63 protein-coding genes and 1 other RNA gene (2 of these 64 cut by a window edge) are annotated in these 53,452 nt (G+C 50.9%); 35 read left to right on the plus strand and 29 right to left on the minus strand.

Going from position 1 to position 53,452, the window contains the following annotated elements:
* Window positions 1–207, plus strand: partial view of a conjugal transfer protein TraG N-terminal domain-containing protein gene (locus HG1285_RS11440; protein WP_008287009.1) — the 3' end only. It extends 3,672 nt beyond the left edge of the window; only the last 207 of its 3,879 coding nucleotides appear in the window; its start codon lies beyond the left edge, outside the window; its stop codon occupies window positions 205–207.
* A gap of 42 nt (window positions 208–249) precedes the next feature.
* Entirely contained in the window at window positions 250–837 is a 588-nt protein-coding gene (locus tag HG1285_RS11435; protein WP_008287010.1) for a hypothetical protein, read from the plus strand.
* Between the two features lie 4 nt (window positions 838–841).
* On the opposite strand, the gene HG1285_RS11430 is transcribed toward HG1285_RS11435, so the two are convergent.
* Window positions 842–1,189, minus strand: a complete 348-nt coding sequence (locus tag HG1285_RS11430) for a hypothetical protein (protein ID WP_008287011.1) — start codon at window positions 1,187–1,189, stop codon at window positions 842–844.
* Between the two features lie 45 nt (window positions 1,190–1,234).
* Window positions 1,235–1,639 carry a heavy metal-binding domain-containing protein gene (locus HG1285_RS11425; protein ID WP_008287012.1) on the minus strand — a complete coding sequence of 135 codons (405 nt, stop codon included), beginning with the start codon at window positions 1,637–1,639 and terminating at the stop codon, window positions 1,235–1,237.
* Window positions 1,640–1,705: 66 nt separating this feature from the next.
* Between HG1285_RS11425 and HG1285_RS20470 the strand changes: the two genes are divergently transcribed.
* Entirely contained in the window at window positions 1,706–1,837 is a 132-nt protein-coding gene (locus HG1285_RS20470; protein WP_008287013.1) for a hypothetical protein, read from the plus strand.
* Here HG1285_RS20470 and HG1285_RS11420 read toward each other — a convergent pair.
* Both HG1285_RS11420 and HG1285_RS11415 read right to left on the minus strand, forming a co-directional pair.
* Window positions 1,834–2,241: a hypothetical protein gene (locus HG1285_RS11420; protein ID WP_008287014.1), complete on the minus strand. Its 408-nt coding sequence runs from the start codon at window positions 2,239–2,241 to the stop codon at window positions 1,834–1,836. The two genes, HG1285_RS20470 and HG1285_RS11420, sit on opposite strands and share 4 nt — an antisense overlap.
* A gap of 119 nt (window positions 2,242–2,360) precedes the next feature.
* A complete protein-coding gene (locus HG1285_RS11415) occupies window positions 2,361–2,624 on the minus strand; it encodes a hypothetical protein (protein WP_008287015.1) in 264 nt (87 codons plus the stop codon).
* 223 nt (window positions 2,625–2,847) lie between these two features.
* Between HG1285_RS11415 and HG1285_RS11410 the strand changes: the two genes are divergently transcribed.
* From HG1285_RS11410 to HG1285_RS11370, 9 genes are all read left to right on the plus strand, one after another.
* Window positions 2,848–3,228, plus strand: a complete 381-nt coding sequence (locus HG1285_RS11410) for a DUF1874 domain-containing protein (RefSeq protein ID WP_008287016.1) — start codon at window positions 2,848–2,850, stop codon at window positions 3,226–3,228.
* A 93-nt stretch (window positions 3,229–3,321) separates the two neighbouring features.
* Complete coding sequence (locus HG1285_RS11405; protein WP_008287017.1) at window positions 3,322–3,774, plus strand: hypothetical protein; 453 nt, start codon at window positions 3,322–3,324, stop codon at window positions 3,772–3,774.
* Window positions 3,775–3,953: 179 nt separating this feature from the next.
* The gene (locus HG1285_RS11400) at window positions 3,954–4,166 is read left to right on the plus strand and encodes a hypothetical protein (protein WP_008287018.1); all 213 of its coding nucleotides are present in this window, start codon (window positions 3,954–3,956) and stop codon (window positions 4,164–4,166) included.
* The gene (locus tag HG1285_RS11395; protein ID WP_157560523.1) at window positions 4,163–4,492 is read left to right on the plus strand and encodes a hypothetical protein; all 330 of its coding nucleotides are present in this window, start codon (window positions 4,163–4,165) and stop codon (window positions 4,490–4,492) included. The genes HG1285_RS11400 and HG1285_RS11395 overlap by 4 nt, the downstream gene beginning before the upstream one ends.
* A gap of 19 nt (window positions 4,493–4,511) precedes the next feature.
* On the plus strand, window positions 4,512–4,949 hold the full coding sequence (locus HG1285_RS11390; RefSeq protein WP_008287020.1) for a hypothetical protein: 438 nt from the start codon (window positions 4,512–4,514) through the stop codon (window positions 4,947–4,949).
* Between the two features lie 230 nt (window positions 4,950–5,179).
* Window positions 5,180–5,944, plus strand: a complete 765-nt coding sequence (locus HG1285_RS11385; protein ID WP_008287021.1) for a hypothetical protein — start codon at window positions 5,180–5,182, stop codon at window positions 5,942–5,944.
* The gene (locus HG1285_RS11380) at window positions 5,945–6,385 is read left to right on the plus strand and encodes a hypothetical protein (RefSeq protein ID WP_008287022.1); all 441 of its coding nucleotides are present in this window, start codon (window positions 5,945–5,947) and stop codon (window positions 6,383–6,385) included.
* A 194-nt stretch (window positions 6,386–6,579) separates the two neighbouring features.
* Window positions 6,580–7,026 carry a hypothetical protein gene (locus tag HG1285_RS11375; protein WP_008287023.1) on the plus strand — a complete coding sequence of 149 codons (447 nt, stop codon included), beginning with the start codon at window positions 6,580–6,582 and terminating at the stop codon, window positions 7,024–7,026.
* A 9-nt stretch (window positions 7,027–7,035) separates the two neighbouring features.
* A complete protein-coding gene (locus HG1285_RS11370) occupies window positions 7,036–7,608 on the plus strand; it encodes a helix-turn-helix domain-containing protein (RefSeq protein ID WP_032496519.1) in 573 nt (190 codons plus the stop codon).
* 3 nt (window positions 7,609–7,611) lie between these two features.
* Here HG1285_RS11370 and HG1285_RS11365 read toward each other — a convergent pair whose 3' ends face one another.
* Complete coding sequence (locus HG1285_RS11365; RefSeq protein WP_008287025.1) at window positions 7,612–9,432, minus strand: UvrD-helicase domain-containing protein; 1,821 nt, start codon at window positions 9,430–9,432, stop codon at window positions 7,612–7,614.
* 320 nt (window positions 9,433–9,752) lie between these two features.
* Here HG1285_RS11365 and HG1285_RS11360 point away from each other — a divergent pair, with 320 nt between their 5' ends.
* A complete protein-coding gene (locus HG1285_RS11360) occupies window positions 9,753–10,169 on the plus strand; it encodes a CoA-binding protein (protein ID WP_008287026.1) in 417 nt (138 codons plus the stop codon).
* On the opposite strand, the gene HG1285_RS11355 is transcribed toward HG1285_RS11360, so the two are convergent.
* Window positions 10,166–11,200: a chemotaxis response regulator protein-glutamate methylesterase gene (locus HG1285_RS11355; RefSeq protein ID WP_008287027.1), complete on the minus strand. Its 1,035-nt coding sequence runs from the start codon at window positions 11,198–11,200 to the stop codon at window positions 10,166–10,168. The genes HG1285_RS11360 and HG1285_RS11355 overlap by 4 nt on opposite strands.
* Window positions 11,178–12,002 carry a protein-glutamate O-methyltransferase CheR gene (locus HG1285_RS11350; RefSeq protein WP_008287028.1) on the minus strand — a complete coding sequence of 275 codons (825 nt, stop codon included), beginning with the start codon at window positions 12,000–12,002 and terminating at the stop codon, window positions 11,178–11,180. The genes HG1285_RS11355 and HG1285_RS11350 overlap by 23 nt, the downstream gene beginning before the upstream one ends.
* A gap of 61 nt (window positions 12,003–12,063) precedes the next feature.
* On the opposite strand from HG1285_RS11350, the gene secA reads away from it, so the two are divergent.
* Together secA and purU are read left to right on the plus strand one after the other, a co-directional pair.
* A complete protein-coding gene (gene secA, locus HG1285_RS11345) occupies window positions 12,064–15,021 on the plus strand; it encodes a preprotein translocase subunit SecA (RefSeq protein ID WP_008287029.1) in 2,958 nt (985 codons plus the stop codon).
* 8 nt (window positions 15,022–15,029) lie between these two features.
* Window positions 15,030–15,881 (plus strand): formyltetrahydrofolate deformylase, encoded by an 852-nt coding sequence (gene purU / locus HG1285_RS11340; RefSeq protein WP_008287030.1) that lies wholly within the window; start codon window positions 15,030–15,032, stop codon window positions 15,879–15,881.
* Between the two features lie 4 nt (window positions 15,882–15,885).
* On the opposite strand, the gene HG1285_RS11335 is transcribed toward purU, so the two are convergent.
* Genes HG1285_RS11335 through HG1285_RS17290 form a run of 5 tightly spaced genes read right to left on the minus strand, consistent with a single transcriptional unit; the run spans window position 15,886 to window position 22,804 of the window.
* Window positions 15,886–16,350, minus strand: coding sequence for a hypothetical protein (locus HG1285_RS11335; protein ID WP_008287031.1), 465 nt, complete (start codon window positions 16,348–16,350; stop codon window positions 15,886–15,888).
* Between the two features lie 5 nt (window positions 16,351–16,355).
* Window positions 16,356–17,624 carry a dihydroorotase gene (locus tag HG1285_RS11330; protein ID WP_008287032.1) on the minus strand — a complete coding sequence of 423 codons (1,269 nt, stop codon included), beginning with the start codon at window positions 17,622–17,624 and terminating at the stop codon, window positions 16,356–16,358.
* Window positions 17,621–17,944, minus strand: a complete 324-nt coding sequence (locus HG1285_RS11325; protein WP_008287033.1) for a hypothetical protein — start codon at window positions 17,942–17,944, stop codon at window positions 17,621–17,623. Before HG1285_RS11325 ends, HG1285_RS11330 begins: the two co-directional genes overlap by 4 nt.
* 1 nt (window position 17,945) lies before the next feature.
* Entirely contained in the window at window positions 17,946–19,763 is a 1,818-nt protein-coding gene (gene leuS, locus HG1285_RS11320; protein ID WP_008287034.1) for a leucine--tRNA ligase, read from the minus strand.
* Window positions 19,764–19,771: 8 nt separating this feature from the next.
* On the minus strand, window positions 19,772–22,804 hold the full coding sequence (locus HG1285_RS17290; protein WP_008287035.1) for an EAL domain-containing protein: 3,033 nt from the start codon (window positions 22,802–22,804) through the stop codon (window positions 19,772–19,774).
* 51 nt (window positions 22,805–22,855) lie between these two features.
* On the opposite strand from HG1285_RS17290, the gene trpB reads away from it, so the two are divergent.
* The 5 genes from trpB to hisC are packed head-to-tail and all read left to right on the plus strand — an operon-like array spanning window position 22,856 to window position 26,234.
* Complete coding sequence (gene trpB, locus HG1285_RS11315; protein ID WP_198005431.1) at window positions 22,856–24,052, plus strand: tryptophan synthase subunit beta; 1,197 nt, start codon at window positions 22,856–22,858, stop codon at window positions 24,050–24,052.
* Window positions 24,042–24,407, plus strand: a complete 366-nt coding sequence (locus tag HG1285_RS11310) for a toprim domain-containing protein (RefSeq protein ID WP_008287037.1) — start codon at window positions 24,042–24,044, stop codon at window positions 24,405–24,407. Before trpB ends, HG1285_RS11310 begins: the two co-directional genes overlap by 11 nt.
* Window positions 24,385–24,870, plus strand: a complete 486-nt coding sequence (locus HG1285_RS11305; RefSeq protein WP_008287038.1) for a hypothetical protein — start codon at window positions 24,385–24,387, stop codon at window positions 24,868–24,870. Before HG1285_RS11310 ends, HG1285_RS11305 begins: the two co-directional genes overlap by 23 nt.
* A 49-nt stretch (window positions 24,871–24,919) precedes the next feature.
* Window positions 24,920–25,174: a hypothetical protein gene (locus HG1285_RS11300; RefSeq protein WP_008287039.1), complete on the plus strand. Its 255-nt coding sequence runs from the start codon at window positions 24,920–24,922 to the stop codon at window positions 25,172–25,174.
* Window positions 25,175–25,178: 4 nt separating this feature from the next.
* A complete protein-coding gene (gene hisC, locus HG1285_RS11295; protein WP_008287040.1) occupies window positions 25,179–26,234 on the plus strand; it encodes a histidinol-phosphate transaminase in 1,056 nt (351 codons plus the stop codon).
* On the opposite strand, the gene HG1285_RS11290 is transcribed toward hisC, so the two are convergent.
* From HG1285_RS11290 to cutA, 3 genes are all read right to left on the minus strand, one after another.
* The gene (locus HG1285_RS11290; RefSeq protein ID WP_008287041.1) at window positions 26,235–26,426 is read right to left on the minus strand and encodes a hypothetical protein; all 192 of its coding nucleotides are present in this window, start codon (window positions 26,424–26,426) and stop codon (window positions 26,235–26,237) included.
* 99 nt (window positions 26,427–26,525) lie between these two features.
* A complete protein-coding gene (locus HG1285_RS11285) occupies window positions 26,526–29,453 on the minus strand; it encodes an AAA family ATPase (protein ID WP_008287042.1) in 2,928 nt (975 codons plus the stop codon).
* Complete coding sequence (gene cutA / locus HG1285_RS11280; protein WP_008287043.1) at window positions 29,450–29,764, minus strand: divalent-cation tolerance protein CutA; 315 nt, start codon at window positions 29,762–29,764, stop codon at window positions 29,450–29,452. Before cutA ends, HG1285_RS11285 begins: the two co-directional genes overlap by 4 nt.
* A gap of 27 nt (window positions 29,765–29,791) precedes the next feature.
* On the opposite strand from cutA, the gene HG1285_RS11275 reads away from it, so the two are divergent.
* The gene (locus HG1285_RS11275) at window positions 29,792–30,898 is read left to right on the plus strand and encodes a mechanosensitive ion channel family protein (RefSeq protein WP_008287044.1); all 1,107 of its coding nucleotides are present in this window, start codon (window positions 29,792–29,794) and stop codon (window positions 30,896–30,898) included.
* A 44-nt stretch (window positions 30,899–30,942) separates the two neighbouring features.
* Window positions 30,943–33,036, plus strand: coding sequence for a thioredoxin domain-containing protein (locus tag HG1285_RS11270; protein WP_008287045.1), 2,094 nt, complete (start codon window positions 30,943–30,945; stop codon window positions 33,034–33,036).
* Here the strand turns inward: HG1285_RS11270 and HG1285_RS11265 are convergent.
* Genes HG1285_RS11265 through HG1285_RS11250 form a run of 4 tightly spaced genes read right to left on the minus strand, consistent with a single transcriptional unit; the run spans window position 33,004 to window position 35,660 of the window.
* Window positions 33,004–33,933: a beta-ketoacyl-ACP synthase III gene (locus HG1285_RS11265; protein ID WP_008287046.1), complete on the minus strand. Its 930-nt coding sequence runs from the start codon at window positions 33,931–33,933 to the stop codon at window positions 33,004–33,006. The two genes, HG1285_RS11270 and HG1285_RS11265, sit on opposite strands and share 33 nt — an antisense overlap.
* A complete protein-coding gene (plsX, locus tag HG1285_RS11260) occupies window positions 33,933–34,952 on the minus strand; it encodes a phosphate acyltransferase PlsX (protein WP_008287047.1) in 1,020 nt (339 codons plus the stop codon). Before plsX ends, HG1285_RS11265 begins: the two co-directional genes overlap by 1 nt.
* On the minus strand, window positions 34,952–35,143 hold the full coding sequence (gene rpmF, locus HG1285_RS11255) for a 50S ribosomal protein L32 (protein WP_008287048.1): 192 nt from the start codon (window positions 35,141–35,143) through the stop codon (window positions 34,952–34,954). The genes plsX and rpmF overlap by 1 nt, the downstream gene beginning before the upstream one ends.
* A gap of 10 nt (window positions 35,144–35,153) precedes the next feature.
* The gene (locus HG1285_RS11250) at window positions 35,154–35,660 is read right to left on the minus strand and encodes a YceD family protein (RefSeq protein ID WP_008287049.1); all 507 of its coding nucleotides are present in this window, start codon (window positions 35,658–35,660) and stop codon (window positions 35,154–35,156) included.
* A gap of 119 nt (window positions 35,661–35,779) precedes the next feature.
* Between HG1285_RS11250 and HG1285_RS11245 the strand changes: the two genes are divergently transcribed.
* From HG1285_RS11245 to HG1285_RS11230, 5 genes are all read left to right on the plus strand, one after another.
* Window positions 35,780–35,980, plus strand: a complete 201-nt coding sequence (locus HG1285_RS11245) for a DUF2892 domain-containing protein (RefSeq protein WP_008287050.1) — start codon at window positions 35,780–35,782, stop codon at window positions 35,978–35,980.
* 12 nt (window positions 35,981–35,992) lie between these two features.
* An RNA gene (gene ffs, locus HG1285_RS19045) (signal recognition particle sRNA small type) lies at window positions 35,993–36,078 on the plus strand.
* 5 nt (window positions 36,079–36,083) lie between these two features.
* Window positions 36,084–37,454, plus strand: coding sequence for a DNA polymerase III subunit gamma/tau (dnaX, locus tag HG1285_RS11240; RefSeq protein ID WP_008287051.1), 1,371 nt, complete (start codon window positions 36,084–36,086; stop codon window positions 37,452–37,454).
* Between the two features lie 36 nt (window positions 37,455–37,490).
* Window positions 37,491–37,754, plus strand: coding sequence for a DUF4911 domain-containing protein (locus tag HG1285_RS11235; protein ID WP_008287052.1), 264 nt, complete (start codon window positions 37,491–37,493; stop codon window positions 37,752–37,754).
* A gap of 11 nt (window positions 37,755–37,765) precedes the next feature.
* Window positions 37,766–39,175, plus strand: coding sequence for a TldD/PmbA family protein (locus HG1285_RS11230; RefSeq protein WP_008287053.1), 1,410 nt, complete (start codon window positions 37,766–37,768; stop codon window positions 39,173–39,175).
* Here the strand turns inward: HG1285_RS11230 and argB are convergent.
* A complete protein-coding gene (gene argB / locus HG1285_RS11225; RefSeq protein WP_032496547.1) occupies window positions 39,160–40,062 on the minus strand; it encodes an acetylglutamate kinase in 903 nt (300 codons plus the stop codon). The genes HG1285_RS11230 and argB overlap by 16 nt on opposite strands.
* An 80-nt stretch (window positions 40,063–40,142) precedes the next feature.
* Here argB and hisB point away from each other — a divergent pair, with 80 nt between their 5' ends.
* Window positions 40,143–40,724: an imidazoleglycerol-phosphate dehydratase HisB gene (gene hisB, locus HG1285_RS11220; protein ID WP_008287055.1), complete on the plus strand. Its 582-nt coding sequence runs from the start codon at window positions 40,143–40,145 to the stop codon at window positions 40,722–40,724.
* Here the strand turns inward: hisB and HG1285_RS11215 are convergent.
* Both HG1285_RS11215 and HG1285_RS19670 read right to left on the minus strand, forming a co-directional pair.
* Window positions 40,704–41,672 carry an RluA family pseudouridine synthase gene (locus tag HG1285_RS11215; RefSeq protein WP_008287056.1) on the minus strand — a complete coding sequence of 323 codons (969 nt, stop codon included), beginning with the start codon at window positions 41,670–41,672 and terminating at the stop codon, window positions 40,704–40,706. The two genes, hisB and HG1285_RS11215, sit on opposite strands and share 21 nt — an antisense overlap.
* Entirely contained in the window at window positions 41,647–41,823 is a 177-nt protein-coding gene (locus HG1285_RS19670) for a hypothetical protein (RefSeq protein WP_008287057.1), read from the minus strand. The genes HG1285_RS11215 and HG1285_RS19670 overlap by 26 nt, the downstream gene beginning before the upstream one ends.
* A gap of 24 nt (window positions 41,824–41,847) precedes the next feature.
* On the opposite strand from HG1285_RS19670, the gene HG1285_RS11210 reads away from it, so the two are divergent.
* The 4 genes from HG1285_RS11210 to HG1285_RS19440 are packed head-to-tail and all read left to right on the plus strand — an operon-like array spanning window position 41,848 to window position 43,001.
* On the plus strand, window positions 41,848–42,156 hold the full coding sequence (locus HG1285_RS11210; protein WP_008287058.1) for a DUF190 domain-containing protein: 309 nt from the start codon (window positions 41,848–41,850) through the stop codon (window positions 42,154–42,156).
* A complete protein-coding gene (gene crcB, locus HG1285_RS11205; protein WP_008287059.1) occupies window positions 42,144–42,518 on the plus strand; it encodes a fluoride efflux transporter CrcB in 375 nt (124 codons plus the stop codon). Before HG1285_RS11210 ends, crcB begins: the two co-directional genes overlap by 13 nt.
* Complete coding sequence (locus HG1285_RS11200) at window positions 42,515–42,838, plus strand: DUF190 domain-containing protein (RefSeq protein WP_008287060.1); 324 nt, start codon at window positions 42,515–42,517, stop codon at window positions 42,836–42,838. Before crcB ends, HG1285_RS11200 begins: the two co-directional genes overlap by 4 nt.
* A gap of 4 nt (window positions 42,839–42,842) precedes the next feature.
* Entirely contained in the window at window positions 42,843–43,001 is a 159-nt protein-coding gene (locus HG1285_RS19440) for a hypothetical protein (protein WP_008287061.1), read from the plus strand.
* On the opposite strand, the gene HG1285_RS11195 is transcribed toward HG1285_RS19440, so the two are convergent.
* The gene (locus tag HG1285_RS11195; RefSeq protein WP_008287062.1) at window positions 42,998–43,588 is read right to left on the minus strand and encodes a tRNA (adenosine(37)-N6)-threonylcarbamoyltransferase complex dimerization subunit type 1 TsaB; all 591 of its coding nucleotides are present in this window, start codon (window positions 43,586–43,588) and stop codon (window positions 42,998–43,000) included. The genes HG1285_RS19440 and HG1285_RS11195 overlap by 4 nt on opposite strands.
* The gene (gatA, locus tag HG1285_RS11190; protein WP_008287063.1) at window positions 43,585–45,027 is read right to left on the minus strand and encodes an Asp-tRNA(Asn)/Glu-tRNA(Gln) amidotransferase subunit GatA; all 1,443 of its coding nucleotides are present in this window, start codon (window positions 45,025–45,027) and stop codon (window positions 43,585–43,587) included. Before gatA ends, HG1285_RS11195 begins: the two co-directional genes overlap by 4 nt.
* Here gatA and HG1285_RS11185 point away from each other — a divergent pair.
* Together HG1285_RS11185 and glmS are read left to right on the plus strand one after the other, a co-directional pair.
* On the plus strand, window positions 45,026–45,658 hold the full coding sequence (locus tag HG1285_RS11185; RefSeq protein WP_083793048.1) for a SagB/ThcOx family dehydrogenase: 633 nt from the start codon (window positions 45,026–45,028) through the stop codon (window positions 45,656–45,658). The two genes, gatA and HG1285_RS11185, sit on opposite strands and share 2 nt — an antisense overlap.
* A 4-nt stretch (window positions 45,659–45,662) precedes the next feature.
* The gene (gene glmS, locus HG1285_RS11180) at window positions 45,663–47,441 is read left to right on the plus strand and encodes a glutamine--fructose-6-phosphate transaminase (isomerizing) (RefSeq protein WP_008287065.1); all 1,779 of its coding nucleotides are present in this window, start codon (window positions 45,663–45,665) and stop codon (window positions 47,439–47,441) included.
* A gap of 2 nt (window positions 47,442–47,443) precedes the next feature.
* Here the strand turns inward: glmS and argF are convergent, their stop codons facing one another.
* Genes argF through HG1285_RS11155 form a run of 5 tightly spaced genes read right to left on the minus strand, consistent with a single transcriptional unit; the run spans window position 47,444 to window position 52,882 of the window.
* Entirely contained in the window at window positions 47,444–48,364 is a 921-nt protein-coding gene (gene argF / locus HG1285_RS11175) for an ornithine carbamoyltransferase (protein ID WP_008287066.1), read from the minus strand.
* Between the two features lie 12 nt (window positions 48,365–48,376).
* Window positions 48,377–50,017 (minus strand): tetratricopeptide repeat protein, encoded by a 1,641-nt coding sequence (locus HG1285_RS11170; RefSeq protein ID WP_008287067.1) that lies wholly within the window; start codon window positions 50,015–50,017, stop codon window positions 48,377–48,379.
* Complete coding sequence (locus HG1285_RS11165) at window positions 50,014–50,901, minus strand: universal stress protein (RefSeq protein ID WP_157560527.1); 888 nt, start codon at window positions 50,899–50,901, stop codon at window positions 50,014–50,016. Before HG1285_RS11165 ends, HG1285_RS11170 begins: the two co-directional genes overlap by 4 nt.
* Window positions 50,902–50,911: 10 nt before the next feature.
* Window positions 50,912–51,688 (minus strand): inositol monophosphatase family protein, encoded by a 777-nt coding sequence (locus HG1285_RS11160; protein ID WP_008287069.1) that lies wholly within the window; start codon window positions 51,686–51,688, stop codon window positions 50,912–50,914.
* A 3-nt stretch (window positions 51,689–51,691) separates the two neighbouring features.
* Window positions 51,692–52,882: a phosphoglycerate kinase gene (locus HG1285_RS11155; RefSeq protein ID WP_008287070.1), complete on the minus strand. Its 1,191-nt coding sequence runs from the start codon at window positions 52,880–52,882 to the stop codon at window positions 51,692–51,694.
* 47 nt (window positions 52,883–52,929) lie between these two features.
* Between HG1285_RS11155 and yaaA the strand changes: the two genes are divergently transcribed.
* Window positions 52,930–53,452 carry the 5' portion of a peroxide stress protein YaaA gene (yaaA, locus tag HG1285_RS11150; protein ID WP_008287072.1) on the plus strand. It continues 161 nt past the right edge of the window, so the window shows 523 of its 684 coding nt (coding positions 1–523); its start codon is at window positions 52,930–52,932; its stop codon lies beyond the right edge, outside the window.

A 53,452-nucleotide genomic window follows, 5' to 3' on the forward strand; every position in this document is an offset into this window, starting at 1 on the left:
GCCAAGATAGGGGAGATAAGTAAAAATAAGGATGGAAGAGCATTTAACATAGCGAGAGATATGTACGAGGGTAATTATGACGTATATGGGGGGGATGCTACTGGGCCGAAAAGAATTACTACTGACACAGAAGTTAGAGAAAAGTCCCATCTTGAATGGGATAAGTATCGTGTGAAAGATAATGACACCATCATAGGTGCACCCTAATCTTTACTTGGGGCTAAAATATACAGTCAGGAGAGGATAGGAATGAAAAGGGTTCTGTTGCTTGTAATTTGGGTTTTCACTACGCACATTTTTGGTGAAGAACATAGCCTTGCTTATAAGTGTAATAAAGAGGAAGATATAGATGCTTGCAGGAGGGTTCTTGGCTCCTATATAAGTGCTCTTGAGATTGAACTTGATTGGTTTACTAAAGAAGATTTGAAACTAAAGAAAGAACCTATCATTACAAATTTAGCTGATAAAGTTTACATCTTTTACGGAGAACTATGCCCTCCAAAGAAAAAGGAAGATATGATACTTTGCATTCGGGCTTTACAATCTCTATATGGAGCAGGAAGGTTTGTATTTGACCCAGCCGCTATTGCAATAGCTAACCTTCCTATGTCGGGCAGCGTGCTTAAATCTGCGTGCAAGAACTTACTTGAGGGATACTTTTTTATAAGCAGAGCCTACATCTATTCACCCCTATGCAACGGAATAACAGAAAAGCATGGTAAATCTATATACAAAGCTTGTAGCAAAATCCGAGACATAAGAGAAGCCTCAAAACACTTAATAGAAAATAACACCAAAGAAATTGCTCGCTGTCAAAAGGTTTTATTCAATAGGTAAACTCTTAAATAGTTGCAATTGCACCAGTTACCTCAATCCCCTCTTCATTCATTGTTTTTACTTCTTTCAAGATTTCTCTTACTATATCCACAATTTCGCTGCTTTCCTTTTCTCTAACTACAACTTTCTCTCTATCTATCACTACTTCAAATCCCTCTGGCACTTCTAATTTATACCCGTTTATTGTTACAGTATACGTTCTGCCGTCTTTTACCTTCTGCTCCTTTATTTTTTCAACCCTCTCTTTATCTTCTGTTGTTCTATTCTTGTCTCTTTGTCCGCTCTCCTTCCCAAACAGCCTATCGTCCTCCTTTCCCTCAAGTATCCTATCTATCCTTTCTCTTGCGTCCATGCCTCACTCCTCAATAGTTTTTGTAAAAGCTATTTTACAGGCTAATCAACAATCGGAAATCTGGCTTTCCCTTCTACCACTCTCCTCAATAAACACAGCTTCCCCGTAAGCTATCAGGTGTAGCACCACCCACTCTGCACCAGCATAAGCGTAAGAACCTGCTTCAATCTTGACATTCACTAATGCGTTGGCTCCCTTTTTTCTTGCTTCTCTTATAAGTTTTCTGATTACCTTATCTACCAACTCCTTAGCCCCATCCCTGTTGGGAGAGGACATGGTTTCAGATACGTAAATAAGCCCAAATGTTTTTGCCACGCTTTTGCCGGAAGGCGGTTGAGGTAGAGTGTATATCCCTACCCATTCAGGAAGGTTCTCTTCCTCTATTATCTCCCCCTTATCCCTTTCTATCATCTCTTCTATTTTTTCAACAGCTTCTTTTACAAACTTCACAACTCACCCCTCAAATGGTTTTATTACCAAAAATAATCCCTGATAATAGGGAATGTCAAGGGTAATATGTATGACTACACAGCCTTATCCCAGAGAGGCTGGAGCGTGAATACTCAGGGACAGATTTACAACGCTACCACAGGCAAGATACTGAATAACATAGACAGGAGTGAGTTCATAGTGGGTAGGGTGGCTTAGAAGGGTTTGGCGACTTGCTCTCCCAGAAGGTCTATAACTTGCTCCCTGAATTGTCTGTTTTCTTCTCTCTCTGCATCCATCCTGACTATCACAGCCTTCACATTAGAGTTAAGAGCCTTCAGCTCCTTGAGTATCTCTATAAGTACCTCGTCCCTGTCTTTGGGCAGTTCCTCTTTCTTCTCCTCTTCTCCCTTTACCTCTTTCACCTCTTGAGTCTCCTGAGCTTGAGCCTGCGGTTGCTCTTGGGGTTGTTCTTCTTCATATATCATATCTGCCATATCGCCAAGTATTGCTTTCATAAATGCCTTGCCAGCTTCTTCCTGTTCTTTGCTTAGCTTTTTCTTTTCACCATCAGAAGGATTATTAACTCTCTCCTCTTCCTTCTTCCTCCCAAAAAACTTCATAGCTCACCCCTCAAGTAGTCTTATTGTCAAAGTTAATACCTGATTATTGAAAGTGTCAAGGGTAAAATTACCTTTTGGGGTAAACCTGCTCAAATTTCTCTCTTATATGAATAACTTTTTCACTTCACGAGTCCGAACACTCTGAAGATGAATTCAAGGGCGTTCTGGTTGAGGAAGATGATTAGGAAGATGACTATTAGCATGAGGGTGGTAAACTTCTTATCAATACGATTTAATTCTTCCCTTAAGGAGACCTCTACCCTATGTATTTCTTCTCTAACCTGTTTAAACTCCTCATAGGTCTCCTTACGAAAATTATTAACTTCCTGCCTTACTTCTCTTACTTCCTGCCAGAGCTCCTTCTCTTCCTTAACACCTGACATACCTGATTTCTAATATATCACTTCCATAGGCAGATGCCATCAGAGCCAAACTTGACACCATCGTGTATAAGACCTAAACTATACTTGTCCGCAAGGACATTCCAAAGAGACTGAGAGGAGGAAGACACCACCCTAAAGCTCTCAGTCTGTCTATTCGGTTTTAAATCCCAGCTTCTAAACCTCCGGGGGTTGGGATTTAAAAAATCCAAGAGGAGGTTAAGCCATGAAGTATCGCTCTCTTTATGTGACCAACGCCTTTAGTTTGTCCATGATTAAGGACTTCCCCTGCACCATCAAGGTGCAAGAAGTTCCCTCCCCCAAAGAGGCAGAAAGCTTAATTATTTCAGAGGAGGCGGGAGGAGCTTATATATCCTTCCGCATAGGTCACGCATCCACGCTACAGGTGTTGAGGGAGATGCTTAAGAACCTCCGTCTTCCCGAAGAACCAAACAGGGATCCAGTAACAGTTGAACCCAACTGTAATGATGCTGTTCTTGTGTTTCAACTTTTTAAGCGTCCCCAAGAGGGACAGATCTACAGCCAAGAGGAGCTGAAGGAGATCATTTCCAAAAACCTCTACAAGTTCTTGCTTGTAGAGGTCTAACCCACTCCAGCCCCAGAGGGCGACCTTCGGGTCGGGGCTAACTACCTTCCGCTCGCCCTCGGCGGGAGGAATTCTAATGAAAGGAGGTGTATCATGGTGCAAGAGCAGGAAGTTGTAAAAGCCAGCTTGGAGGATATTCTTAGGCTTGACGCTGGAAGTATCTATGCCTACGACAGCTCTGCAGGAGAGCGATATGAAAGATGGGAAGTAACAATCTATACTAAGAACGGAGACAGAATAGATCTCCCTATATACCACGAAAGGTATGAGTTTGGCAGTAATCACGAACCAGATCGGGAGGAAGGTGAGCCCAAAACAATCGGTGAAGCTCTTCCAGAGTTGCATATTGAGCCGAACGAGATCAAGGAGGTAGTAGTTTACGAGAGGTATTATTGCTCGTGGGAGGATTACGCCGACTGGGAAAAAACAATCATCTACATCCCAGAAGACACAATAGACATAGAAACTCTAAGGAGGGAGATGATAAGAAAGATAAAAGAAATGGCTGATGAGGAAGTTTTTAAGCTATATTATTCGCTCTTTTGACTTCCCGCCCCTCCGGGGGCACTCCTATCTTCAAGTCTCTACACAGGGACTTCAAGGTGGGAGTTAATCCCTAACTCTAATAGCACTTCCCAACACTAACCCTACGGATACAAGTATCTGTCCTCTTTGGGTAGGTATTTGTATCCCGAAAGGGAAATCCAATCATAGGAGGTGATGTCATGGGCAGTAGTCTGTCTAAAAGGCTCCTGAAAAGGAGTCTGAAGATGTTGATGGTAGGAACAAAGCACGGAATTCTCCACTCTCCCGAAGATGTAAGGAGAGAGCTGGAAGATGAGACTCTCAAGTTCCTGATTGAGTCTCGGAAGACGTGGAAGGTTTCAGATAGGGAAGTTAAAAGGCTTGTGGACAAGGTAATTAAGGAGGTGGAATGATGGAGAGGGCACTCGTTATTGACGGGAGTAGGGTAAGAAGACCTCGCAAGAAGGAAAGACCTGCGAGTCGGAAGAGCGTTATAGAACACGCCATCGCCCTATCCGAGAGGATTTCGCCTCAGATGAGGACAGACACGAACAAAATAGCTTCTCAGGTTCACGGTTACTTCTTCTCCCTCTCTTACTCCGTCCTGAAAATCAGGGTAGGTGGAGGAATTACTTACCTGCGGTGTTTTGATAGCAATAGCTTTCACCGCATCTACGTCAGCATCTTTGAGGTAGATGGGGTAGTAGAGAGCTATGAGATTGAAGTGAGGCTGAAGTAAGAATATAGGAGGTGAAGTAATGAGGGCTAAGGTTTACGTCCATGTTGATGTGAGAGAAAAGAGGATATATATTGAGGGACAAAGGGGGCTTTACGTGAAAAAGAGGAAGAAGAGGGTTCAGGACAGGTTTAGAGAGCTGGCAGAAGACCTGAAGAACCTCAAGAAGAATTGGAACTCCGACCTGCCTTTTGAGGAAAAGAAGAAGATGGTAGAAGCCATAGCGATAGCACACGGACTCAAGTATCAGGGAGAGGTGATCAGGTGCGAGGTAGAGCCTCCAAGAACGATGCCCGGAACCATAATAGAAAGAGAGCACCCTAATGAACCCTCAAGGGCAGAAATGAAGTTCTCCCGTTACCTGAGTAAAGACGGGAGGATATACGTCCTGATAGGGGAGGACGAGTACGACATAGAAATAAGAGCAGGTATGCGATTCCCCGGTATCACTTCCGATTGATTTTCTATTTGCGGAGGTAGGGCTATGAGGACTTTGTTATCGGATGAAGGTGTAAAGTCTTCTATAAAGAGAACTCTCGTAGGCAGGCTCCTGCCTGCCACTCCTATTCTCTCATTTTCAAGCTCTTAGAAGAGGGCTTGATAGTGGGAGTAAGTAAGCTATCTTCTACGCCTGCAAATTGACATAGTTATGCCGAAGATATAGACTATTGGTAATAATGGAGTTAAGGTATGGGTGTTATAAAGTTTCCCAAGAGCAAAGCGGAAGGGTACGCATTAAGGCTCAGGTCGGCAGAGAGTTATGAGGAAGTTCTTAACGTAATAAAAGAGCTGGAGGAAGACGTTAGGAAGTCCAAGAGGGCTGACCTTGTTTTAGTCCTGTTGCAGGCTTACATACTTGCCGGTATGGCGGATGAGGCAATAGAGGTTGTAAACAAGGCAGAACCCTATATGGAAAATGACCCCAACCTTTACATACACCTGATTGACCTCAAAGCAAATGCCCTTATTCATAAGAGACTTTTAAGAGAGGCTGTTAGGGAGTTAGAAAAAGCCATCGGGAAGTTTCCTGCCGATAAATTTCCTTCCGTTAATAAATTGAAAGCGTTGAAGGTTGTAAGTCTCGTCAATCTTGGAGATTTCCCCTCTGCCCTTGAAGCTCTTAACGAAATGGGAAAAGATGTATTTCTTGACAACGTGACTCCTGAAGTCGGTCTTATGATAATTGAGAGGATACACTCCTTTGAACAGGCTAAGAGCCACCTTGAAGAGAACAAGGATTATAGGCAAGCTTACGAGGAGTTGAAAGAGATAGCTTCCTTTTCGGAAGGTGTTTACCCTTATGCCTTTATAGAAGGCGACCACCTTAGATATGGGTTTGTAGTTAATATGCAAGAGTCTGATGCCGGGCGTATTGTGGAAAAGGAGATAGAGCTCTTTAATAGGCTCATGGGAAGGACAGGACGTCCGTATGTGGTAATGGTCAATCCGGTGTAAATGTTCAGTCCCGTCTCTTTCAAAGATATAGCTGTTAAACTTCCGAGACTACAGCAACATGCTATAGTGGATAGTGCGGCTTTAATCAGGACATCCGTGAGTCGCTTCTACTATAGTGCTTTCCTTGAAGGCAGAGAGGTTCTCCTAAGAGAGTTAAACGTAAGGCGTAGAGAGAAAATGTACCTTATGAGGGCAATCTCCCATGTACTTGTTAGGGAGACCTTTTTAAGAACTAATAGGTATGCAAATTTAGGAAACCTATTGCTTACCCTATCAGAATTAAGAAAAAACGCAGATTATACGCTAAACATAGTCTTCGGCTGGACAGAGTATAACTTAGCAAAGAAACACGCATCCCTTATACTCAGCGAGCTTAAATCTGTTCATGGCTCGGAAGAACTTGATAATGCTTACCTCTCTATACTCAGTGAAATGACTTAAAAGTGAACCCCTCCCTACATCCCCTATATATGTTTTCCTAAATTCTCGTATCACCTTTATATGTCCTTGAAAGTTAAATAAATGTGGTAAAAATGGGGTAGGAAAGTGGTATATTAAGAAGTATGAAGAAGCAATTTACCATACCTGAGAGTGTGTGGCTTAGGGATAATTTGAGGAGTCCACTTAGGAGTATATTGGTAGTTTTTTACCACAGGAGGAGCAAGGAGTGGAAGGTAATATTTTCTTCTTATGAGGAGGTTGCGACCTTTACAGGGATGGGAGAGGAGAAGGCGAGGAGGTCGGTTAAGGAGCTGGTGAGGAGAAAGCTCTTATTTGTTGAGCGTCCGGGTGTTTACAGGCTGAGGAGAGGAAAAAAGAACATCTACCTGCCCTCTTCCCTTGCAACCGCTACCCTTACCTATAAAGAAAGGGCTTACCTTTCCCTCGTGTGGTCTCTAATAGAAGCTCAGGGAGACGGAACCTACGCTTACCTCCCACTCACGGACTTTTCAAGGCTCTTAGGAGAGAGTAAAGATACGGTTAGAAAGACGATAAATGACCTCACCTCTAAAGAGCTTCTCTCTAAGGAGCGTTACGGAAGATACCTGCGTTTCAAGCCACTTTTCCCCGTTATTGTCTGAGGTACAAGCATGGTTACTGAAGATTTCTTAACTTTGGAAGAGGGGTTGTTTAAAGATAGGGAGGTGGGGAGTTTGGGACGCTACATATATGCTTTTCTCAGGGCTATTTTAGGAGACAGGGAGGGGGTTATCAGCTACCACGAGATAGCGAGGAGGTCTAAGGTCAGTAAGGGAAGAGTGGTGAATGCGGTCAAAGTCCTTGAAGAAAACGGCTACCTCTCTAAGAGCTACATCTACTACAGGGTTGAGAACGCTTTAGGCAGAAAACTAAAACTCAAAGCCCTGTGCTTTACACCCGTCCACCTACCGAGATGGATTATCTTTGATAATCAGTTATCGCCAGAGGAGAAGGGGTTGTTATTGACCCTCTATTATCTGTCCACGCCAGAGGGCAAAGTCTTTTATTTCAAGGCTCAGATAATAAGAGAGTTCTTCGGTAAAGACCCCTCCTCTCCCGTCCTCAATAGAGCCTTCAAATCCCTGATAGATAAGGGTTATATCCTAAAGGAAAGGTTCTGTTACAGGTTGGTAATAAGTGATAATCAGGGGATACCGAAAGAGAGGTCAGGTGTAAATCACTGATTATCAGTTTGTATCTATTATCCCCTTCAGTTCTTCTGCGAATCCCTTTAGTTCCTGGGCAGTTATGTAAAGCTCCTTCTGGGCACGGGTGAGGGCTACGTAGAGAGTCCTTCTATCCAACCTCTTTTGCTCCATAAGTTTACTTTTTTCGTAGGGGAGTATGTGTGTCCCCGTCACTATCACCACAGGTCTTTCAAGCCCCTTAGCAGACTTATAGGGTATGACCATCAGCTTGTCCGTAGGGACTTCCTTAAACTGCTTGAGAGAATTGGAGGAGAAGTAGCGGACATTTTCACTCCCTATCAAGTCCTGGGCAACCTTAGCATACCCTCTCACAAGTTTTTGGACAGCACAGAGGATAAAAATATCTCCGGCGTTGTAACCCCTACCTATAAGGTGTTTCAGTATCCTATCAACAAGCTCAAACTCATCTTCTCCCACAAACATCCTCACTACACCTTCGTCCGTCCTTATGGAGTAAGCGTCTTCAATTTCTAACTCCTTCAACCTATCAGCCAGCACCCTATCCCTTTTAAGGAAATCAACCGCCACCTTGAATATCTTTGATGGGTTTCTGTAGCTCCTCTTGAGGACATCCGTCCTGCCCCTTGCGTCGTATCCCACGCCTGACCACACCCAGGGAGCAGTCCCATCTTCCTCGTACTCGTATATCCTCTGTGTTTCGTCCACACCGAACACGGTAATCGTGTCCTCCTTTTCAAGAGCTTTGATGAGTTTAAAGTAGTGTTTCCTGAAGTCCTGAGACTCATCTACGAGGATCACATCGTACCTGTCCTCATCATTCAAGGTATTAGACTCAACGTATTCCGTTACTCCGCTCTCAAGTCTCTCATACCCTATATCCCTGTTATCACCGACATACTTCCTATATACCCTCCCCATTAGGGCGTGTATGGTAGTTATCTCAAAGTCTTCTACCTTTAAGGGCAGTCCTCTGAGCTTTATAAGGCTTCCTATGGAGTTCTTTATCTCACTCACGAGGGAGTTAGCGTAGGTTATGAATATGACCCTCTTTGAAGGGTCAGAGAGCTTCTCCTGGACTCCCTTAGCTATCAAAACCACAGTCTTCCCAGACCCGGCAGTGCCCCTGAGTATCCTGTACCCCCTCTTCAGGCTGTAGAGCAAACTTTCCTGATAAATATCCAGCACAGGTATATCTTCGTCCGTAAAGGAAAAGTCACTCTTGGATACAGTCTTGTGGGGAAAGAGAGCCTTTCTTACGGCGTTAAAGTCTTCTTCTGTAACGGGTTTCTTGAGCATACTCCTCTGGTACCCTTCAAAAGCCGAGAGTAGTTTTAAAAGGACGTTCTTCTCGTGTTTAAAAAGACAGAGTTCTTTAGGGAGCTTTCCTTTGAATAACTCAGGTAGCTCTTCATACTCCGAAGGTGTCAGGTTTGGGAAGTAGAGGACATACCTTACAGGAACCCTCTTTCCCGTGAGGTCTAATATGGTATTCACGAACTCCCTTGCTTCCCTGTTCGGGTCAGGGAAGCTCTTACCTTTCCACAGGAACCTGTCGTTGTCCCCTATCCTGCACTCTTTAAAGAACTCCAGACTCCACGCTTTGACCTCTATGACGAGTACACCCACGTGAGGATGTATCCAGAGAATATCGGGCTCTCTCACCTGACGACCATAAACAAGCAGGGGTTTGTAGTAAAGTATGGAAGCTACACCCCTGAGGTTGTGCTTGAGGTTCTCAAAAGCCCTCGCTTCCGTTTCCCTATTCGGGTCTCCGCTGTCTTTATCAGCTTCCACGTCCCCAAGAGCTATAACGTTTTTTATCTCTCCCGACGAAAACATCAGGGAAATTATAAATTAGGCTATGGGTACAATTGGACTTTTAAACGTTGGATTTTGGGCTTTTTATACATTTTAACGTTCCAGTCAATATACAAATCTTTGCCGAAAAACTGCCGAAATAGAGGGTAAAATAAGGTTGTGGAGGGTTGTGAAAAGTTGGATACACTGAGAACACCCATGCGTCAGGATAATTGTAAGGTATTGATATGGACGCATGAATGTATATGGTGTTTTTTATCAGATGCAATTCTCACACGATGGAGGTCGGCGGTTCAAGTCCGCCACCGCCCACCATTACCGAAAACCGGAGGAGGAATAGAATGGCGGAAGTTCAGCACAGAGACGACGCCCTTGAGGCTCTGAAGAACGCAAAAGTTGTAGCTGTCATAGGCATATCCTCAAACCCTGAGAGACCTTCCTACTACACCACCGAGAAGGTACTCAAGAAAGGAAAGCATAAGGTTTACCTCATAAACCCCAAGTACGCCGGACAGGAGATACTGGGAATAGAGGTTCTTCCTTCTCTGAAGGATGTGCCCGAACCCATAGACATAGTTAACGTTTACAGGAACCCTGCCCACGTAGAGCCTATAGTTCAGGAAGCTCTTGAGGTAGGTGCCAAGGTGGTGTGGCTCCAGCCAGGCGCCGAAAATTACGAGGTCATAGAGAAATACAAGGACAGGATACAGTTTGTTTACAACGCCTGCATAGGCGTGGAGGCTGGCTACCTGAGCTAAGGTTTTACACCGCTCGTTAGCTTTATGAGTAGCTCAGCCATCTTTTCTTTGGGAACAACGTAGTCAACGCAGCCTGTCTTTATGGCGCTCTCGGGCATAGCCCAGAGTATTGCCGTCTTTGGGTCTTCTGCTACTGTGGTTCCGCCTGCTCTCTTGACTTCAACTATCCCCTCCGCCCCGTCGTTGCCCATGCCGGTCATTATCACACCTATGGTGTCTCTGCCAAAGACCTTGGCTGTTGAGGAGAGTAATAGGTCTGCGGAGGGCTTGTAAAGGTAGTTGTTGTCTTTAACGTAGTTGACGTACGCCCTCTGGGGCGTCCCTCTCAAGGTCATGTGAATCCTTCCGCGGGATATGTATATGTTGCCGGGCTTTATTACCTCACCTTCCTCCGCCTCCTTCACATGCAGCTTGCACATGGCATCAAGGTGTCTTGCGAAGGTAGCGGTGAAGGTGTCCGGCATGTGTATGGCTATGAGTATGGGTGATGGGAAGTCTGCAGGGAGCTTTGGCAGTACCACGTTCAGGGTTTGAGGACCTCCGGTGGATATCCCGAGGGCTACGACAGGGGGCATGCTGAACTCGCCCCTTATCTCCCTCTCGGGAACGGTGACGCTCGGTCTGTACTCAACTTTCCTGCCGGTTTCGTAGGCAGCTCTTATCTTGTTTATGATCTCCTCTTTGAAGTTGAAAAGCTCCTGGTAATCGGTAGGTTTGGTTATGAAATCTATGGCTCCCTTCTCAAGGGCTTCTATCGTCTCCTGGGCACCCTCGCGTGTGAGGGCGCTTATCATAACCACCTTGCACTGAGGGCATACCTTCCTTATCTCCCCGAGTGCCGTCAACCCGTCCATTATGGGCATGTTTATGTCAAGGGTGACAATGTCGGGTTTTAGCTCCTGAACGAGGCGTACGGCTTCCTTGCCGTTGGAGGCTTCACCGACCACCTCCAAGTCCTCGGCTGAGCCTATGAGCTTCTTGAGCGCGAGCCTGATAAAGGGTGAATCATCAACCACAAGGACTTTTATCATCGCCAGTCTCCCTCTTTTTATAGAAAAAGAATCTTCCTTCCTTAACAGGCTCAAAGAGATCGTAGTACTCCCTGTTTAGTATCTCCGTTGAGGATATGACCAGGTATCCGTCCCTTTTAAGGGCGCTCCTCAGGTTTGTAAGGGCTCTCCTCTTGGAGTCTCCTGAGAAGTATATGAGGACGTTCCTGCAAAAGACCACATCAAACCTGCACAGAAAGGGTCTGAAGGTGGCTGGGTCTATAAGGTTTATCTGGTGAAACTCCACACGGCTCTTTATGTCAGGCTTTATCTCCAGCAGGCTACCCTTAACCTCAACAAACCTACGGTAGTCCTCCGGTATGTCCTTGAGCTCTGACGCCTTGTAAACTCCCGAGCGAGCCTTCTTGAGAACCTCCTCGTTTATGTCCATACCCACGACCTTGCCGCCTATACCCCTCTTTGCCATCATCATGGCGAGGGTGTAGGGCTCCTGACCGGTGGAACATCCAACGCTCGCTATCTCCAGACTGTATCTACCCTTCAGGAGGTTGTCAAAGAGCACATCAAGCTGTTCCTTCTCCCTGAAGAAGCGTGTTTCGGGCACGGTCATGAGGTCTATAAGGAGCTTTCTGTTCTCAGGTGTCTTTAGGAAGAAGGAGATTATGCCCTCGGGTGTGTCGGCGTTCACATTCATGCTCTTTAGCAGCCTCTCAAGCTTGTACTCAAGTATCTTCATCCTCTCGTCGGGGTAGTAGTTGCCTGTCAGCTCGTATATGGCTTTTCTTAAGAGTTCTACCAGTTCCTGTCTCTGTTCTGCCTTCACGGTGCTACCTTGCGGTTTTATTTTAAACTATTTAAATTAAGAAACTCGGGAGTTTAAAAACATGATAGGTTGGATTCTAAAGAGGATACTTGGAACTAAAAACGAAAGGGAGATAAAGAGACTCAGACCTTTCGTAAAGAGAGTGAACGAACTTGAGAGGGAGCTTGACCAGCTCAGCAACAGGGAGCTCGTCAAAAGAGCTCAGGAACTATACGACAACATAAGGCTGAACGAGGACCTCAAGGAAGAGGTGATAAGGGGGAGGATAACCGATGAGGTTGTAGAGGCGTTTGCCCTCGTTAGGGAAGCAGGAAAGAGAACTCTCGGACTCAGACACTTTGATGTTCAGCTCATAGGTGGTTTCGTCCTGCATCAGGGCAAGATAGCTGAGATGAAGACGGGAGAGGGTAAGACCCTCGTAGCCACCCTGTCGGCTGCCGTTAACGGTATGACCGATGAGGGCGTGCACATAGTTACAGTGAACGACTACCTCGCCCGGAGGGACGCCCAGTGGATGGGACCCATATACAAGTTCCTCGGGCTTGAGGTGGGCGTGATCAACTCCGACGGGCTCTCCTACAGGGTGGAGTGGGCTAACGAGGAGGTCTTTGAGGAAGCGATAGAGAGAGACCTGAGGGTGTGGCCCAAGGGCTTCTTTGAGGAGTCAATTTCATCGGACATGGTGAACATAGACGCCAAGAAGGCGTTCTTCACGGTGCTGAAGGAGGTTCAGAGAAGGGAGGCTTACAGCGCCAACATAACCTACGGGACGAACAACGAGTTCGGCTTTGACTACCTGAGAGACAACATGGCTTTCTCCAAAGAGGACATAGTCCAGGTCAAGGGACACAACTACGCCATAGTGGACGAGGTGGACTCCATACTCATAGACGAGGCGAGGACACCCCTGATAATATCGGGACCTGCCCAGGTTGACATTGAGATATACAAGGTTGCAGACGCTGTAGTTCGCAAGCTGGAACCCGACAGGGACTTCAAGGTGGACGAGAAGAACAGGAACGTGACCCTCACAGAGGAGGGCATAGACAGGATTGAGAAACTGCTCAAGATAGACAATCTGTACGACCTCAAACACATAGACCTCCTGCATGCGATAGTTCAGTCTATAAGGGCTCACCACCTCTTCAAGAAGGACGTTCACTACATAGTCAGGGACGGAGAGGTTCTCATAGTGGACGAGTTCACCGGAAGGGTTCTGCCCGGTAGGAGGTGGTCTGACGGACTCCACCAGGCGATAGAGGTAAAGGAAGGCGTTAGCGTTAAGGAGGAGAACCAGACACTCGCGTCCATAACCTTCCAGAACTACTTCAAGCTCTACAGGAAGCTCGCCGGTATGACCGGAACCGCGGAGACGGAAGCTCTTGAGTTCAGGGAGATATACGGGCTTGACGTTGTGGTTATACCTACCCACAGACCTATGATCAGAAAAGACCTCCCCGACCTAGTTTACAAGACCAAGAAGGAAAAGTGGGAGAAGGTGGTGGAGGAGATACTCGTAAACCACCTATTCGGCAGACCTGTGCTCGTGGGCACGGTGTCCATAGAAGACAACGAACAGCTCTCAGCGCTCCTGAAGAACAAAAAGCTGATAAAGAAGCTCCTTGAGAAGGAAGAGGTCAAGGAGAGGATAGAGAGCCTCAAGGAGAAGTTCAACGTCAGCGATGAGGAGCTTGAGGAGAGGGTTAGGGAGATACTCAAGAAGGGAATACCCCACAACATACTGAACGCCAAGCACCATGAGCAGGAAGCCCAGATAATAGCCCAGGCTGGAAGGGTCGGGGCTGTGACCATAGCCACCAACATGGCTGGAAGGGGGACGGACATACTGCTCGGCGGCAACCCCGAGTACATGGCTAAGGAGATAATCCAGTCCCGGGGCAAGAACCCTGAGGAGGCGAGTGAGGAGGAGTGGAAGAGAGCCTTTGAAGAGGCTTACAGGACTACGGAGGAGGAGAAGGACAGGGTCAGGGAGCTCGGCGGACTCCTCGTTGTGGGAACGGAGAGGCACGAGTCAAGGAGGATAGACAACCAGCTCAGGGGTCGTTCCGGAAGACAGGGAGACCCGGGAGAGTCAAGGTTCGTGCTCTCCCTTGAGGACGACCTGCTCAGGCTCTTCGGTGGAGAGAGGGTAGGAAAGCTCATGGACATGCTGAAGATACCAGAGGGAGAGCCCATAGAAAGCAGGATGGTTTCCAAGGCTATACAGAACGCCCAGAAGAGGGTGGAAGCCCAGAACTTCCAGATAAGGAAACGCCTCTTTGAGTACGACAACGTCATGAACACCCAGAGGGAGGTCATATACTCCCTGAGGAGAGACGTTCTGGAGGGTGAGAACCTCAAGGAGGAGATATACGAGTTTATGAGGGACGTCCTGGAGAGGGAGGTTGACCGACTCCTGCCGGAGGAAGACCCCGAGCTGTGGGAGCTTGAACCTCTGAAGAACTTCCTCAAGGAGTGGACAGGTAAGGAGATAGAGATTCCCAAGGTCAGGGACAAGGAAGAACTGGTAGAAGCCCTCCTTGAAAGGTTAAAGGAGCTTTACGAGGAGAAGGAGAAAGAGATAGGAAGCCCCGAGGCTATGAGGGAGCTGGAAAGGGTTGTGCTCCTGAACGTGCTTGATACCCTGTGGAGGGAACATCTCCACGTCTTGGACAGGCTCAGAGAGGGCATATACCTGCGTGGATATGCGGCGAGAGACCCGCTGATTGAATACAAGAGGGAAGCCTTTGAGCTGTTTGAGGAACTCCTCCACAACATAAAGACCCATACCGTATCTACCCTCCTGCAGGTTCAGCTCAAGTCTCAGGAGGAGATAGAGGAGGAAAGAGCCGCTGAGGAGAAGAAGCGTGAGGAGCTCATGAACAGGGCTGTCTACGCAGGGGCTGAAGGGGACGGCAGCAAGGGACCCAGACCCAAGACCCTGAAGGAAAGGCTCAAGAACGAGAGACTCAGAAAGCAGAAGCTCAAGGCTAAGAGGCTTGAGAAAAACAAGGAGTGAGCCACCCTGTGGACAGCGCCATACTCCTGATATCCTGCCCCGACAGGAAGGGTATAGTTAAGGAAATAGCCAGCTTCATAGCCGATAACGGCGGGAACATACTCCACTTTGACCAGCACATAGACAGCCAGAAGGGAATATTCTTCGCAAGGGTGGAGTGGGACATAACAGACTTCAGGTTCAGAGGTGGAGACATAGAGGAAGCCTTCAAACCGATCGCGGAGCGATTCTCTATGAACTACTCTCTCCACTTCGGCGGGGAGCTCCAGAGGGTTGCGGTGTTCGTCTCAAGACAGGAGCACTGCTTTTACGACCTCATGCAGAGGTTCAGGAGCGGAGAGCTGAAGGGGGATGTGAAGCTCGTCGTAAGCAACCATCCTGACCTTAAGCCCATAGCAGACTTCTTCGGTGTTCCCTACTACTATATACCGAAGACAAAAGAGAACAAGAGGGAGGCGGAAGAGAAGGAGCTGGCTCTATTAGAAGAGTACGGGATAGATACCATAATCCTCGCCAGGTATATGCAGATACTCTCCCGGGAGTTCGTGGACAGGTTCAGGAACAGGATAATAAACATACACCACTCTTTCCTTCCCGCCTTTCCCGGTGCAAAGCCCTACCACAGAGCCTACGAGAGGGGCGTGAAGATAATAGGTGCGACGAGTCACTACGTTACGGAGATCCTGGACGAGGGTCCCATAATAGAGCAGGACATAATAAGGGTCAGCCACAGAGACTCCCTTGAGGACTTCATAAGGAAGGGTAAGGATATAGAGAGAATAGTCCTCGCGAGGGCTGTGAAGTGGCACCTTGAGAGAAAGGTGCTCGTTTACGACAACAAGACGGTTGTCTTTGACTGAACCCTTACTTGGTAACGGTTATGTAAACCGAGAGGTAGCCGTCCCTGACCTTGTACCTCGTTATTACAAGCTTGTCCTTAAAGGCATCGGGTATGTCCCTGTAAATGTTTGACCTCTTCAGGACTCCAAAGACGCTCAGCTTCAGGTGTTCACCCTCAGTGTCCATACCTTCCTTTCTGGACAGCTCTTCAACCCCTTCGGAAGATATGATCGGCAGGTAGACACCCATGTCCTCCGTCTCAAAGCCTCTCACGTTGTACACTCTCTTCTCATCCTGTCCGCCACGGAACTCAAAACCCCTCTTGAAGAGAAGTCCCTTCCTCTTACCTTTTATCCTGAGGAGCCTGTCGGAGAACTCAAAGTCAAGGTCTGGATATACCCTCTTGAAGTCCTCGGGCAGCAGCCTTACCTCTACCTCCGTGTCTATGAGGTTCCCGAAGTTTATGAGGTCTTCCTTGAATATTCCCATGGTTATTAATCTTTATACACAACCTTTCCGCCCTTTATGGTGTACATCACCTTTCCCGTGAGAGTTCTGTTCCAAAGGGGCGTGTTTTTGCTCTTGGAGAAATTCGTTTCCTCGTTTAAGACCCACTCCTTCTTAAGGTCAAAGATGACCACGTCCGCTGGCGAACCTTCCTTGAGCGTTCCTCCCTCAACTCCTATGACCTTTGCTGGGTTTGTGGACATGAGCTCTACGAGCTTTATGAGGGAGAGGTACTCTCTGGATACGAGCTCAAGCATTATGGGAAGGGCGGTCTGTAAGCCTATTATCCCCGGCAGGGCAGCCTCTACACTTCCCTTCTCAAATACCGCGTGGGGGGCGTGGTCTGTGGCTATGCAGTCAATAGTCCCATCGGAGAGAGCCCTCCGCAGGGCTTCCCTGTCCTCCTCCTTCCTCAGGGGCGGGTTTACCCTTGCGTTTCCACCGCTCTTGAGTAGTTCCCCTTCCGTGAAGAGGAGGTGGTTCGGGTTCACCTCACAGGTTATCCTCGCACCCTTGTCCTTGAAGTGGCGAACTATGTCAACGCCGAGGGCTGTGGTCAGGTGCTGTATGTGGACGTGCCCGCCCGTGTAGTAGGAGAGTACGCAGTCCCTTGCGTTCAGCACGTCTTCAGCCTCAGGAGGTCTGGAGGAAAGCCCTATCAGGGCGGATATCTCACCCTCGTTCACCGCGCCCACGGCTACCCTGTCGTCCTCGCAGTGGTTCATTATGGGGACACCGAGCTGGGCTGAGAGCTCAAGGGCTTTCTTCATTATGTCCGAGTCCATGACGGGCGCACCGTCATCGGTGAAAGCAACGCACCCTGCCTCCTTTAGCGCCCAGAAGTCCGCAAGTTCTTCTCCTTTCCTGCCCTTCGTTATCGTCCCGGCGGGCAGGACGTTGCACAGCCCCCAGCAGTTAGCCTTAGCCCTTATGTACTCAGCCGTCTCCGGAGAGTCTATGGGGGGCTCCGTGTTGGGCATACACACTACGGTGGTGAAACCACCTGCCACCGCGGACTTGCTACCGGAGAGGATGTCTTCCTTGTAAGTCTGCCCCGGGTCTCTGAAGTGGACGTGCAGGTCAACAAATCCGGGAGCCACTATTAGACCAGTTGCGTCTATTATCTCAGCCTCGGGCTCAAAGATGTCCTCCTCAACCCTCTTGATCCTGTCCCCCTCTATGAGTATGTCGTATATGCCTAAGAGCTCCTGGGAGGGGTCTATGACCATCCCTCCCTTTATGAGGTGCTTTATCATCCCTTCTGCTCTGCCCCCTCTTTGGCGAGCTTTTCGGACTGCTCAACGAGGTTTATAACCTGCGGTATAGCTTCCTTAAGGGCTGCAAAGTCAGTGAGCTCTCTGAACTGGGATACAACCACCGCTAACGCTTCAAGTATCTCCTCCTTGAGAGGTCCCTGACCGACCTTTATCTGAGCCATGGCACCGAATACGGGGTGCTTTATCTGCTCTATCAGGGGCTTTGCTTCCTCGGGAGAGCCAGCCCTTGCTATCTCCTCAAGGGTATCCCTGAACCTCTTGATGAGCCCAACTCCCATCTCAAACTCCTTGCTGAACATCTCAGCTCACCTCCGCAAGTTCTTGAAGTTTAGACCTTAAGGTTTCAACCTCGTCCTCTTCGTCCAGACCGAGGTACTCTAAGAGACTGCCTACGCTGACCCACTTCTTTAGAACCATGCCTTGGGTTATTAGCTTCCCAAAGGGCTCCTCGTCCCTGACCATACCTATGTCCTTGAGGAACTTCTGAAAGAACCTTGAGTAGAGCAGGTGTAAGACGGCGTGCTCTATCCCGCCTATGTAGGTGTCCACAGGCATCCAGTAGTCAGCCTTCTCCCTATCAAAGGGAAGCTCTTCGTTCTTGGGGTCGCAGTACCTCAGGAAGTACCAAGATGAGTCAAAGAAGGTATCCATCGTGTCCGTCTCCCTCTTTGCAGGACTCCCACACTTGGGGCAGGTGGTATTCACGAACTCCTCGGAGCTCTGCAGGGGGTTTCCCCTACCCGTAAACTCAACGTTGAGAGGCAGCTTCACGGGCAGTTCCTCTTCGGGCACGGGCACAGTCCCACACCTATCGCAGTAAACTATGGGTATCGGCGTTCCCCAGTACCTCTGACGGGAGACGTTCCAGTCCCTCAGCCTGTAAGTTACCCTCGGCTCTCCGAGACCTTTTTCCTTCAGCCAGAGGGTTATCTTAGACTTAGCCTCTTCGGAATCCATGCCGTTGAAGCCGTCAGAGTTTACGAGCTTTCCTTTGCCTTCGTAGGCGCCCTTCTCAAAGTCCCAGTCTTCCCCCTCAGATAGTATCACAGGCACTATGTCTATTCCGTACTTCCTGGCGAACTCCCAGTCCCTCTGGTCGTGGGCGGGAACCGCCATTATGGCTCCAGTCCCGTACTCGTAGAGGACGTAGTTTGCCGTCCACACGGGTATCCTCTTGCCGTTAGCCGGGTTCTGGGCGTACACACCTAAGAAGACCCCCTCCTTGTCCTGAGAGGTAGCCCTATCCTTCGTGGACTGAGACCTGACCCTTTCCACAAACTCCCTCACCTCCTCAAGCCTGCCGCCCCTCTCTGCGAGCCTGAGGGTAAGGGGATGTTCGGGGGCAAGAACCATAAAGGTTGCTCCAAAGACCGTGTCAGGTCTCGTGGTGAACACCTCTACGTAGTCCCCGTCAAGGGGGAACTTCAGGAGGGCGCCCTCAGACTTTCCGATCCAGTTCCTCTGCTGTGCTATGACCCTCTCAGGCCACCTGCCCTCCAGCTTATCAAGGTCTTCAAGCAGACGCTCCGCGTAGGCGGTTATTTTAAGGAACCAGGAAGGTATCTCCCTCTGGACTATGGGTGTTCCACACCTCCAGCACTTGCCCTCTATGACCTGCTCGTTTGCTAGAACCGTCTCGTCGTGGGGGCACCAGTTGACCACCGCGGTCTTCCTGTAAGCTATGCCCCTCTCGTACATCTTCAGGAATATCCACTGATTCCAGCGGTAGTATTCGGGGTCGCAGGTTGCGACCTCCCTGTCCCAGTCGTAAGAGAAGCCCAGGAGCTTCAACTGCCTCTTCATGTAGTCTATGTTCTCGTAAGTCCACTTTGCGGGATGAATGCCCTGCTTTATGGCTGCGTTCTCTGCGGGCAGTCCGAAGGCGTCCCATCCCATAGGGTGGAGCAGGTTCTTCCCCTTCATCTTCAGGAAGCGGGCTATCGCGTCCCCTATGGTGTAATTTCTGACGTGTCCCATGTGGATACGACCCGAAGGGTAGGGAAACATCTCAAGGACGTAGAACTTATCCCCCTTGAACTCCTCCGCCCTGAAAACCCCTCTCTCCTCCCACACTCTTTGCCACTTGCTCTCTATCTCTTTGGGGTTGTAAGAGCTCATGGAAATAATTATATCTCAAGCACCCGCAGAGCCTCCTCCTCTGGCATGGGTCTGGCGAGGTGATAGCCCTGACCTATGTCGCATCCCATACTCTTCAGTATCTCCAGGTGTTTCTCGTTCTCTATACCCTCAGCCACCGTCCTGAGACCGAGGTTCTTTGCAAGCTGAATTATGGCGTTAACTATGGCTCTGTCGTCGGGATCTCTGTCTATGTCCCTGACGAAGGAGACGTCTATCTTCAGGAAGTCCACGGGGAGCAGCTTTAGGTAGGCTAAGGAGGAGTATCCCGTCCCGAAGTCATCTATGGCGACCTTGACGCCGAGCTTTTTTAACCTCCTTAGACTCTTCTTTGCAAACTCAACGTCGTCCATTATGGTGCTCTCCGTGATCTCAAGGGTTATGTATCCGCCCTCTATGCCGCACTCCTCAATAGCTCTCTCCACTTTTCTGGGGAAGTCCTTGTCCTTGAACTGGACGGGTGATACGTTCACCGAGACCGACTTGCCCGTTGTCTCGGCTAAACGGCAGGCTTCCTTCAGGAGCCACTCACCCACCTTTATTATGAGACCCGTGCTCTCAAGTATGGGAATGAACTTGGAGGGAAAGACGAAGCCCAGGTCATCGCTGTTCCATCTCAGGAGGGCTTCAAACCCCACCGCCTTCATGCTCTTGAGGTCAAAGTAGGGCTGGTAGTGGACTACGAACTCCGCCCTCTCAAGAGCCCTGAAGAGGTGCCTTTCCATAAGCACGAGCTCCGTTATGTGGGTGTTCATGTCCTCACGGAAGAACTGGTAGCTGTTCCTTACGTCCTCCTTCGCATGGGCGAGAGCCATCTCAGCCTTCTTCACGAGGTCTTCTGCCTCCGTCCCGTCCTCGGGGAAGACCGCTATGCCCACGCTCAGCGTCAGAACAACCTCCTTGCCTTCAACCTCTATGGGCTTTTCCATGTTGGAGAATATCTTGTCCATCACCTTGGGGATATCTTCCTTGTGGGCTATGTCAACGAGTACAACACCGAACTCGTCGCTTCCCAGCCTCGCTATGGTGTCCCCCTCACGGACGGCGTCTTTTATCCGCTGGGCTATAACCTTGAGGACTTCGTCTCCCACGGGGTAGCCGTACGTATCGTTCACGTACTTGAACCTGTCAACGTCTATGAAGAGAACCGCAAGGTTCCTGTTGAGGAGCTTTGTCCTTGATATGGAGAACTTCAGCCTCTCTATGAAGTTCGTCCTGTTGGGTAGTTCTGTAACGGGGTCGTAATAGGCTATGTAGTTAAGCTTCTCCTTGAGCTCCTTTTCGTGGGTTATGTCCTTTCCCGTGGCTACGAAGCCGACAACGTTTCCGAAGCTGTCCTTTATAGGGGTTATGGTCTGATCTAAGTAAAAGAGCTTTCCATCCTTGCCTCTGTTTATGAATACGCTCCTGAAGGTCTCCCCGGCAAGCACCTTCTCCCATAACCTCTTGTAAAAGTTCTTTCCGTGCCTTCCCGATTTGAATATCTTGGGAGTGTCTCCTATCAATTCCCTTACGCTGTATCCGCTTATCTCTTCCACGGCTCTGTTGGCGTACTGTATGTTCCCCTCCTTGTCCGTTATCAGCACCCAGTCCGAGGTCTGTTCAACGGCGAGGGATAGGGTATGTAGCGTCTTCTCCTTTTCCATGTATGTGAGAGAGAAAGAGACCTCGTCCGCTATCTCCCTGACCAGCTTCTCTGTATCCTCATCAAAGAAGTTCTTCTCCCCGGCGTACAGGGCGAATATACCGACCACATCGTTCCCCTTCCTCAGGGGTATGGATACGGAGGACAGGTATCCCCTCTTGAGCATTCCCTCCCTCAGCCTGTCCTCTTTAACGTTCTCCTCCGTGTCGTTGTTCACCACCAGGTCTCCCGTTAGGAAAGCCCTGCCACAGGGACCCACACCCTCCCTGACCTTCCTGAGTACTGGAGCTTCCACCTCCTCAAAGAAGCCTTCTATGTCACCACAGGAGGATACGACCTTTACCTCCCCGTTCTCCACAAAGCCGACCCACGCAGCCTTGAACCCTCCAAAGTTCACGCACGAGTAACACACCTGGGCGAGCATGGACTCGGGCTCTTTCTCCCTGAGAACTATCTCGCTTATCACCGAGAGTGTCCGGTAGAGCCTGTTAGCCTTCTGGAGCTTTTTCTCTGACTCTTCAAAGCCCCTCTCGTACCTGTGCCTTCTTATGGCGAGACCGAGTATGTTGGATACGGACTTGACGAAGTCAATCTCCTCCTGGGACAGAGATTTCACGTCCTTGAAGTACACACAGAGGGTTCCGTAAGGCTCTTCCTCCCCTCTTATTGGCAGGCATATACCGCTCTTCAGACCGAGTATGTAGGTGTCCGGGGTGAACTTGAATCTCTTCTCCTTCTCAACATCCTTAACTACCACAGGCTTTCTGGACGTGTAGGTGTAGTAAAACTCAGTTCCTTCCTGAAGGGGGAGCTTGTACCGGTCTATCAGCTTTCTGTTTATGCCGCTACCAGCCCTCAGGACAGCCTCTTCTTCTCCCTCGGGGACTTCGTATATTACCACCAGGTCTGCGTTCATGGCTTCCCTGAGGAGGGAGACGCTCTGCTCAAAGAGTTCCTTTAGATTTACCTCAAGGGCTTCCAGGGAGAGGTCTTCAAGGACTTTCCTCTTGGTTATATCCCTTGCAACACCAACGAAGCCTATGAGCCTGTCCTTCTCAAGGACGGGTATGAGCCTGTCCTCAACCCATATGTAACTGCCCTCCTTCGTCTTTACCCTGTACTCCCTCGTAATTGATTCCTTTCTCTTTATCAGCTTAAGGGTCGCCTTCATTACCCTCTCGGTATCCTTGGGGTGGACGAGGGTCATCCATAGGGAGGGGTCCTTTATAAACTCCTCCGGAGAGTAACCTGTCAGGTCTTTAACCTTGCTGTTTATGTACTGAACCTGTGCTGTGGCTGGGTTGTCACTGTCCTCAAAGCTGACCATGTATATTATGTCGTTGATTATCTCCAGGAAGAGGCTCTTACCTTCCAGCACGGCTCACCCTGCCATTAATTTAGCTTTTTATAAAGAATTTTAAATCCTATAATTAAGGCTATGCTTCCAGACAGGAGAGGATACTTTGAAGACTTCGGCGGCAAGTTCGTTCCAGAGACCCTCATGTACGCTTTGGAGGAACTTGAGGAGAAGTATTACGCCCTCAGGGAGGAAGAGGGCTTCAGAGAGGAGCTCAGGGAGCTCCTATCCGATTACGCGGGCAGACCCACTCCCCTCTACTTTGCCGGAAACCTTACGGATTACGTGGGCGGTGCGAAGATATACCTGAAGAGGGAAGACCTCCTTCACACCGGAGCCCACAAGATAAACAACACCCTCGGGCAGGTTCTACTTACCAAGAGGATGGGTAAGGAGAGGGTAATAGCCGAGACGGGAGCCGGTCAGCACGGGGTCGCAACGGCTACCGCCTGCGCCCTCTTAGGTGTTAAGTGCGTGGTGTATATGGGTGAGGAGGATGCGGAGAGGCAGGAACTCAACGTCTTCAGGATGGAGCTCCTCGGAGCCGAGGTCAGGATAGTGAAGAGCGGCAGCAGGACGCTCAAGGACGCCATAAACGAAGCTCTTAGGGACTGGGTTACTAACGTGAGAACCACTCACTACGTTATAGGCTCTGTGGTGGGACCTCACCCTTTTCCCATGATAGTTAGGGACTTTCAGAGCGTTATCGGTATTGAGACAAAGGAACAGATCCTAGAAAAGGAGGGAAGGCTTCCGGACGCCGTGGTCGCGTGCGTCGGCGGCGGCTCAAACGCGATGGGCATATTCTACCCCTTCATAGAAGACAGGAATGTCGCCCTCGTCGGTGTTGAGGCTGCAGGTTACGGGATAGAGACGGGTAAGCACGCTGCATCGCTGACCGGTGGGGACATAGGTGTTCTCCACGGTATGAAGAGCTACTTCCTCCAGGACGAGGAAGGGCAGATACTGCCCACCCACTCTATATCCGCAGGTCTTGACTACCCCGGTGTGGGACCCGAGCACTCCTGGCTGAAGGATTCCGGCAGGGCTGAGTACGTTTCCGCCACCGATGAGGAAGCCCTTGAGGGCTTCAAGTTGCTCTCAAAGACCGAGGGCATAATACCCGCTCTGGAGTCTGCCCACGCAGTTATAAAGGCTGTTGATGTGGCAAGGGAGGTCGGCAAGGGAGGTATCGTGGTGATAAACCTCTCCGGCAGGGGAGATAAAGATATGTGGCACGTGATGAAACACCTCAGGCATGGGCTTTAAGGACTTAAAGGAATGGCTCAGTAGGCTAAGAGAGCTCTCGGAGAGTTATCCCGTCCTCGTTGAGGGAAAGAACGATGTAAGGGCTCTGAAGAGGTACGGCGTACACAACGTCATACCCCTATCGGGGAAGAGGTTTGCGGACATACCAGACCTTCTTGAATACACTTCTGAGGGGGCTATACTCCTCTATGACCTTGACCCCCACGGAGAACGCATAAACAGTAAGGTGAGGGAGCTGCTCAGCTCTCAGGGATTTAAGGTTATTGAAGACTTCAGGGAGTACCTCAGGGAAGCGGGTATAATTCATATTGAAGAGCTTGCAGAGGTAAGGCATGGAAAAACTGAAGGTTCTTGAGAAGGTTCTGGTCTACGACAGGATACTCAGGTTTAACATAGACCTGCTTACGGGTATAAAAACCGAGATAAAGGCGGACATAGAGGAGACGAAGATACTCGGTGAAGCACTCTTAAACGAAAAGGAGAGGAAGTTTCTCGGGAAGTTCCTTCTCAAGGTGGAAGAGGAGTTCCTCCTTAGACTTGAAGAGGTTCTTGACGCCATATACGATGAGTATGAAGTCTTTAACTTTGATATAACCTTCCTTTCGGGCATACCCGACGAGGTGGGAAGGGAAGTAGAACGCCTTGAGCTTATAGAGACCATAAATACGAAGCTTGAGCTCCTCAAGGAACTCCTGAACAGTGCATGCTGTCTCGCTGAACCCAGCAGGAGAATAGAGGTTATACTCACACCCTTCAAGGTTTACTGTGAGTTAATAAACCATGCAATAGAGTTCAATAAAAAGTTTGAAAAAGTATAAAAATAGTCTAAAATAATAATTAAAGTCAGCCCTTGTGGAGGTGGAAATCATGGCAAGAAAGGGAAGAAGAAGAGGAGGTCCCAGGTATAAGAAGGTTTCTCTCTCACTACCAAAGAGGCTTTACCTCGTTCTAAGCGGTATAGCTATGGGAGATGATAAAAAGCTCAACAGATTGATCAAAGGTATCCTTGAGGATAAACTTCAGGAATCAACCGTAGCTGAACTTGAGATGTACCTCAAAAAGATAGAAGAGGAAGAGAAAGAGAAGGAAGAGGAGACTGAAACGGCCGAAGCTACCTCCTGAGTTGATGCTGTCCAGAAGGCTAAAGGCGTTAAAAGCCTATAAGACCGAAACAACACAAGCAAAGATAAAGCTCTCATCAAACGAGCTCCCCTACGAGCTCCCTGGGGAGCTCCGGTCTCTTATATCTCAGGAGTTGTCCAAAGCTCCCCTGCACAGGTACCCTGACCCGGTCTCTCAGGAGCTAAGGGAAGTGGTGGGTGATTTTTTTGGTGTTCCTCCGGACAACATCGTCCTCGGCAACGGCTCTGACGAGCTCATATACTACCTATCCATAGCGGTCGGGGAGTTCAACCAGGGTGTTTATGTACCTGTGCCCACCTTTCCCATGTATGAGATATCGGCTGATGTGTTGGGGAGACCTAAGGTCTGCGTTCAGCTTGATGAGAAGTTTGATATAGACTTAGAAGGGAGCCTTGAGTCTTTGAACTTGCAGAAGGCGGTGCTCGCTTATTACTCCTACCCCAACAACCCTACGGGTAACCTCTTTATGAGGGACAGGATTGAGAAGTTGAGGGACAGAGGTCTGTTCACGGTCGTGGACGAGGCTTACTACAACTACTCCGGGGAAAGCTTTATATCCGATGCTCTCACCAGGGACGACACAGTTGTGCTCAGGACGCTCTCAAAGATAGGTCTCGCAGGTATAAGGGTAGGTCTTATGATAGGTAGGGAAGAGGTGGTGGAGGAGATCAACAAGGTTAGGCTTCCCTTCAATATAACTATGCCCTCCCAGATAATAGCTAAGGTCGTCCTCACAAAAGGGAGAGAGTTCATAAAGTATTCGGTTGATAGGGTGGTGGCAGAGAGGGAGAGGTTGTTCCGAGAGCTCATGGGTATGGAGGGAGTGGAAGTCTTCCCGAGCAGAGCAAACTTCCTCCTCTTCAGAACGCCCTTCAGGGCTGATGAAGTTCACAGCGGGCTCGTGGAAAGGGGGGTTTTGATAAGAAACATGTCTTACCTGCCCGGGCTTGACAGGTGTCTGCGGGTCAGCGTGGGAAAGCCCCAAGAGAACGAAGCCTTCCTTGAGGCGTTACACAGTACTCTCAGAGAGCTGGCTTGATCACTTATAGCTGACTATGTCCGAGTAATCTACGTAGTAGTCCTCCTTCCTCCTCCTTTCCCCGTTGAGCCTCCTTACATCTATAGGTTTGCACTCGTCCGCGTAGTCCGCCTCTTCCCAGCAGAAGGACTGAAGGTCTTTCAATAGGCTTATGTACTCGCTCAGCTTGTATACGTCGGTCTTCCTGTCCATCGGCTCACCTCCTATGTTGTGTTTTTAAAGATATATCAATAACTTAGATTGTCACGTTAAAATGTCGTTTGAAATTTTTTAAAACGATATTTGGAAAATTTAATAGAAGACTTCAACCGTTGAAAAGTCTCCGTGCTTCTTTACGACTATCCTCTGATGGAACCTGTCGGCGAGGTCTGGTATGTGGGAGATTATCCCCACCATGCGGTTTATCCTCTGCTTTATGACCTCAAGTATGTCGCTGACCCTCTCCCTGGTTTCCTCGTCTAAGGAACCGAAGCCCTCGTCTATGAACAGGCTCTCCAGATGGGCGTCCGCCGACAGGACGTCGCTCACCCCGAGGGCGAGGGAAAGACTTGCGAGGAAGGTCTCGCCGCCGCTCAGGCTCTTAACGTCCCTCTCCGTTCCCTGAACTGTGTCTATGACCACGAGCTCTCCCTTTTCGTCCATCCCGAGGTAGTAGGCGTTTGTGAACTCATGGAGGTACTCGCTTGCCCTCTCAACCACTCTCTTGAGCATCAGACTGGCAACGAAGTCCTGAAGCCTGTTGCTCTTCAAGTCTTCGCTTATCCGAGAGTACAGACCTATCTCCTTCTCTATCTCAGAGACCCTTCGGGTCAGATTGTCCTTCTTATCCAGCATCTCTCTCTTTTGCTCCGCCAGGCTCTTTAGCTCTCCTGCCCGTCTGATGAGCTCCTCCAGCTCTCCTTTCTTTCCCACGAGCTCCTCTTCCAGCCTCTCTACCGCCTCCGTTTCTTCTACGGAAGCGAGCTTGCTCTCAAGCTCCCTTATCCTCTCCTCCAACGAATTCTTTTCCGTTAGGTAGTTCTCAAGCTCCTTTTCAAGGGAGGAGAGCTTTTCCTGCTCCATTGAGTACTCTCTGACTCTTTCAATGTCTCCCAGCTCCTCAAAGAGGGGAGCTAGCTTCCTGTTGTTCTCCCTCTTCTCCCTCTCTTTGCTTTCCAGAGAACCCTCTATCTCTTTCAGTCTTGTGTCTAAGGCTACGAGCTTCCTTGTTAGCTCTTCCTGATAACTGTTTACCTCCTCCCTCCGGCGCTCTATCTCCTCCACTTTGTCCCTGAGGTCGGACTCTTTCCTTTTGAGCTCTGAGAGCCTGTTCTCTACCTCCTGTAGTGTGGGAACCTTTCCGAGCATTCCCTCCAGCTTGTTTCTCTTTTCGGAGAGACTCCTTTCCAGAGAGGCGAGCTCACTCCTGAGGCGTTCAACCTCCCTCAGAGCTTCCTCCCTCTCCTTCAGACGTTGATTGTACCTTTCGGAGTACTTCCTGAGCTTATCCTCCAGCTCCTTCTTTTTGAGCTTCTTCTTTTCCAGCTCGCCCAGCCTGCCCTCTATGTCTATCTTTAGGACGTTCTCCCAGCCCTTCAGCTTAGAAGAGAGGCTTTCAGCCTCAAGGGAGATAGACTCAATCTTGGCTTCTAAGGTTGACAGCTCCTTCTCTGAGGTGATCAGCTTTCCCTGGAGTTCCTTCACCCTTGAGCTGAGTTCTTCTATGTCCGCGCCCTCCACCTCCTCGTAGGCACCGCTGTAGATGTTTCCGCACACCGGGCATGTGTCCCCATCGTGGAGGTGTTCCCTTATCCTGTGGGCGTAAACTTTCAGACTCCTCTTCTGGAGTTCCTCTTCGGCCTGTTTAAGCTCAGCCCTGAGCTCTTCAAGCTCCCTGAGCTTTTCCTTTCTCTTTCCCTCCAGCTCCTTGAGCTCTATCTTGAGGTTTTCAAGCTTCTTCTGGTCTTCAAGGAGAGTTCTCTTCCTCTCAACCTCCTTCAGGAGCCTCTCGTACTCCTCCTCATCGTATCCCAGCTCCTTGAGCTCTTCCTCAATCTGCCGTATGTAAGCTTCCCCCTTCTGTAGCTTCTCCTCTCTGTCCTTCAGGACTTCTTCCTTCTCCTCAAGCTGTTTCCTCTTCTCCCTCAGAGACTCAGCGAGCTCCTCTATAGACCTTATCTCCTCTCCAGCGAGGGAGAGCCTCTCCCGTTCTCCTGCGAGGCTTTGGAGCTCTTCCCTGAGCTTGGGAAGGGACGCGTAAGCCCTCTCAACCTCTTCCTTTTCGGACTCTATGTTCTTGAGCTCGCCCTCCACCCTGACCCTGTCCTTTAAGACTTTCTCTTTCTGGAGTCTTAGCTCCCTGAGTTCCCTGCCGAGCTCCTCAACCCTCTCTATGTAGGGTAGGTAGGGGAGAACCTTCTTGGCGAGGTTGATCCTCTCCCTGAGAGCTTTGAAATTTTCCTCCTCCGAGAGGAGCTTACTCAGCTTTTCCTTAGCCTCCTCAAGCTCCCTTCTGGTTTCCTCTCTCTCTCTTGCACGCCGGAGGCGTTCTTCCAGCTCCGATATGACCCTCTTAAGCTCCTCCGATCTTTCCTGAAGGGCTTTCCTCCTGTTCTCAATCTCCTTTACCTCTTCCTCGCTGAGCCCTTCAAGGCTTTCAAGTTCGGTCTTCAGGGCGTTCAGTTCACCCTCAAGGGCGCTGTAATTTCTGGAGGCGAGCTCCCTGACCCTGTCAAATATCTCAAGGTTGAGCAAGTCTATAAGTATCTCTCTCCTCTCTCTGGGAGATGAGGGTTTCAAAAATCTGTCAAACTCTCCCTGGGGCAGGAGTATCACCTTCGTGAAGGTGTTGTAGTCAAGTCCAGTTATGCTCTCAACCCATTCTTCCACCTCTGCCTTTTTCAGGTCAAGGCGACGACCCTCCTCCTCAACCCGGACTATGTCCTCCTTAGGCTTCTCTCTGTAAAAGCGCTCAATCCTGTACCGCTTACCTCCCACGGAGAACTCAAGGGAGACCTTTAGCCTGTTGCTTCCCTTGGAAAGAACCATGGAGGTGGTGGAACGGGACCTTCCGTACCTTGGGACTTTTCCGTAGAGGGCGTAGGTTATGGCGTCAACTATGCTCGTCTTGCCGGCACCGGTCTTTCCTTGAATTATGAAGAAGTTCAACCGGCTGAAGTCTATACTCTGGGGTTTCTTGTAGACCGTGAAGCCCTCAAGTTCAAGTTTAAGGGGTCTCATTCAAGGCTTTCCTCAATCCAGTTAAGGTAGTCGGTGTTGCCTGCCACTATGGGTAGGGCTACTATCTCGGGAACTGTGTAGGGGTGAACCTCCTTGACCCTCTCCCTCAGCTCCTCAAACTTCTTAAAGCTCGTCTTCACGACGAGCAGGGCTTCCCTATCCCTCTCTATGTTGCCCTTCCACCAGTAGGTTGACTTAACCTCAGGAACCACGTTGACACAGGCTCCCAGCTTGTTCTCAACTATGAAGTCCGCTATCTCCTCTCCCTTCTCTACGGGAGTCGTTATAAGGACTACCAGGTATCCCCCCATAGAGGAATATTATATAATTCGGATTGTATGGAGGACTTGAGCGGAGCCCTCGTAAAGCTCCAGGAGTATCTTAACTACGTAATCCTTGGAATCCCCCTCTACAGGTTAGCCCTCGCCCTGCTCGTGTTCTTTTCGTTCCTGTTTCTGAGAAAGCTCTTCATATTCATTATCCTCAGGTACGTTCGCAAGCTCACGAGGAAGACGGAGACCAAGGTTGACGACATAGTCTTCAGGGTATTCTCAAGACCAGCGAGCTTCATAATAGTGATACTTGGAGTTGCCCTCTCCCTTAAGGTTCTCGGGATAGAGAACTCCGCCGTGTTCAGGGTTCTTAAAACGCTCGGCATATTCGTCGTCTTCTGGGCTCTCTACAACCTCGTTGTAGCCTTTGAGGAGTACTTCTACAGGTTTGCGGAGAGGTTCGGGAGGGAGTTCGCCCGTGAGGTGGGTGGCTTTTTCATAAAGGTGGCAAAAGCCTTCGTCCTCGTTGTGGGAGGTGTAGCAGTCCTTCAGGAGTGGGGGATAAACGTGAGCGCCCTGCTCGCCTCTCTCGGTCTCGGAGGTCTCGCCTTCGCCCTCGCCGCCAAGGACACAGCGGCTAACCTCTTCGGTGGTCTGACCGTCCTCGCCGACAAGTCCATGAGGGTGGGAGACTGGGTGAAGATAGGGAGCGTTGAGGGGATAGTTGAGGACATAGGGCTTAGGACTACCAAGATAAGGAGCTTTGAGAAGAGCTACATAACTGTCCCCAACCAGTTCATTTCAAACCAGCCCCTTGAGAACTTCTCCCGACGGGAGGTGAGGAGGATAAAGATGACACTGGGGCTTACCTACGGTACGACGAAGGAGCAGATGGTAAAGATACTCAACGACATAAGGGAGATGCTCAGAAACCACCCCGGAATAGCTAAAGACCAGCTCCTTATGGTTTACTTCACGGACTTTGGGGAGAGCTCCCTTGACCTTTTTATATACTGCTTCACCAACACCGCCAGGTGGTCTGAATACCTCGCTATAAGGGAGGATGTGAACCTCAGGATAATGGAGATAGTGGAGAAGAACGGCTCCTCCTTCGCCTTTCCCAGCCGGTCTGTCTATGTGGAAAAGCTCCCCAAACCTGAAGAGAATGCATGATAAAACTCATCGCACTCAGAAGGTCAGGAGCGAGATTCTTTTGAATGGAAAAGAGAAAACCCAACAGACTTATCAAGGAGAAGAGTCCTTACCTTCAGCAGCACGCCTACAACCCCGTGGACTGGTATCCGTGGGGCGAGGAAGCCTTTGAGAAGGCAGAGAGGGAAGACAAGCCCGTATTCCTCTCCATAGGCTACTCAACCTGCCACTGGTGCCACGTTATGGAGAGGGAGAGCTTTGAGGACGAGGAGATAGCGAGAATTCTGAACGAGAACTACGTTCCCATAAAGGTGGACAGGGAGGAAAGACCAGACGTAGACTCCGTCTACATGTCCGTCTGCCAGATGATGACGGGTTCAGGAGGCTGGCCCCTTACGGTGATAATGACCCCCGACAAAAAGCCCTTCTTTGCCGGGACTTACTTTCCCAAGGAGGGCATGTACGGGAGACCGGGGCTCAGGGACATACTGCTCAGAATAGCTGAGCTCTGGAGAAACGACAGGCAGAAGGTTCTCACGGCGGCGGAGCAGGTTGTTGATGCCCTTGCCAAGGGTGAGGAGGAGAGCTACATCGGTGAGCGGCTTGATGAGTCCATACTCCACAAAGGGTTCGCTGAGCTGTATCACACCTACGATGAGGCTTACGGAGGCTTCGGAAACGCTCCCAAGTTCCCCATACCCCACAACCTCATGTTCCTGCTCAGGTACTACAGGAGGACGGGGAACGGGAAAGCCCTTGAAATGGTGAAACACACCCTTAAAAAGATGAGACTGGGGGGGATATGGGATCACGTTGGCTTTGGCTTTCACAGGTACTCCACGGATAGGGAGTGGTTGCTCCCCCACTTTGAGAAGATGCTCTACGACAACGCATTGCTCATGCTCGTTTACACCGAGGCTTTCCAGGCTACGGGCGATGAGTTCTTCGCCCAGGTGGTTGAGGAGATAGCGGAGTACCTGCAGAGGGACATGCTCTCGCCCGAGGGAGCCTTTTACTCGGCGGAGGACGCTGACAGCGAGGGAGAGGAGGGTAAGTTTTACACCTGGACTCTGGCGGAGCTTGAGGAGCTTCTCACCGAGGAGGAACTCGGTATAGCCCTGAGGCTCTTCGGTATAGCCGAGGAAGGGAACTTCCTTGAGGAAGCCACCCGCAGGAAGGTAGGCAAGAACGTCCTGCACATGAAGAAGGAGCTTGAGAAGTACGCAGAGGAGCTCGGTTACGAGCCGGACGTCCTTAAACAGAAGCTTGAGGAGATAAGGAGTAAGCTCTTCAAAAGGAGAGAGAAGAGGGTCAGACCCCTTAGGGATGAGAAGGTACTTACGGATTGGAACGGTCTTGCTATAGCTGCCTTCTCCAAGGCGGGCGTGGCACTCGGCAGGAAAGACTTTCTGGCGGTTGCTAAGAGAACTGCAGACTTTCTCCTCAACACCATGGTTGACGATGAGGGAAAACTACTCCACAGGTACAAGGAGGGTGAGGCTGGTATACCCGCCTTCCTGGAGGATTACGCCTACCTAATCTGGGGCTTGATGGAACTCTACCAGGGCAGTTTTGAGGGCGAGTACCTTAAGAGGGCTAAGGAGCTTACGGACTTTGCCCTTGAGCACTTCTGGGATGAAGAAAACCTTGGCTTTTACCAGACTCCCGATTTCGGAGAGAGAGTTCTCGTCAGGAAGAAGGAGATATACGATGGAGCCACGCCCTCGGGCAACTCGGTTATGGCGTACAATCTCGTCAGGCTTGGGCGACTCCTGGGCTTGCAGGAGTATGAGAGAAGGGCTGACCAGACCCTTAACGCCTTCTCCCAGGTGATAGCCTCCTTCCCCGGAGCCCACACCTTTTCCCTCCTCGCCCTGGACATCCTTGTGAAGGGTAGTTTTGAACTCGTGGCGGTCGGTGATAGGGAGGAAGCCATTCAGAGCCTCCTTGAGCTGGAAAGGGACTTTCTTCCCGAGGGTTTGTTCGCCGTGAAGGACGAAACACTCCAGAGTTTGAGCGGGTTTTTTGACAGCCTGAGGGAGATGGACGGCAGGACGACCTACTATCTGTGCAGGAACTTCAGCTGTGAGAGCCCAGCGACCGACATAGAGGATATAAGGAACAGGTTAGTACCTCAGGAGAGTGGCACCCCAGGTTAAACCACCGCCCATGGCGGTCATCAGGACTAAGTCTCCCCTCCTGAGCCTTCCCTGTTCTACGGCTTCGTGGAGGGCTATCGGGATTGAGGCTGCCGACGTGTTCCCGTACCTGTCTATGTTTACGTAAACCCTCTCCCTGGGTATGCCCAGCTTCTCTGCGAGGGCGTTTATTATCCGGACGTTAGCCTGATGGGGTATCACGAGGGCAACCTCTTCCGGACTGACCTCTGCGGCGTTTAGAACCTCCCTGCAGGCTTCCTCCATGTTCCTGACAGCGACCTTGAAGAGTTCCCTTCCCTTCATCTTTATGTAGCCGCACTTGTCTGCGTAGAGTATGTCCCAGAGGTTGCCGTCCGAGAACATCCTGGAGGCAAGGATATCGCTCTCACCCTTGGAGCTTTCAAGAACCACGGCGCCCGCGCCGTCTCCAAAGAGGACACAGGTACTCCTGTCAGACCAGTCCACTATCTCGGAGAGCTTCTCAACTCCGACCACGAGCACCCTCTTAGCCTTCCCCGACTTCAGGAGACCGTCGGAGACCTCAAGGGCATAAAGGAAACCGCTGCAGGCTGCCGAGAGGTCAAAGGCGTAACCCCTCTTCACGCCGAGCTCAGCCTGAAGTAGACACCCCGTAGAGGGAAACTTCTTCTCGGGTGTTAGAGTTGCCACTATGACCACGTCTATGTCTTCCGCTTTTAGGTCTGCGTTCTTTAGAGCCTGCAGCGAGGCTTTCAGGGACATCTCAACCACGCTCTCTTCCTTGGCTATCCTACGTTCCTTTATGCCCGTTCTCGTGGTTATCCACTCGTCGGAGGTGTCAACGAGCTTTTCAAGGTCAAAGTTGGTGAGTACGTCTTTGGGAAGATAGATACCGGTACCCTTTATAGTTGTTCCCATCAGACCCTCGCTTCCTCGGGAATTAGCTCTCTCATGTTGTCAACGAGCTTGGAGTTGAAGTTGTGGGACAGAAACTCACCAGCGACCCTCACGGCGTTCTTTATAGCCTTTGCGTTAGCCTTGCCGTGGGTTATTATCACAGGCTTCCTGGCTCCCAGAAGGGGTATCCCCCCGTACTCAGTGAAGTCCGCCTTCTTCCTGAACCTGTTTAGGGCGGGCAGGAGCAGGAAGGCTCCCATCTTGGCGAGGAGGCTCTTCTTTATCTCCTCCTTTATCATCTGGACTATCGCAAACCCTAAGCTCTCGCTTGTCTTCAGTATGACGTTTCCCACGAAACCGTCGCACACTATAACGTCAAAGGTTCCCGCGTATATGTCCCTTCCCTCGGCGTTCCCGAGGAAGTTCAGCCTCGTCTGCTTGAGCAGTGGGTATGTCTCTTTGACGAGCTCGTTTCCCTTCCCTTCCTCCTCACCTATGCTCAGAAGACCGACCCTTGGATTTTCAAGTCCGAGTATCTCCTGGGCGTAGGTGTGTCCTATGACCGCAAACTGGACGAGGTGCCTTGGCTTTGAGTCAACGTTGGCGCCTACGTCTATGAGTATTGTTCTACCCTTCGGGTTTGGCAGGGCGACCCCTATAGCCGGTCTCTCAATCTCCTCCTCAACACCCACTATGAACTTGCCAACCGCGAGGACGGCACCCGTGTTCCCGGCGGATATGAGACCTTCCGCTCTGCCCTCCCGGACGAGCTTGGCTCCGACGTGTAGGGAAGAGTTCTTCTTCTTGAGCACCGACGAAGGAGGTTCATGGAAATCAACGTTGTCAGGTGCGTGGACTATCTCAAGGAGCGGGTTGCCGAGCTGACCGGCTTTCTCCAGAATAGGCTCTATCTTCTCGCCGTCGCCGACGAGAAAGATCTTGTAGCCGAGCTCTGAGGCTGCTAATATACCCCCTCTGACTATCTCTAAGGGTGCGTAGTCTCCACCGTTGCAGTCAAGGGCAAAGCTATATCGTTCCATCAGTCAACGCTGATAACTTCCCTTCCCTTGTAGTGTCCGCAGTAGGGACATACTCTGTGGGGAAGTATCTTCTCCCCGCAGTTGGAACACTCGCTCAGGGAAGGTATGCTCCTCCTGAACTTGTTGAAGAAGTTCTGAGCCCTTCTCTGATTCCTTCTCCACTTTGAAGTTTTAGCCTTAGGAACAGCCATTACGAACCTCCTATTCGGTAAGCAGGTCTTTTAGTATAGCAAATCTGGGGTCTCCGTGAGATTCCTTTTCCTCCTCAAAGATCACGCTGTTGTGATGGACTCCGGGACAGTCAGGTTTACAGAGAGGCTTCATGGGAACGCTGAGGAGTATCTCCTCCCTGACTATGTCCTCAAGCACGAGGATGTCAGGTTCTTCCAGGAAGGAGACCTCAAGGTCTTCAGGGGATAAGGACAGGTGCTCCTCTCTCGGGTACCTTTCCACGTGCTTGGTTCTGTCTTCGTAGAGCTCCTTATCAAAGGGCTCCAGACACCTGCTACACTCAAGTTCAACGCTCCCCCTTATCTTCAGATCCACCTTGTATCCATCCCTGTCCTTCTCTATCCTCACGGACACTTCAACGGGTGACCTTACCTCTCCCACGTCGGCAGGAAAGGACAGCTCTTCGGGAGGTATGAGGTACCTGTCCTCAAATACATCAAACCTTTCAAATATCTCTTTCAGATCAAGGATAATCATGGCTCACTTCCCTTGTGTATGGACTTTTAATTAATATAGCTTTTCATCTATACCCTTGCAAACATAGATAAGGATATTAGAATATTCTTATAATCTGAAGGAGGTGTGCAGGCATGAGTATGGATAGAGCTTTGAGGCTCACTTCCGGTGTGATGCTCCTTGTAGTGTTCTTCTTCGGTCTCTTGGGCTCAAACGTGAGCCTCTTCTGGAAAGCCTTCGTCGTTTTCATGGCTCTGAACCAGATACAGTCCGCCTTTACGAACTGGTGTCCGGTTGTTTCTCTTTACAGAAAACTGGGCGTGAAAGAGTGCCCCTGCTGACGTATATTATAAGAAGCCCCGCAACGGGACAGGGTGAACTCCCCCAGGCCCGAAAGGGAGCAAGGGTAAGCCCGCCGTCTCGGGTGCGGGGTAAAATATTGACATGTACGTTCCCTTTGCGAGGAAATACAGACCTAAGTTCTTCAGAGAGGTAGTTGGTCAGGAAGTTCCCGTAAGGATTTTAAAGAACGCTGTAAAAAACGACAGGGTCTCCCACGCTTACCTCTTCGCCGGACCCAGAGGTGTGGGCAAGACCACCATAGCGAGGATACTCGCCAAGTCTCTGAACTGCCTGAACCCAAAGGAGGGTGAGCCCTGTGGAGAGTGTGAAAACTGCCAAGAGATAGACAGGGGAAACTTTCCAGACCTGATAGAGATGGACGCCGCTTCAAACAGAGGCATAGACGACATACGGGCTCTCAGGGAGGCCGTTTCTTACACCCCCATAAAGGGGAAGTTCAAGGTTTACATAATAGACGAGGCTCACATGCTCACCAAGGAAGCCTTCAACGCACTTCTAAAGACCCTGGAAGAACCACCCCCGAGAACCGTCTTTATACTCTGCACCACCGAGTACGAGAAGATACTCCCCACCATACTCTCAAGGTGTCAGAGGATAATCTTCGGAAGGGTCAGCGACGATAAGGTAATTGATTATCTGAAGGATATATGTGAGCGCGAGGGTCTGGAATGTGAGGAGGAGGCTCTTAAGTCCATAGCCCAGGCATCCGAGGGCTGTATGAGAGACGCAGCCTCACTCCTTGACCAGGCGAGCGTGATAGGGGAGGGGAAGGTTACCCAGGAGGCTGTGGAGAGCTTCCTCGGCATACTGAGCGCTGAAAAGGTCAGGGAGTTTATAAGACTTCTCCTGAATTCGGACACCGACGGTGCTGTAAGGTGGCTCAACGAGCTCTACAGAAAGGGCTACAATCTGTCCAAGTTCTGGGACAACCTTGAGGAGGAGATAAGGAGGGCAATACTCGTCAGGAGTCTGAAGGACCCCTTCGGGGTGGTGGAGAACCCGGAAGACTACGAGGAGTTCAAGGGCTACACTCTTGAAGCTCTCCTTTACCTTGAGAACCTCGTAAACAGGGGTAAGCTGGAGGCAAGGAGCAGACCCGCCATAAAGGCTTACGAGCTTGCCGTTATAAAGAGCACAATTATCAAGGATATACTGTCCCTATCTGAGGCTCTGTCCGGGGGCGTAGCTGTTAGCTCTGAAAGGAAGTCACCGGAAGGCAAGGGAAAGGGGCTTGAAGAGAGCATAAAGGAAATCCTCTCTCCGGTGGCGTACAAGGCGCTCAGGGATGCAAAGAGGCTCAAGAGGGACGGCAAAGAGGTGTTCCAGGTGGAGGAGGACACCTTTAATACCTTCCGTGAAGAGTTTGAGAACCTCAAGAGGAAATTACCAGAGGTTGAGTTTGAGGTGCAGAAAAAAAAAGACCAGAAAGAGAGTACGACGAGTCTGTTCTGAAGGTTATGGAGCTCTTCAACGCCAAGGTTGTCAAGTATGAGCGAAAGAAGAAGTGAGATAAAGGCGAGGATACTCACGGTTAGACTGCCGATCAGCGAGGTCGGCTTTCTTAACTCTCTGGTGGACGGTCTTGACCGGGTAGCCCTAACAAGGACACGCAGGAAGGGAGAGGGGATCGTGGATATAATAGCTTCTCCCGACAGGTTTGATGAGCTCCTGGATATCGTGGAAGGCTTCAAGAAGCACGTCAAAGGACTTGAGGTTGTGGGCGAGTCAAGGTTTGAGGAGCTGAACTTCTGAGGAGGTGAACCATGGTCAAGGATGGAATAAACGAGGCTAAAGAGCTGATAAAGGACAAGGCGGGGTTTATCCTCTCCAACCTGCTCTCTCAGGGCGGTGAGTACGGAGAGATATTCTACGAGCGATCAAGGACTACCAGAATGGAGCTTGAGGACAAGAAGCTGGGCAGGGTGTCCCACGGTTACGACGAGGGCGTGGGGCTGAGGCTAATAAAGAACGGCAAGACCTTTTACGGATACACCACCGAACCTACCCTTGAGAACCTCCTTGAACTCGCCAAGACCCTTGCAAGAGGAGAGGGATACGGACCCGTCGCCATAGGGCTTAAGTATACGGAGGGCTGGACGCCCGTCGTTATAGATCCGGACACTGCGGACATGAAGTTCAGGGCGGAGATACTCAGGAGGGCTGAGGAGAAGGCGAGGAGCTACGGAGATAAGGTGAAGCAGGTTCTATCCGTTCTGATGGACAAAACCCGAGAGGTTCTGATCGTAAACAGCCTCGGGGAGATGACCGAGGACACTCAGAAGAGGGTGGTTTTCTTCGTTGAGGTGGTCGCGAGCGACGGGGAAGTCCTCCAGAGAGGTTACGAGTCCCTGGGGGGAAGGAAGGGATTTGAGATATTTGAAGAAACACCGCCGGAGGCGGTCGCTCAAAAGGCTGCGGAGAGGGCACTTCTGATGCTGAGTGCAAAGCCGGCGCCAGCGGGTCAGTTCACGGTGGTTTTATCCTCTCAGGCGGGGGGAACGATGATCCACGAGGCGGTGGGTCACGGGCTTGAGGCTGATCTCGTCCAGAAGGGACTGTCGGTCTATGCAGGAAAGGTGGGTGAGAAGGTGGCGAGCGATCTGGTCACGGTGATAGACGACGCCACACTACCACAGCACAACGGGTCTTTTACCATAGATGACGAGGGTGTCCCGGCACAGAGGAAGGTTCTCATAAAGGACGGCTACCTCGTGGGATACATGTACGACAGGCTTAGGGCTATGAAGGAGGGCAGGGAGTCCACCGGCAACGGCAGGCGCCAGAGCTACGCCCACATACCTATGGTCAGGATGACCAACACATATATAGATCAGGGCAAGGACGACCCGGAGGCGATAGTCAAGGACACCAAGAATGGTGTTTACGTGGTGAAGATGGGTGGAGGAGAGGTGAACACAGTCACGGGAGACTTCGTCTTTGAGGTGATGGAGGGCTACATGATAGAGAACGGGGAGATAACCTATCCCATAAGGGGAGCTACACTCATAGGCAACGGTCCCAAGGCACTACAGGACATAGATGCGGTGGGCAACGATCTTGGTTGGGCGATAGGCACCTGCGGCAAGGACGGGCAGGGAGTTCCCGTCACCGACGCTCAGCCCACGGTTAGGATAAGACAGCTCACCCTCGGCGGGTGTCAGGTCTGCGAGTGAACTATCTCCGTACCGATACCCTTCTCGGTGAAGACCTCAAGGAGTATGGAGTGCTGGACTCTCCCGTCTATGATGTGAACCTTTCTCACGCCACCCTCCATGGATCTGAGGGCTGACTTTACCTTGGGTATCATTCCCTCCCTTATCACGCCGACCTCTATGAGTTCCTTCGCCTTTTCCTTGGTTAGGGAGGATATGAGTTCTCCCTTTTCGTTCTTCACACCTTCGGTGTCGGTTAGGAATATGATCTTCTCTGCACCTATTGACCTCGCTATCTCCGAAGCTGCCACGTCAGCGTTCACGTTGTAAGCCTCTCCCTCGTCTCCCACGCCCACAGGCGCTATCACGGGTATGAAGTTCCTCTCAATAAGGGAGTTTATTAGCTCGTGGTTCACGCCCACAACCTCTCCCACGTAGCCTATGTCCTCTTCCGGAACGGGAAGACCGAGGTCTTTGAAGTATCTTTCCTTATCTAACTTTCTTGCCCTTAAGAGCCTCCCGTCCCTCCCAGATATTCCCACCGCGTATATGTTCTTACCGCTGTGTCTGTTTATCAGGGCAACGATGTCCTTGTTCACGTCTCCCGAGAGCACCATCTCAACCACATGCATGGTCTCCTCGTCGGTCTTTCGCATACCTCCCACGAACTTTGGCTTTATCCCGAACCTCTCAAGGGTAAGGCTTATCTGGGGACCTCCGCCGTGGACTATGACCACGTTTATTCCCACGTACTTTAGCAGAACCACGTCCTTGGCGAAGGACTCTCTGAGATCCTCCCGGGTCATGGCGGAACCGCCGTACTTGATCACGAAGACTTTAGAGTGAAACTCCCTTATGTAGGGCAGTGCCTCGTGGAGAACCTTAGCCTTCTCTATGAGCTGTTCCATTGAGAACATTTTAACTTCCCGGAGGCAGCCTTTCTGGATGATCGGTCAGGGGTTTCTTATGTGATACACTTTAAGGACGTATGGGTAGAGAGGCAGAGGTTCACAGAAAGACAAGGGAGACGGACATAAAGCTTTACGTAAACCTTGACGGGAGTGGAAATTACGAGGTTGATACACCCGTAGGGTTTTTAACCCACATGCTTGAGAGCTTTGCAAGGCACGGCAGGTTTGACCTGAGGGTAAAAGCGGAAGGGGACATCCACGTCTCTCACCACCACACCGTTGAGGACTGCGGTATAGTCCTCGGACAGGCGTTCAGTAAGGCGCTGGGAGACAAGAAGGGCATAAGGAGATACGGGCACGCCGTAGTCCCCATGGACGAAGCGCTCGTTCTCTCTGCGATAGACTTTTCCGGAAGGGGTTTGCTCTTTTACGAGGACTCCGGTTTGAGGGGCAAGATAACTGACTTTGACTTTGAGCTGATATGGGAGTTCTTCAAGGGTTTCGCCCTTGAGAGCAGGTCAACCTTACACATAAGGGTTCTTGAGGGGAAGATACTCCATCACGTTGCGGAGGCAGCCTTCAAGTCCTTCGCCCTCACGCTCAGAGAGGCGGTCTCCATCGTGGGTGGAGACGTGCCCTCAACCAAGGGAACCCTCTAACTCTTTTACCTCCTTCAGGACGCTCCCGAAGGGTTCTGGGTCATCTATCTCAAATTCAAGCCACCTTCCCGAGGAAGGGTGATAAAAACCCAGCTTGTAGGCGACCAGCATGTTGCACTCACCCAGGAGTCTGTTTATAGCCTCGGGGACAGAGCTTCTCTTGAACCCGTAGGTGGTGTCGCCCACTATGGGATGCCCGATTGAGGAGAGGTGAACCCTTATCTGGTGTGTCCTGCCGGTGTATATCTTTACCTTCAGCAGTGTGAGCTCAAGCCCTGGAAACCTCTCAAGAACCCAGAACTCGCTCTTGGCTGGCTTTGACCTGGGGGAGCTGGTTGAGAACTTCTTCCTGTGAAAGGGGTGTCTGCCTATGGGAAGTTCCAATATACCGTGTTCCTCCTTTACCGTTCCCTTTACGAGGGCTCGGTAGAGCTTCTCAGTCCTTCTGGAGGCAAACTGCTCCACGAGGTTCCTGTGGGATGTGTCGTTCTTCGCAACCACCATGAGACCCGCCGTCTCCTTGTCCAGCCTGTGGACTATCCCCGGTCTCTCAACGCCACCTATGGAGGATAGGTCTTTGATGTGATACAGGAGAGCGTTGACCAGCGTTCCGCTGGTGTATCCCGGTGAGGGGTGAACCACAAGCCCGCAGGGTTTTACTATAACGACCACGTCCCTGTCCTCGTAAACTACCTCTATGGGTATGTCCTCAGGTTTGACCTCAAGGGGCTCCGGCTCCGGAACTGAGAGGGTAACTCTGTCCCCCTCCTTAACCCTGTAAGAGGGCTTTCTTACCTTTCCCTCAACCAAGGCGAAGCCTTCCTCTATAAGCCTCTTTATGTAGCTCCTTGACAGCTCCGGGTAAGCCTTGGCTAAGAAGGTATCTAAGCGTTCGCCCGCCTGCTCCTCCGATACGGTGAACTCAAGGGTTTCCGCTGTCCTTTTCATCAAGCTTGATCTCTATCCTTATATCCTTGGGCTCCTCTTCAAGGTTAAGGCTCTTTATAAAGCCCAAAATGGTACCCTTGAGCGCCCTCATGGGAAAGTCCTTCAGCCTAACCCTCTTTCCGTTAACCTCAAGAACTATATCCTTCTCCATATTGAAGATTTTAAAATAAAGCCGATGGCTGTTCTCGTTCGCATATTCCTGAGGGAGATGGAAGAATTCGGTGGAAAACCCCTGTACAGGGAGGTGGTTGAGCGCCTGCGTACCGAGGGGGTTTCCGGTGCCACCGTTCTTAAGGCTATCCTAGGTTACGGCACCTCTGGGGAGTTTCATTACGAGGGTATAGAAGCCCTGTCCTACGACCTGCCCGTGGTTGTTGAGTTCGTTGAGGAAGAAGAGAAGTCCCTCTCCGTTATAGAGAGTATGAGGGAACTCCTTGAAGGAAAACTGATAAGTCTGGAAGAGGCGAAGGTATGGGAATACTGATTTCTGTGGCTTTGGGGGGAGCCGTCGGTTCCGTTCTCAGGTACCTGCTTTCAAGGCTCGTTCAGGAGAAAGCGGGCATTGAGTTTCCCCTCGGCACCCTCTTCGTAAACCTCGTTGGGGCTTTTCTTATAGGGCTCGCCTTCTCCTACCTTGTGGAACGCATGACCCTTTCGCCCGAGCTGAGAGCTGTGATAATTACGGGCTTTCTTGGAGGGTTGACCACGTTTTCCACCTTCTCCTACGAGAGCTACAGCCTCTTGATGGACGGTGAGATAACCAAGTTGCTGCTTTACGTCCTTGGAACCAACGCAGTGGGTATATCAATGACCCTTTTGGGCTACAACCTCGGGAGGGTGCTGTGAAGTGTGAGGAGGCTCTACTCGTCAGGATATTCATAGGAGAGAACGACAGGCGTGAGGGAAAGCCCCTCTACAAGTTCATAACGGAGTTCTGCAGGGAGAGGGGTATCGCCGGGGTCACCGTCTTCAGAGGGATAATGGGATACGGGAAGTCCTCGGTTCTTCACAGACAGAGTATCCTCAAGCTATCCTCAGACCTGCCGGTTGTAATAGAGGTCATAGATTGCGAGGAGAGGATAGAGGAGGTTCTGCCAGAGCTCTCCTCCTTCCTGGAGGGTGGGTTGATAACTCTGGAAAGGGTAAGGGTTGTGAGATACAATTGAAGGCATGGACGGGGACGCCTTCCTATTCATGATACTCTCTTGGGGTCTTATACTCGGGCTGAACATATACTGCTTCACCCTGTTGCTAACGAAAGGTGAGCCTCCTACGGGTGCTCCCTCCCCTGGAGAAGGCTTCAAGCCGGGAGAAGAGGAGATAACTTAAACGGGAGGCTTCAAATAGAGGGGTTCTATCTCAAAGAGGTTTTCGCCCTGAGGGTTCTTCTTCAGGTGCCTGTGGGCGTAAACGCCTCCGTAAGCTGAGAAGGGAAAGAAGGGATAGTAGAACTGCTCCTCTCCGAGCCTGTCCTTTGAGAACATCTCCAGGGATACCCCCAGACCTTTTAATTCCTCTTCCCTGTATATCTTTACCTCAGACACCTCCGAGTCCCTAAATGTTCTGTAAAAGAGGTTTGTACTGACCCTCAGGTAGGGGACTTTCTGACCCTTGAATGGGGTGTTCGCGCCCAGCAGGTAGAGGTTCTCGTAGGACACTACGGGTTTCTTAAGGCTGTAAGCGAGCGTTTTAACGAAGGTAACCCCTATTCTCAGGGAGGTCAGGTAACCGACACCGATGGAGACGGCGAAGGCGTCAAACTCCTCTGGCTTAAGGCACAGCTCCGAGAGAACGAGGGGCAGGTTCTCAAGGGTCTTGCGCTTAGAGTCTATGTAGTGGAGGAGTTTTACCCTGCCCTCCTCAACGACCGAGAGGTTGAAGAAGGAGAAGGAGGTGTCTAAGGACAGGATCCTCATATCTCGGGGAAGAGCTCGTAGTGCTTTGATACGGTCTCCCATGCGTAGGAAACCCTCAGCAGGGTAGCCTCGTCCCAGGGCTTGCCTATCAGCTGTCCTCCTACAGGCAACCCTTGAGCCATACCTATGGGCACAGATATTCCCGGAAGGCCGGCGAGGTTCACCGGCACCGTTAAAACGTCCGACAGGTACATCTCTATGGGGTTTTCAAGCCTCTCCCCCAGCTTAAAGGGTAGCGTCGGCGTTGTGGGGCTCGCTATGAGGTCAACCCTTTCAAAGGCTTTCATGAAGTCATCGTATATTAGTCTCCTTACCTTCTGGGCTTTAAGGTAGTAGGCGTCGTAGTAACCTGCTGACAGGGCGAAGGTGCCGAGCATTATCCTCCTCTTTACCTCTGCTCCGAAGCCCTCATCCCTCGTCTTGGAGTACATCTCAAGCAGGTCTCTGTACTTCTCAGCCCTGTGGCCGTACCTAACGCCGTCGTACCTGGCAAGGTTAGAAGAAGCCTCGGAGGGAGCCACTATGTAGTAGGCTGGTATGGCGTACTTGATGTGGGGCAGTGAGACCTCCACGAACTCACACCCCAGACTCTCCAGCTCGTCAACGAAACCCTGGAACCTCTCCCTTACCTCATCCTGAACCTCAAACTCAAAGAACTCCTTGGGGAGACCTATCCTGAGCCCTTTAATTTCCTTGCCGAGCTCCTTTCCAAACTCCGGAACTGGAACCCTGGCGGAGGTTGAATCCTTAGGATCGTGCCCGCTTATTACCTCAAGCAGGAGGGCTACGTCCTCCGTCCTTCGGGCGAACACCCCTATCTGGTCTAAGGAGGAGGCGAAGGCTACGAGCCCATACCTGGAGACCCTACCGTAGGTGGGTTTTATACCTATAACCCCGCAGAAGCTCGCAGGCTGTCTTATGGAACCACCTGTGTCGGAACCCAGAGCTACGGGAGATGAGCCGACAGCTACGCTCGCTGCAGAGCCTCCCGAAGAGCCTCCCGGAACCCTATCTCTATCCCATGGGTTTCTCGTGGGAAAGAAGGCGGAGTGTTCCGTGGAGGAACCCATGGCAAATTCGTCCATGTTTGTTTTTCCCACGAAGATAGCTCCCTCCCTCCTCAAGCGTTCTATAACCGTAGCATCGTAGGGAGATACGAAGTTTTCAAGTATCCTTGAGGCACAGGTCGTCCTGCCGTCCTTTATGAGGATGTTGTCCTTTACAGCCACGGGCAGACCGAACAGCTTTCCCTCCGGTTTACCCTTCTCAAGCTCCTTTGCCCTTTCAATTCCCTCCTCGTAGAGGGGCGTTATGAAGGCTTTAACCTTCTCCTCTGTATCCTCAAACCTCTTGAAAAAGGACTCAACCGCTTCGGTAGGCTTTAGCTCGCCCTTTTTCATAAGCTCTACGAGTTCTTTAGCTCCCTTCTGCCAAAACATGGTAAATATTTTATCCCAGCTCTATCTTTTAACTATGGGGCTTAGACTTCCCCAGCCGACTTACAGAGGGCAGCTAACCCTTGAGGAGGCTCTGCTGAGGAGGAGGTCGGTCAGGAGCTACCTTCCCGAACCCATAACACTGGAAGAGTTATCTCAGCTTCTCTGGGCTGCCCAGGGGGTAACAGACCCTTACGGCTTCCGAACAGCCCCTTCCGCCGGAGCTCTCTACCCCCTTGAGCTTTACCTCCATGCTGTAAAGGTTGAGGGCATTGAGACCGGTATATACAGGTACGATCCCCACAGGCACTCGCTGCTGGACATCAAGCTGGGGAACTTCGTTCCAGAGGTGTACGCTGCCGCTCTGAACCAGGAGGCTGTCCTCTCAGCACCCCTGCTGGTTTTCTTCTTTGCCCTCTTTGAGAGGACGACCGTTAAGTACGGCAGAAGGGGTATAAGGTATGTCTTCAACGAGGTGGGTCATGCGGGACAGAACCTTTACCTTCAGGCGACGGCGCTCGGTCTTGGCACTGTTGTCATAGGAGCCTTCTACGATGAGGAACTGAAGGAAGTTGTTGGTGCGAGGAGGGATGAAGAACCTTTGTACATAATGCCCGTTGGGAGGGTAGAATAGAGGCATGTGTGGAATTATAGGTTACACGGGTAGGGAAGCTGCCCTTCCCCTGATACTTGGGGGGCTTGAGAGGTTGGAGTACAGGGGATACGACTCCGCCGGGGTAGCCCTTATAGAGGACGGTAAGCTCGTGGTTGAGAAGAAGGTCGGGAAGATAAGGGAGCTCGTTAAGAGCCTGTGGGGGAAACCTTATAAGGGTAAGACTGGCATAGGACATACGAGGTGGGCAACCCACGGTGAGCCCTCAACCGAAAACGCCCACCCCCACACTGATTCCAAGGAAGAGTTCGCAGTAGTCCACAACGGCATAGTTGAGAACTACCTTGAGCTGAAGCGAGAGCTTGAAGGGGAAGGCGTCCACTTTCGTTCCGGGACGGATACGGAGGTCATAGCGCACCTTATAGCCAGAAGCTACAGGGGAGACCTCCTGGACGCCGTTCTTGAGGTTGTTGGCAGGCTGAGGGGAGCATTCGCCTTTGCGGTCATAACAGCCCACGAGCCGAACAGGATAGTAGGGGTTAAGCAGGGTAGTCCTCTGGTGGTTGGTATAGGCGAGGGCGAGAACTTCTTAGCTTCGGACATACCCGCGATCCTTCCCTACACGAGGAAGATAGTTACCCTGAGCGACGGGGAGGTCGCCGATATAACCCCAGATGGGGTGAACATATACGACTTCCACGGAAACCCAGTGACTAAGGAAGTAATGGAGGTTCCCTGGGACATAATATCTGCCGAGAAGTCTGGCTTTAAGCACTTCATGCTCAAGGAGATATACGAACAGCCCAAGGCTGTTGGAGACACGGTTAGAGGTCTCGTATCCTCGGGAGAAAGACCTCCCTTTTCACTGAAGGAGTTCCGGAGGGCTTTGATAATAGCCTGTGGGACATCGTACCACGCCGGTCTGATCGGGAAGTTCTGGATGGAGAAGCTAACGGGTGTACCAACCGAGGTGGTTTACGCTTCGGAGTTCCGTTATGCGGACTACCCTGTCGGTGAGGAAGACCTCATCGTAGCTATATCCCAGTCGGGGGAGACGATAGATACGAAGTTTGCGGTTAACTATGCGAAGGATAAGGGGGCGAGAACCCTCTCGGTTGTGAACGTTGTCGGAAGCTCTATAGACAGGGAGTCGGACTTTACCTTCCACACCCACGCGGGTCCCGAGATAGGTGTTGCCGCGACGAAGACCTTTACAGCTCAACTCGCAGCCCTTTACTACCTTGCGTCCCTTGAACACGATGAAGGTGAGAAACTTCTGTCCGAGCTGATGAAGGTGCCCGCGAAGATAGAGGAAGCCCTTGAGAAGTCCGAGGGTGTGGAGAAGCTCGCAGATAAGTACATGAAGAAGAAAGACTTCCTTTACCTGGGTAGGTATCTGAGCTTTCCGATAGCCCTTGAGGGAGCCTTGAAACTGAAGGAGATATCCTACATACACGCGGAGGGATACCCTGCGGGCGAGATGAAGCACGGACCCATAGCCCTGATAGACGAAAACATGCCCGTGGTCGTGATAGCGCCCCAGGACAGGGTGCACGACAAGACCCTCGCCAACATAGAGGAGGTCAGAACCCGTAAGGGTATAGTTATAGGCGTTGGGTTTGAAGGGGACGATAAGGTGGAGAAGCTGTCCACGGAGTTTGTGGGTATACCCTCCGTTGAGGAGGACTTCACACCCTTCGTGAGCGTTGTTCCCCTGCAACTCCTCGCTTACCACATAGCCAGTAAGCTGGGACTTGACGTTGACCAGCCGAGGAACCTTGCCAAGACGGTCACCGTTGAGTAGCTTCAGGACTTTTCAAAGAGGAACTCCATCAGAACCTTCTGGGTGTGGAGCCTGTTTTCAGCCTGGGTGAATATGAAGTCGGAGTATCTCTCAAAGACCTCTTCGGTTATCTCCTCGCCCTTCTTGGCGGGTAAGCAGTGCATTACTAGGACGCTCTCCTTGGCGTGGGAGAGCAGCTCTTCGTTCACCTGATAGGGTCTGAGAGCGTTCAACTTTTCCTCGTCCCTGTCATCGCCCATGCTCAGCCAGACGTCCGTGTAAACCACATCAGCCTCTCTGACCGCCTCAATAGGGTTTGTCGTCAGGTATATGTTTCCCCCGGTGAAGTTGCTGAGATCCTGACCAGCCTGAAGGTAGTAACTGTCTGGTCCGTAACCTTCGGGCGTAGCCACAAAGAGGTTCAGCCCGAACAACCCTGCCGCCACGAGCCACGTGTTGCAAACGTTGTTACCGTCCCCCACGTAGGCGATCTTTATATCCTTCACTTCCTCTCTAAACCTCTCATAAAGGGTGAACACATCGCTCAGGAGCTGGCATGGGTGGGACTTGTCGGTCAGGGCGTTTATAACGGGCACGGTAGCCCACTTGGCGAACTCCTCAAGCCACGTGTGGGAGTGGTTTCTGACTATAACGCCCTCCACATACCTTGATAGGGTTCTTGCCGTATCCCTTACGTCCTCTCCCCTTGATAGCTGAAGCTGACCCTCCTGAAGGAAGAGGGAGTTTCCTCCCATCTGGTTTATAGCTACTTCAAAGGACACCCTTGTTCTCGTGGAGGGCTTGGTAAAGAGCAGGGCTAAGTTCTTTCCCCTGAGTACGTCGCTGAGCTCTTCCCTCCCCTCCTTTACGTTTCCCGTTCTCTTGACTATGTACCAGGCTTCATCGGGATCTATGTTCCAGAGGTCAACGAAATCTCTTTTCATAGAGTTATTATCTTACAAGTTCTTGAGCTTTTCAAGGAGTCTCTCCCTCTGTCCCTTCTCACCCTCCTTGCCCTCGTCCAGTAGCTTGAGCGCTGACTCGTAGTACCTCTTAGCCTCTTCCTTATAACCCATCTTCAGCAGGACGTCTCCGACGTGTTCGTTCACTACCGGGTCATCGTAGGCGCGCCTGAGGGCGTCCAGCAAAAACTGGATAGCTTTCTCGTAATCTCCCTTGAGATAGTAAACCCAGCCCATGCTGTCTATGTAGGCGGGGTTGTCCAGCTCTTTGCTGAGCGCCTTCCTTATAAGCTGCTCCGCCTCATCAACCCTCGCGCTTCCGTACCACATCAGGAGCGAGTAGCCGAGGTGGTTGTATAGGTCGGGGTCTTCAGGGTTGAGCTCCATTGCCTTCCTGAGGCTCTCCTCAGCCTCTATGGTTCTCCCTAAGTAGTCCAGAGCTATGGCTTTGAGAAAGTAAGCCCTGTACTCTCTCGGTGCGAGGGATATAGCCCTGTCAAGAACCTTCACAGCCTCCTCGTACCTCTTCTCATCTATGTATAGGTTTGCCTTGAGCATGAGGAGTTTCACATTTGCAGGGTTCAGCTGAAGACCCTTCTCTATAAGCTCTTCAGCCTCCTTATATCTGCCGAGGATTATGTAGGTGTTGGCGAGCCTCTCAATTATCCTCTGATTCTTGGGGACGAGCTTGTGGAGCTTCTCGTATATCTCAAGAGCCTTTTCGGGGTTCCCTGTGAGCTCCAGGGCGAGGGCGTAAGAGTAGGATACGTTCAGGTCTTCCGGATGAAGCCTGTACAGCTCAGCCAGGATCTCCTTTGCCCTCTCAAACTCCCCCGACTGCAGGAGCGTTACGGCAAACTGGTGTTTGTACTGGTAGTTGGTGGGGTCTATCCTGTAAAGCCTCTCGTAGAGCTCCTTAGCCTCCTGAATCCTCCCGGTCGCCATGTAAAGCTGGGCGAGCTTCTCAAGGGCTGAGCGGTTGTTCGGGTCTTCCTTAAGTATGCTCCTGTAAAGCTTCTCCGCTTCCGAGAACCTCTCGCTCCTCTCGTATATCTTCCCCAGGGTTACGAAGGCTGCCTCAAAGGTCTTCCTTATGTCAAGAGCCCTCTGTAAGTACTCAATAGCCCTGTCCACCTTGCCTTCGCTCAGGTAGAGCTGCCCCAGTAGGTAGTAGGGAAAGGGGTTGTTCGGACTGAGCTCTGCAAACCTCTGGAGGACTTCCTTAGCCTCCTTCATCCGTCCTGACTTTATGTACTCGTCCGCAAGGAATATGAAGATCTCCTTGTTCTTTGGGAACTTCTTACGGGCTTTTTCAAGGACTTCTATAGCCTTCTTCCTGTCGCCCTTTAGCCTGTATATGCTGTACAGGGCTATGTAGGGTTCAGCCCTGTTGGGATAACGCTTCATATACTCCTGTGCAAGCTCAAGAGCCTTCTTCGTGTTCTTAAGGGAGACCTCAAGCCTTATGGTGTCCATGTACAGAGAAGGCGTGGGCTTTTCCTCAACAGCCTGAAGGCAGAATAGCTCTGCCTCCTTCGGTTTGCTGGATAGATACCTGCACATGAGGTAATCAAAGTAGTAGTTTCCGTAAGAGAAGCCTGCAAGCAGGCTTATGAGCAACACAAGTCTTTTCATTCTGCTTCTTCCTTGTATATGAGTATGGGTATGTCCACCTTCCTGAATACTTCGGTGGACGTGCTACCGAGGAGTATCCTCTTAAGCCCCGACAGACCCCTGCTTCCCATCATCAGGAGTTCTATGTCCGGGTTTTCCTTCACGAAGGTAACTATGGCTTCTGAAGGGTTTCTCGCACTGACGAAGCTGGTGGAGACCTCAAAGCCTTCGGAGGAGAACCTCTCCTTGAGCTTCTCAACGTAGTTTCTCTTCTCAGACCTGTACTTCTCGTACAATGCCTCACCTATCTTTTCAACCACAGGTATGTCTATGGGCTCGTCTATGTGGAGTATCTCTACCTTGAGCTTGAATGGTTTAAGGAACTTCAGGGCGAAATCAACCGTCTTCTCTGCTGTCTTTGAGAAGTCGTAGGCTATGAGAACCTTCTTGGAGAATGTTGGTTCAGACCCCTTTATGACAAGGACTGGCTTTTTGGAATGTTTAACCACCTTTTCAGCCGTTGAGCCTATGAGTATCTTCTCAACGAGACCCTTCTTGTGACTGCCTATGACCAGTAGGTCAGGGCTCTCCTTTTCCTCCGCTTCCAGTATTAGGTCTCTCGGGTCGCCTATATCAACGATGACCATTGACGGGACGGGTTTGAGGAAGTCCGTGAAACCTTTCAGTTTCTCCTCTGCCTCCTTCTTCTTGCTCTCCTCTATCTCCTGGAGTATTCTCACGTCTATCACGTCTACCGTGAGGCTTTCCGGGTAGGGTATGTACACGGCGGGCGATACCGCGTGAAAGAGAACCACCTCTCCTCCGTGGGCTTCCGCTATCCTCTTTACGACCCTGAGGACTACGTTGGTTATGTCCGAGAAATCAACCGGAACGAGGATCTTCAAACCAGCCCTCCTACAGGTACCTTCCAACCACTTCCTCAAGGAAGCCCTGGATCCTTCCGTTTGACGCTACTATATCCCTCTTGGAGTTGTTCTCCATAACCCTGTAATTACCCCCTGCTTCTTTTAGTATAACAATTCCTGCGTTTATGTCCCACGGGTGGAGCTCAAACTCCATAAGACCTTCAAACACACCCTCCGCCACGAAGCACAGGTCAACGGCTGCCGCCCCCGGTCTTCTCATGGCGGCGACCTTGTCAAACACCTCCTTGAATATGAACCAGTAAGTATCAAGCTTCCTCTTAGCCCTGGAGGGGAAGCCGTAGGCTACCACGGAGAACCTCACGTCGGAGGTCTGACTCACCCTTATCGGTTTTCCGTCCTTATAAGCACCCAGTCCTTTCCCTGCCCAGTACAGGGAGTTGAAAGCGGGCAGGTAGACAGCCCCCACCACGGGCTCTCCCTCGTGGATCAAACCCACGGAGACGCCGAATATAGGAAAGCCGGCTATGTAGTTCTTGGTTCCGTCAAGGGGGTCTATGTACCAGACGTACTCACCCTCGTCCCTTCCTCCTTCCTCCTCTCCCACCACGAGGTGCCCGGGGAACTTCTTGCTTAGGAAGTCCCTTATCCTCTGCTCTGAGGTCTTGTCCACGTAGCTTACGAAGTCTTTCTCAGCCTTCTCCTCTATGTTCTCCTCCCTTACCTTGCGGAAGTTCTCCTTCAGGACTATACCCCCTATGAGGGCTGCCTCCTTAGCTGCCTGAACGAGCTCCTCTATCCTCTCCATGGTTCACTCTCTATCGTCAAGCACTTCAAGACAGGGTAGGGTGTTCCCCTCAAGGAGCTCAAGGAATGCTCCTCCTCCCGTGGACACGAAGTCTATGGCGTTGTAAACGCCTGCCTTATGTATGGCGTGGTCTGTGTCCCCACCTCCGGCTATGGTGAGAGCAGGCGACTGGGCTACGAGCTTTGCCGTTTCAAAGGTTCCGTTCTTGAACCTGTCCAGCTCAAATACGCCCATGGGACCGTTCCAGACTATCGTCTGGGCGTCCGATATTACCTCGGAGAGCAGTTCCACGGATACGTGCCCTATGTCAAGCCCCTTCCAACCGCTGGGTATCTCCTGCCAGGGAACCACCTTTGTGGGTGTGTTATCGGAAACCTCCTGACCTATAACGAAGTCAACCGGCAGGTATAGCTTAACCTCTAACTTCTTTGCGACCTCAAGTATGTCAAGGGCTGTGGGTATCAGCTCCTCCTCAACCAGCGAGCCACCCACCTTGTATCCCATAGCCTTTATAAAGGTGAAAGCCATAGCCCCGCCTATGAAGAGCTTGTCAACCCTCTTGAGGAGGTTCTTTATTATCCCCAGCTTTGTGGAGACCTTAGCCCCGCCGAGTATGGCGACCACCGGTCTCTGGGGATTTATCATCGCCTGCTCAAAGTAGTTTATCTCTTTCTCTAAGAGGAAGCCCATCACCGCCGGTTTGAGAAATTTGGGAACGAGGTAAACGGAGGTGTGCTTCCTGTGACATGTGCCGAAGGCATCGTTGACGTAAACCTCTCCGAGACCTGCCAGCTCCCTTGCGAACTTCTCATCTCCCTTAGTCTCACCCTCGTGAAAGCGAAGGTTTTCAAGGAGGAGGACATCCCCCTCGGACATGGACTCTACCTTCCTCTTCACCTCATCGCCTACGCAGTCGGGAGCTAACTCCACTTCCCTCTCTATGAAGCGGGAGAGCCTCTTCGCCACAGGGGCGAGGCTGAATCTGGGGTCTCTCCCCTTGGGTCTGTCCAGATGGGACATCAGGACTATCTTTGCCTTGGCGTCCAGAAGGTACTCTATCGTCGGGAGGCTTGCCCTTATGCGTGTGTCGTCAATGATGTTCCCCTGCTCATCTATGGGAACGTTGAAGTCAACCCTAACCAAGACCCTTTTGCCGTTTACGTCAACGTCTCTGAGCGTCTTCTTTCTGGGCATGGAGAAATTCTACCATAAGGATATAAGCTTACCCTTATAATACTTCTATGGCTTTATACCTGCTGCCCTGGAGCAGAAAGCAGACCAAGATGGACATCGTCAAGAGGGACCTCTCCGAGGTGTGGAACGAGGGCGAGGGGAACAGATTCCCACAGCTAAACCCGCTCAGGGAGTCCGTGCTGAGACACTTCGGGGTAAAGACCGCTCCCCTGGCGCCCGCTTACAGGAGGTACAAGAGCAAGTTCTGGGAGGAGCTTAGCTTCTGGGCTCTTCCCTCAAAGATCCAAAGGCACATAGAGGAGAACGCCCTCGTGTTCTCTCCACTGCTCGGTGTTATGGGGGCTGGAGACCTCGTCCCGTACTATGAGCTGGAATGGAAAACCCCTTACGAGGGGGGAAACCTCAGGAGATTCTGGAGGAGGCACCTTGAAGGGCTACTCTCGGGGCTGTTTGATGGGGAGGTTGTATACGACTTCCTCTCCTCAGAGGACAGGAAGGTAGTTGATTTCCCTCCCACCACCCGAAGGGTGGTCTTTGAATACTACCGCAAAGGAAAGAGGGTTATAAACA

It is taken from the genome of Hydrogenivirga sp. 128-5-R1-1 (assembly GCF_000171895.1).

What these genes read in the sequence shown, in the direction of transcription:
- HG1285_RS11235 (WP_008287052.1), top strand. Translation starts at nt 37,491, where the DNA reads ATGAGCGAAAGAAGAAGTGAGATAAAGGCGAGGATACTCACGGTTAGA.
- crcB (WP_008287059.1), top strand. Translation starts at nt 42,144, where the DNA reads ATGGGAATACTGATTTCTGTGGCTTTGGGGGGAGCCGTCGGTTCCGTT.
- HG1285_RS11270 (WP_008287045.1), top strand. Translation starts at nt 30,943, where the DNA reads ATGGAAAAGAGAAAACCCAACAGACTTATCAAGGAGAAGAGTCCTTAC.
- glmS (WP_008287065.1), top strand. Translation starts at nt 45,663, where the DNA reads ATGTGTGGAATTATAGGTTACACGGGTAGGGAAGCTGCCCTTCCCCTG.
- HG1285_RS11160 (WP_008287069.1), bottom strand. Translation starts at nt 51,688, where the DNA reads ATGGAGAGGATAGAGGAGCTCGTTCAGGCAGCTAAGGAGGCAGCCCTC.
- HG1285_RS11310 (WP_008287037.1), top strand. Translation starts at nt 24,042, where the DNA reads ATGGGCTTTAAGGACTTAAAGGAATGGCTCAGTAGGCTAAGAGAGCTC.
- HG1285_RS11360 (WP_008287026.1), top strand. Translation starts at nt 9,753, where the DNA reads ATGGCGGAAGTTCAGCACAGAGACGACGCCCTTGAGGCTCTGAAGAAC.
- HG1285_RS11195 (WP_008287062.1), bottom strand. Translation starts at nt 43,588, where the DNA reads ATGAGGATCCTGTCCTTAGACACCTCCTTCTCCTTCTTCAACCTCTCG.
- HG1285_RS11430 (WP_008287011.1), bottom strand. Translation starts at nt 1,189, where the DNA reads ATGGACGCAAGAGAAAGGATAGATAGGATACTTGAGGGAAAGGAGGAC.
- HG1285_RS11390 (WP_008287020.1), top strand. Translation starts at nt 4,512, where the DNA reads ATGAGGGCTAAGGTTTACGTCCATGTTGATGTGAGAGAAAAGAGGATA.
- HG1285_RS11210 (WP_008287058.1), top strand. Translation starts at nt 41,848, where the DNA reads ATGGCTGTTCTCGTTCGCATATTCCTGAGGGAGATGGAAGAATTCGGT.
- HG1285_RS11155 (WP_008287070.1), bottom strand. Translation starts at nt 52,882, where the DNA reads ATGCCCAGAAAGAAGACGCTCAGAGACGTTGACGTAAACGGCAAAAGG.
- HG1285_RS11285 (WP_008287042.1), bottom strand. Translation starts at nt 29,453, where the DNA reads ATGAGACCCCTTAAACTTGAACTTGAGGGCTTCACGGTCTACAAGAAA.
- HG1285_RS11370 (WP_032496519.1), top strand. Translation starts at nt 7,036, where the DNA reads ATGGTTACTGAAGATTTCTTAACTTTGGAAGAGGGGTTGTTTAAAGAT.
- HG1285_RS11415 (WP_008287015.1), bottom strand. Translation starts at nt 2,624, where the DNA reads ATGTCAGGTGTTAAGGAAGAGAAGGAGCTCTGGCAGGAAGTAAGAGAA.
- HG1285_RS11385 (WP_008287021.1), top strand. Translation starts at nt 5,180, where the DNA reads ATGGGTGTTATAAAGTTTCCCAAGAGCAAAGCGGAAGGGTACGCATTA.
- argB (WP_032496547.1), bottom strand. Translation starts at nt 40,062, where the DNA reads ATGGAACAGCTCATAGAGAAGGCTAAGGTTCTCCACGAGGCACTGCCC.
- HG1285_RS11405 (WP_008287017.1), top strand. Translation starts at nt 3,322, where the DNA reads ATGGTGCAAGAGCAGGAAGTTGTAAAAGCCAGCTTGGAGGATATTCTT.
- HG1285_RS11250 (WP_008287049.1), bottom strand. Translation starts at nt 35,660, where the DNA reads ATGATTATCCTTGATCTGAAAGAGATATTTGAAAGGTTTGATGTATTT.
- HG1285_RS11325 (WP_008287033.1), bottom strand. Translation starts at nt 17,944, where the DNA reads ATGTTCAGCAAGGAGTTTGAGATGGGAGTTGGGCTCATCAAGAGGTTC.
- HG1285_RS11300 (WP_008287039.1), top strand. Translation starts at nt 24,920, where the DNA reads ATGGCAAGAAAGGGAAGAAGAAGAGGAGGTCCCAGGTATAAGAAGGTT.
- HG1285_RS11265 (WP_008287046.1), bottom strand. Translation starts at nt 33,933, where the DNA reads ATGGGAACAACTATAAAGGGTACCGGTATCTATCTTCCCAAAGACGTA.
- HG1285_RS19440 (WP_008287061.1), top strand. Translation starts at nt 42,843, where the DNA reads ATGGACGGGGACGCCTTCCTATTCATGATACTCTCTTGGGGTCTTATA.
- HG1285_RS19670 (WP_008287057.1), bottom strand. Translation starts at nt 41,823, where the DNA reads ATGGAGAAGGATATAGTTCTTGAGGTTAACGGAAAGAGGGTTAGGCTG.
- leuS (WP_008287034.1), bottom strand. Translation starts at nt 19,763, where the DNA reads ATGAGCTCTTACAACCCCAAAGAGATAGAGAGCAAGTGGCAAAGAGTG.
- HG1285_RS11170 (WP_008287067.1), bottom strand. Translation starts at nt 50,017, where the DNA reads ATGAAAAGACTTGTGTTGCTCATAAGCCTGCTTGCAGGCTTCTCTTAC.
- hisB (WP_008287055.1), top strand. Translation starts at nt 40,143, where the DNA reads ATGGGTAGAGAGGCAGAGGTTCACAGAAAGACAAGGGAGACGGACATA.
- HG1285_RS11245 (WP_008287050.1), top strand. Translation starts at nt 35,780, where the DNA reads ATGGATAGAGCTTTGAGGCTCACTTCCGGTGTGATGCTCCTTGTAGTG.
- HG1285_RS11410 (WP_008287016.1), top strand. Translation starts at nt 2,848, where the DNA reads ATGAAGTATCGCTCTCTTTATGTGACCAACGCCTTTAGTTTGTCCATG.
- dnaX (WP_008287051.1), top strand. Translation starts at nt 36,084, where the DNA reads ATGTACGTTCCCTTTGCGAGGAAATACAGACCTAAGTTCTTCAGAGAG.
- rpmF (WP_008287048.1), bottom strand. Translation starts at nt 35,143, where the DNA reads ATGGCTGTTCCTAAGGCTAAAACTTCAAAGTGGAGAAGGAATCAGAGA.
- argF (WP_008287066.1), bottom strand. Translation starts at nt 48,364, where the DNA reads ATGAAAAGAGATTTCGTTGACCTCTGGAACATAGATCCCGATGAAGCC.
- hisC (WP_008287040.1), top strand. Translation starts at nt 25,179, where the DNA reads ATGCTGTCCAGAAGGCTAAAGGCGTTAAAAGCCTATAAGACCGAAACA.
- HG1285_RS11335 (WP_008287031.1), bottom strand. Translation starts at nt 16,350, where the DNA reads ATGGGAATATTCAAGGAAGACCTCATAAACTTCGGGAACCTCATAGAC.
- plsX (WP_008287047.1), bottom strand. Translation starts at nt 34,952, where the DNA reads ATGGAACGATATAGCTTTGCCCTTGACTGCAACGGTGGAGACTACGCA.
- cutA (WP_008287043.1), bottom strand. Translation starts at nt 29,764, where the DNA reads ATGGGGGGATACCTGGTAGTCCTTATAACGACTCCCGTAGAGAAGGGA.
- HG1285_RS11400 (WP_008287018.1), top strand. Translation starts at nt 3,954, where the DNA reads ATGGGCAGTAGTCTGTCTAAAAGGCTCCTGAAAAGGAGTCTGAAGATG.
- HG1285_RS11330 (WP_008287032.1), bottom strand. Translation starts at nt 17,624, where the DNA reads ATGATAAAGCACCTCATAAAGGGAGGGATGGTCATAGACCCCTCCCAG.
- HG1285_RS11185 (WP_083793048.1), top strand. Translation starts at nt 45,026, where the DNA reads ATGGTAAATATTTTATCCCAGCTCTATCTTTTAACTATGGGGCTTAGA.
- gatA (WP_008287063.1), bottom strand. Translation starts at nt 45,027, where the DNA reads ATGTTTTGGCAGAAGGGAGCTAAAGAACTCGTAGAGCTTATGAAAAAG.
- HG1285_RS11395 (WP_157560523.1), top strand. Translation starts at nt 4,163, where the DNA reads ATGATGGAGAGGGCACTCGTTATTGACGGGAGTAGGGTAAGAAGACCT.
- secA (WP_008287029.1), top strand. Translation starts at nt 12,064, where the DNA reads ATGATAGGTTGGATTCTAAAGAGGATACTTGGAACTAAAAACGAAAGG.
- HG1285_RS11365 (WP_008287025.1), bottom strand. Translation starts at nt 9,432, where the DNA reads ATGTTTTCGTCGGGAGAGATAAAAAACGTTATAGCTCTTGGGGACGTG.
- HG1285_RS11230 (WP_008287053.1), top strand. Translation starts at nt 37,766, where the DNA reads ATGGTCAAGGATGGAATAAACGAGGCTAAAGAGCTGATAAAGGACAAG.
- HG1285_RS11355 (WP_008287027.1), bottom strand. Translation starts at nt 11,200, where the DNA reads ATGATAAAAGTCCTTGTGGTTGATGATTCACCCTTTATCAGGCTCGCG.
- HG1285_RS11380 (WP_008287022.1), top strand. Translation starts at nt 5,945, where the DNA reads ATGTTCAGTCCCGTCTCTTTCAAAGATATAGCTGTTAAACTTCCGAGA.
- HG1285_RS11305 (WP_008287038.1), top strand. Translation starts at nt 24,385, where the DNA reads ATGGAAAAACTGAAGGTTCTTGAGAAGGTTCTGGTCTACGACAGGATA.
- HG1285_RS11435 (WP_008287010.1), top strand. Translation starts at nt 250, where the DNA reads ATGAAAAGGGTTCTGTTGCTTGTAATTTGGGTTTTCACTACGCACATT.
- HG1285_RS11275 (WP_008287044.1), top strand. Translation starts at nt 29,792, where the DNA reads ATGGAGGACTTGAGCGGAGCCCTCGTAAAGCTCCAGGAGTATCTTAAC.
- HG1285_RS20470 (WP_008287013.1), top strand. Translation starts at nt 1,706, where the DNA reads ATGTATGACTACACAGCCTTATCCCAGAGAGGCTGGAGCGTGAATACT.
- HG1285_RS11215 (WP_008287056.1), bottom strand. Translation starts at nt 41,672, where the DNA reads ATGAAAAGGACAGCGGAAACCCTTGAGTTCACCGTATCGGAGGAGCAG.
- HG1285_RS11420 (WP_008287014.1), bottom strand. Translation starts at nt 2,241, where the DNA reads ATGAAGTTTTTTGGGAGGAAGAAGGAAGAGGAGAGAGTTAATAATCCT.
- HG1285_RS11290 (WP_008287041.1), bottom strand. Translation starts at nt 26,426, where the DNA reads ATGGACAGGAAGACCGACGTATACAAGCTGAGCGAGTACATAAGCCTA.